Raw genomic sequence first — 57,671 nt, forward strand, 5'->3', positions numbered from 1 at the left:
CGTGTTCGCCGTGACGATTCCGGAAGAGCGCGGCAGCTTCAAACGATTCTGCGAACTGGTCGGCACACGCAGCGTCACGGAGTTCAATTACCGGATTGCACAGGCCGAATCCGCGCATATCTTTGTGGGCGTGCAGATCAGGAACCGCAGCGAATCGGCGCAGATCGCAAGCGCATTCGAGGCGCACAATTTCGCCACCGTCGATCTGACTTTCGACGAACTCTCGAAGCAGCATATCCGCTACATGGTCGGCGGACGCTCGCCGCTCGCACACGACGAACGTCTGTTCCGCTTCGAGTTTCCCGAACGGCCGGGCGCGCTGATGAAGTTTCTATCGTCGATGGCGCCGGACTGGAACATCAGCCTCTTTCACTACCGCAATCAGGGCGCGGACTACAGCTCGATTCTCGTCGGCATTCAGGTGCCGGAAACGGATAACGCCGAGTTCGACCGCTTCCTCGCGACGCTCGGCTATCCGTACTGGGAAGAGACGCAGAATCCGGTTTACCGGCTGTTCCTCGGCTGAACTACTGAAACGAAAACCTGAACCCGCAGATGGCTCTTTCGCTTGTCGACAAACTGGTGGTGGCGATCTCGTCGCGCGCGCTCTTCGACTTCGAGGAAGAGAACCGCGTGTACGAGGAAGGCGACCTTCGCGCCTATGAAGCGTTGCAGCGCGAGCGGCTCAATGTCCCCGCGAAACCCGGCGTCGCGTTCCCGCTGATCCGCAAGCTGCTGGCATTGAACACGAGCGGGCATCGCGTGGAAGTGGTGATCCTGTCGCGCAGCGATCCGATCAGCGGCCTGCGCGCGTTTCATTCCTGCCGCGAACATGGACTCGCGATCGAGCGCGGCGTGTTCACGCGCGGACGCGCGCCGTTCGCTTATCTGAAGCCATTGAACGCGTCGCTCTTTTTGTCCGCGAATCAGGACGACGTGCGCGACGCGCTCGCCGCCGGTTTCCCGGCCGCACGCGTGCTGCCGGAATCGGCGAAAATGGCGAGCAAGTATCCGGACGAAATCCGCATTGCTTTCGACGGCGACGCCGTGCTGTTTTCCGACGAAGCCGAGCGCGTGTTTCAGAAGGACGGTTTGCGCGCGTTCGTCGGCCACGAGACGCACAACAAGGATTTGCCGCTTGCCGACGGGCCGCTGAAGCCCTTGCTCGAAGCGCTTCATCGGCTGCAAAAACTCGCGGATCAAGCCGCGCCGATGCATATTCGTACGGCATTGGTGACGGCGCGTTCGGCGCCCGCGCACGAGCGCGCGATCCGAACCCTGATGGCCTGGAACATCGAAATCGACGAAGCGATGTTCCTCGGCGGCCTCGACAAGAGCGCATTTTTGCGCGAGTTCGAGCCGGACTTTTTCTTCGACGACCAAATTGGCCATTGCGAATCGGCCCGCGTCGTGACGGCGACCGGGCACGTGCTGAGTGGCATCGTGAATGCATCATGACACCCGAACAATCACCGCTGGGTAAGGCCTCCACTTACACCGAACAGTACGACGCCTCGCTGCTCTTTCCGATTGCGCGCAAGAACGCGCGCGAGGCGATCGGCATCCACGCGCAATTGCCGTTCTTCGGCACGGACATCTGGAATGCGTATGAGTTGTCGTGGCTGAATCAGCGCGGCAAACCGCAAATCGCAGTGGCCACGTTTTTCGTGCCGGCGGACTCGCCGAACATCGTCGAGTCGAAGTCGTTCAAGCTTTATCTCGGCTCGTTTGCGCAGACCGCGTTCGAGTCAATTGAAGCGGTGCGCGACACGATCAAACGCGACGTGTCCGCGTCGTGCGGCGCGACGGTCTCTGTCTATCTGACCGGGCCGCATGACTTCGGCAAACTGAAGATGGAAGAATTCGAAGGTACGTCGCTTGATCGCCTGGATCTCGACACGGACGTGTACACGCCGGACGCTTCCCTGCTGACGGCCGCGCTTCACGAAGCGCCCGTCGAGGAAACGGTGTTCTCGAATCTGCTGAAATCAAATTGCCCGGTGACGGGGCAACCGGATTGGGGCAGCGTGCAGATTCACTACGTCGGCCCGCAAATCGATCATGCAGGCTTACTGCGCTACATCATCTCGTATCGCAATCACACGGGTTTTCACGAGCAATGCGTCGAGAAGATTTTTATCGACGTGCTGAAGGCGTGCAAGCCGGTGAAGCTCGCGGTTTATGCGCGCTATACACGGCGCGGCGGGCTCGACATCAACCCGTTCCGCACCAACTACAACTTGCCGATGCCGGACAACCTGCGTTTGGCGCGGCAATAAAAAAGTACGTGCGCTTATCGCCGCGGACGTTCATTCGACGCTCCGCGGCGAAGCGCTAATAACGTAACGTTAAGCCGCCGGCTTCTTATAAGCGACGCAATCCACTTCGACCTTGCAGTCGATCACCATCGACGAAACGACACAGGCGCGCGCCGGCGGATTGTCGCCGAAGTATTCGCGGAACACCTTGTTGAACGACGCGAAGTCGCGCGGGTCGTCGAGCCACACGCCGCAGCGCACGACATGCTCCGCGCCGTAGCCGGCTTCCTTCAGAATCGCGAACACGTTTTGAATCGCCTTATGCGATTGCTCGACGATGCCGCCGTTGATCACCTCGCCGTTTTCCATCGGCGTCTGTCCCGACACGAACAGCCAACCGTCGGCTTCGACCGCACGCGAAAACGGCATGTGCTGACCGCCCGTTCCCTTACCGCCTTCAACACCATATCGCTTCATCTTTACGCTCCTTGAAAGTTCGGCGCGCGTGGCCGTAGTGCCGCGCGCCTTGATAGATCGTTCAACCCCTCAACCCATTACTCGATAACTCAGAATGCGCCTTCAGCGTCGCCCTTCGACGCCGCGCCGCGCGCAACGAAATGGCCGGCGCGTTCGCCCGTCACTTCGCCGTTCCGGTACGACAGCGCGCCGTTGACCCACACCGCGTCGATGCCGTCAGCCGCTTGCTGCGGCTTTTCAAAAGTAGCCGCGTCACGCACTTTCGCGGGATCGAATAGCACGAGATCGGCGTGATAGCCGATATGCACCTCGCCGCGTTGCGCAAGGCCAAAGCGTCGCGCGGAGAGGCTCGTCATCTTGCGCACCGCTTCCTCGAGCGGCAGCAAACCGGCGTCGCGCGCATAGTGGCCGAGCACGCGCGGAAACGCACCCCACAAACGCGGGTGCGGCAGCGGATCGTTCGGCAAGCCGTCGGAGCCGACCATCGTCGCGGGATGCGAGAGGATGCGCCGCACGTCGTCCTCGGACATGTTGTGATAGACCGCGCCCGCCGGTTGCAGGCGCTTGCCCGCTTCCTGCTGCGTGACGCCCCACTCGGCGGCAATCTCCTTCACGAGCTTGCCGGCCATCTCGGGATGCGGCTCCGACCACGTAATCGTAATGTCGATGTCGCCGGTGACCTGCTTCAGATCGAGCGTCGACGAACTGCGGTTGTACGGATAGCAATCGCAGCCGATCGGCTGCATGCGCCGCGCGCCTTCGAGCGAGTTCAGCACTTCGACGCTGCGTCCCCAGTTCGACGGCCCCGCGCATTTCAGATGCGAAATGATGACCGGCACGCGTGCATGACGGCCGACGCGATAGGCTTCGTCCATTGCGTCGAGAATCGCGTCGAACTCGGTGCGCATGTGCGTGGTGTAAAGCGCGCCCGCGGCGGCGAGCGGTTCGGCGAGCGCCATCACTTCTTCGGTCGGCGCGGCAAATGCGGAACCATAAGCGAGTCCCGAACTGAGGCCGAGCGCGCCGTTCGCGAGCGCCTCTTCGAGCTGCGCACGCATGCCTTCGATCTCCTGCGGCGTGGCCGCGCGATCCAGCCGGTCCATCTGATTGTTGCGCAGCGCCGTGTGCCCGATCAAAGCGCCGACATTCACCGCCGGACGCGCCGCGTTCACCGCCTTCACGTAGTCCGCGAACGTCGGGTACTGGAACGCGTCGCGCTCGCCGAGCAGATTCATCGGATCGGGCGGATCGCCCTTCAGCGCAACCGGCGACGCGCTAATGCCGCAATTGCCGACGATCACCGTCGTCACGCCTTGCGTGATCTTCGGCAGCATTTGCGGCGAGCGGATCACGTGCGTGTCGTCGTGCGTGTGAACGTCGATGAAGCCCGGCGCCAGCGCGCGGCCTTCGGCTTCGATCACGTCTTCGGCGAGCCAGTTCGACAGATTGCCGATCGCGACGATGCGCCCGTCGCGCACGGCCACGTCGCGCTCCACAGGCGGCGCGCCCGTGCCGTCATACAATTGCGCGCCGACAATCAGCGTATCGGCGGCTTCGGGATGCGAGTGCATGGATCAGTCTCCTAATGGTTGTCGATCGCCGCCGCCACGATGCGTGTCGAGCGCGTGCTTCATGCGACGCAGCAATTCGCGGCTCTCGTCGCCCTGACTGACGGCCAGTTCGGTGACGAGCACGTCGAGCGCCATCATCATCGCGTAACGCGACGAAGACGGCTTGTAAATGAAGTCGGTCTCGAACGCGACAATCGGGATCAGCCAGTCGGCGAGCTTCGCGAGCGGCGACGCCGGCGCGGTGAGCGCGATCACCGTCGCGCCGTAGCTGCGCGCGATCTTGCAGTTCTCCACCATCTCCGGCACGCGACCGGTCGTGGAGAGCGCGATCAGCACCGTGTCGTGCGAGACCGTGCTCGCGACCATGCGCTGCAACAGGCCGTCCTGATACGTGGCGACGGGCCGACCGAGGCGCACGAGCCGGAAACGCATTTCGTCGGCGAGCGCGGTCGAGCCGCCGCCCATGCCGAACACGTAAATCATGCGCGCGGCGCGCAGCGCGGCAGCCGCTTCGGCCAACGGCGCCTGCCGCAGCAATTGATGGTTGTGCGCAAGCGCCGTCTGCAATTCGTCGAACACGCGCGTCGCGATGTGCTCGGGCGCGCCAGCAGGCGTGCCCGCCTGCAAGAACCGCTGGCCGACCGCCGCAGCCTGCGCGAGCCTCAGCTTCAACTCGCGGACGTCGCGGCAGCCCACCGCTTTCGCAAACCGCGTGACCGTCGCGACGCTCACTTCTGCCTGCTCGGCAAGCGCGCCGATGCTGGCGCGCGAGGCGCCCGTCAGATCGTCGAGAATCAGCGCGGCCACCTTGCGCTCGGCCGAACGCAACTCGGGCGCGCATTCGGCAATGCGCGCGACGATGTCGAAGGTCAGCGGTTCGGCGGCGGAGTTCATCGCGGCTCGTGAAAGGGCGTGGTACTAAATAACATTTCTCCGTCCATCGTACTTTCGGTAACATGATAAAGTCAACTTGGATGCAATTTAACCGGACGATGGAGCAGGAGACATGAAAGTTACAAACTATCAGGGCGCAACGATTGATCCTTATAGCAAGGGCTTGGGCATGGTTCCGGGCGCGAGCATCCAGCTCACGGACACCGGGCGTCTCGAGTGGAATCTGCTGAACGAAGACGTGAGCCTGCCGGCCGCCGTGCTGTACGCGGACCGCGTCGAGCACAACCTGAAATGGATGCAGGCATTCGTCGCCGAATACGGCGTCAAGCTCGCGCCGCACGGCAAGACGACGATGGCGCCGCAACTGTTCCGCCGTCAATTGGAAACCGGCGCGTGGGGCATTACGCTCGCCACCGCGCATCAGGTGCGCGCGGCTTATCACGGCGGCGTGTCGCGCGTGTTGATGGCCAACCAGCTCGTCGGGCGCCGCAACATGATGATGGTCGCCGAGTTGCTGAGCGACCCGGACTTTGAGTTCTTTTGCCTCGTCGATTCAGTGGAAGGCGTCGAGCAATTGGGACGCTTTTTCACGTCGGTGAAGAAGCCGTTGCAAGTGCTGCTCGAACTTGGCGTGCCTGGCGGGCGCACCGGCGTGCGCGACGAAGCGCAGCGCAATGCGGTGCTCGAAGCGATCGGCCGCTATCCGGGCGTGCTGAAGCTCGCGGGCGTCGAGTTGTATGAAGGCGTGCTGAAGGAAGAACACGAGGTGCGCGAGTTTCTGCAAAGCGCCGTTGCGGTTACGCGCGCGCTCGTCGACGGCGGGCGTTTCGAGCGTACGCCGGCGATTCTGTCCGGCGCGGGCTCGGCATGGTACGACGTGGTCGCGGAGGAATTCTCGAAGGCGTCGCAGAGCGGCAAGGTCGAGGTCGTGCTGCGGCCCGGCTGTTATCTGACGCACGACGTCGGCATTTATCGCAAGGCGCAGACGGACATCTTCGCGCGCAATCCGGTCGCTAAAAAGATGGGCGAAGGCTTGCTGCCTGCGTTGCAATTGTGGGCTTACGTGCAGTCGATTCCCGAGCCCGACCGCGCGATCATCGGTCTTGGCAAGCGCGACTCGGCATTCGACGCAGGCTTGCCGGAGCCGGCGCGCCATTACAGGCCGGGCAGTGAGGCGCCGCGCGACATCGCCGCGAGCGAAGGCTGGGAGATTTTCGGCTTGATGGATCAGCACGCGTATATGCGGATTCCCGCAGGCGCCGATCTGAAGGTGGGCGACATGATCGCGTTCGACATCTCGCACCCGTGTCTGACGTTCGACAAATGGCGCCAGGTGCTGGTCGTCGATCCGGCTTATCGCGTGACGGAAGTGATCGAAACGTTCTTCTGATTTTTTGCGTTTGAGGGCGGGCGCGGCGTGGAGTGGATGCACTGAGGCGCCGCGGCGCTTCAGCGCTCCGCTCGTGAGGCTTCGGCGGCAAGCTCGACAGGCGTTTGTGCAACATTCGCCGCCGACACGACTTCTCCGATTCTCGCCTCGAGCATCTTCAACGCGCCGGACAACGCGCTCAGCGCGTCGTCCGGCAGCGCGGCCATCGTGTCGTGCAAAAACGCGTTGCGGCGCGGCAGGCTGGCTTCGGTTGCAGACAGGCCCGCTTCGGTCAGGCGCACATTGGTCACGCGGTTGTCGCGCGAGTCCATGCTGCGCGCGATCCAGCCCAATCCTTCGAGCGCTTTCAACTGGCGCGTCAATGCGCCGGGATCGACGCGCAATTGCTCGACAAGCCGCTTCTGCGACGATTCGCCCCCCTGCTGATGCAGCGCGAGCATGATGCGCCAGCGCGGCAACGGGTGGCCGACTTGCGCCTCGAACGCCGACATGAACGCCCGGTATGTGCGGCCGAACTGCTGCATGACGGCTACGCGGTCCTGTTCTTCCATGATGGTTCTATCAAGCTGCAATCGAAAAATCAGTCCGCGTGGACCACCGGCTCGAGCTTGCGCTGGAGCTTGATCGGCGGAACGCGGCGGCTTTGCCATACCGACACGACGGCGACGACAGCCGCCATCGCGAGACCAAAGTGAATCGCCGAGACGAGCGTTTCGCGCGCGGTCTCGAGAAGCATCGCGCCATTATGGCCGGCTTGCGCCAACTCGCCGAGGAGCGTTGTTTGCGCTTCGTGATTGATGAGGATCTGCGGATCGCCCAGGTCGCTGAACCATTGTGACGCGCGATCGCTTTCGAGCGTACTGCGCACGCCGCTCGCGTACATATGGCTGATGAGCGTTCCGGTCAGCGCGGTGCCGATCATGCCGCCGATCATCCGTAGCGATTGCAGCAGCGCGGTTGCAATGCCGAGATGCTCGCGGCCGGCCGTCTGCTGCGCGAAGATGGTGAGGTTCGGCATGACGAAGCCGAGGCCAAGGCCGCCGAGCACCATGAACGACATGAGGAGCCAATGCGGCATCGACCGCGTGGCGACCACCACGCCGAAGCACGCGAGCGCGATCAGCGCGAAGCCGACGTACAACATGAGATTCGGATTGCGCACGCGCGAAACCACGCGTCCGTTCGCGATGCTGCCGATCGTGATGAACACGACGAGCGGTGTGATGACGACGCCCGCTTCTTTCGGCGACATGCCGAAGCCGCCCTGGAACAACAGCGGCGCGTAGAAAAGCAGCGAGAACATCGTGAAGCCGCCGAGCACCGCGAGCGTGAACAGCGCGGCGAGACTCGGGTTGCGGAACATATCGACGGGAAGGATCGCCGTCGGGCAGCGCTTCTCCCATTGCCACAGCGCATACGCCGAAGCGGCGCTCAGCACGAGCAGCGCACACGCGCTGAGCGTGAGCCCATGCTTCGGCAGCAATTCGACGAACAACTGCAGCGAGCCGAGCGCCACCGCGATCAGCGCGGCGCCGGGCCAATCGAGCCGCATCTTGCCTTCATGTTCGACGTGCCGCAGATGCGGCAGAAAGCGCCAGACGAAAAAGAGCGATAGCAGGCCGACCGGCAGATTCACGTAGAAAACCGAGCGCCAGCCGTAGTACTGAGTGAGGAAGCCGCCCAGCGACGGCCCGACCGCATTGGCGATGCCGAACGCCGAACTCATCAGCACCTGCCAGCGCAGGCGCACGACCGAATCGGGAAACAGGTCGGGAATGCAGGCAAACGCGGTGCCGACCAGCATGCCGCCGCCGATGCCTTGCAGGCCGCGCGCGAGCACGAGAAACAGCATGTTGTTCGCCATGCCGCACAGCACCGACGCGGCCGTGAACACGACGATCGACGCGATCACGAACGGCTTGCGTCCGTAATAGTCGCCGAGGCGCCCGAAGATCGGCACGGTGATCACCGAGGTCAGCAGATACGACGTGGCCACCCACGCGTACAGCTCGAAGCCCTTGAGCTCGGCGACGATGGTGGGCAGCGCGGTGCCGACGACCGTCTGGTCCAGCGCGACCAGCATGGTGACGAAGGAAATGCCGAGCATCGCCAAAAGCGATTCCCGGAACGGCAAGACTTGCCCACTCGAATGGTGGGCGGCGGTGTGGACAGCCATTTTTGATAGAGCAACAGTTGACGCGTCAAACGATTAGGGAATCATACCACGCATGTTGGCTCTAAGCAGGACGTCGACGGCGGGCATGAGCCCGTTCGTCGACGGAAAAAAGCACATCACATCACGCCAGGGAGGCGCATGGAGCCGGGTTCGCTCGCAGGACAATCGTTGTCGGAAGAAGATCTGAGCGCGCTGCGACGCGCGAAACACGAACTGGAAAGCCCCGCGCTGGCGATGAAGCTGGCGAGCATCGTCGGCGCGCCGTTGGAGAAGCTGCTTTCGCGCATGCCCGCGTTCGCCAACGAGAAGGTCACGGACGCCACCGAACTGGCTTTGCGCAAGTGTCTGTCCATTGCGCTGCGCACGCTGGGCCGGCGCGACGGCGCGTCGTCGCTGCTCGCGCCCGAGAAGCCGAGCAATCTGCTGCACAAGTTCGCGGTGGCAACGACCGGCGCGGCCGGCGGCGCATTCGGCCTCTTTGCACTGCCCGTCGAATTGCCGGTCACGACCACGCTGATGTTCCGCTCGATTTGCGACATTGCGCGCAGCGAGGGCGAGGATCTGACGTCGATCGACACGCAGCTCCAATGTCTGACGGTGTTGGGCATGGGCGGCACGTCCACGGCTGACGACGACGCCGACTTCGGCTACTTCATCATGCGCGGCGCGCTGGCGCAGGCGGTGTCGAAGGCGTCGTCCGAAATCGCGACGAAGGGATTCACCACGCACGGCTCGGCCGCCTTGCTGCGCCTCGTCAATACGATCGCCGCGCGCTTCTCCGTGCAGGTGAGCGAACAGATCGCCGCGAAGTCCATTCCGGCGATCGGCGCGGTGCTCGGCGCAATGGTCAACACGGTTTTCATCGACCACTTCCAGCAGGTCGCGCACGGCCACTTCACGGTGCGTCGACTGGAACGGCAATACGGCGAGCCGACGGTGAAAGCCGCGTATCAGACTATCGACGTCACGCTCGGCGCCTGAGCGGCATCGGCGGCGTGGCGTGTCGCGCGCGTCACGAAGGCGGCTGCGCGATCGAGCGCGCGGTTCGCCTCGGGCACGAATGGCGCGAAGAGCGGCCACACGTGCGGCATCTTTTTCCACACCTCGAGTTCGCAATCGACACCCGCCGCGCGCGCGTTCGCGGCGACGCGCCGCGAGTCGTCGAGCAGCACTTCGGTGCTGCCCGCCATCATGAAAAGCGGCGGCAAGCCGCGCAGGTCCGCGTACAGCGGTGACGCATACGGATGCGTGGCGGGCATCTCGCCGAGATAGACCTTGGCCGCCCGCGAGATTGCCGGGCCGCTGAACATCGGGTCCGCGCCGTCGTTATCGACGATGCTCGCGCCGGTTGCCGCGAGATCCGTCCACGGCGAGAACAGCAGTGCGCCGGCGGGCAGCGGATCGCCCGCGTCGCGCAGCGCGACCAGCGCCGCGAGCGCGAGGCCGCCGCCGGCCGAATCGCCTGCAATCACGATCGACTCCGGCGCTGTGCCGTCAGCGATCAATTGACGGTAGGCGGCGGTCGCATCGTCGAGTGCGGCCGGGAAGCGGTGCTCCGGCGCGAGGCGGTAATCGAGCGAAAAGACCCGTGCATTCGCACGCGTGGCGAGACCGAACACGATCGAGCGATGTGTCCGCGGCGAGCAGAAGTAGTAGCCGCCGCCGTGGCAGTAGAGCACTGTGGGTTGCGCGCCGGCTGCGGGTTGGTCCGCTGCGGGCTCGATCCATTCGCCTCGCAGTGGGTTGCCGTCCGCGCCATCGAGTTCACGCAGACGCCAGCCGCGCGGCACGTCGGGCGACCACACGCGCTTCGCCGTCAACGCGCGCGCCTTGTGGACGTCGATATGCGGTTTCAGGGTTTGAGGGCGAAATTGCCTGCGCAAAAACCAGCACGCGAGTGCGCTTTGCCAGCTCATCGGGACACGCTCCTTCGGAAATGTCCCGTCATGGTACGTGCGTTGCCCGCTGCGTCGGTGGATGGCGGCTTCTAATCGTGAAGGCGCATCCGCCGATCCGACCGTGCTACGCAGTACCGCGCGCTAGTTGGCAGGCAGCACTTGCCCGCGAATTTCACCCATCGGGTTCTGCGCGGTGTGAATGTTGAAGTACCACTGCCCTGCCATCAGGTCGGTCACCTGCTGTTCGCTGAGGGCCGCCGAGCCTTTCATGGGACTCGCTACCGCGCTTTTGTCGATGGGAACCTGCACTTTCGCGTTCTGCCCAACCGGCGCCGGACCGTGGAAATGCGCGGCCGTGACGGGGCCGCTGAGCCCTTCATAGGTGACGGTCCATTGGAGAGATTTCGTCGACGTGTCGAAGGTTGCGTTCAGCGCGCCGTGACCGTGACTCACACGCGGTGGCACTTCGCTGGAAGGTTCGAGGTCTGCTTTCAGCGCAACGGTGTCCGCAAACGCGGCGCCCGCCATTGCCGCCCACAAAGCCATCGCGATATTGAGTTTTTTTAGCGTATTCATGGTCTTCTCCGACGAAATGCACCGCGCCGGCGCCACGGCCGCGCGAAGCCATCACATACTAGTGCAAATCGTCGGAGGGCGTCGATGGTGGGAGTGGACGCAGCAAATGCACCGCTCGACGCTTGTTGCGATTTTCCCGAACAGTTATTTGCAAATTATGGAATGAATCATCCGGGCGATCCCTGGTATGCTTTGACCTCGCGAGAAGTGACTCCTTCATCGAGGGATGTCTCCAAATCTTTAACGCGGCTTCGGCCGCGTTTTTTTTCGTCTAAGCGTTCAGGCGAGCAGCGCGGCTTGCTGCTCGATGCCGTCCAGCATTGCATTGCACTTGTCGATGAGCGCAAGTCCTTCGCGGCGCGCCCGCTTCGGCTCGCTGATGACGCTGTGGCGATATTCGTCGAGCGCGCTGATGAGCGGCGGGTATTGCAGCACGCTAGCCGCGCCCATCACCCGATGAAGCCACTCGCGCACGAGAACCATATCGACGTTCTCGAGCAACGGCGTGAGCGACCGAACGTCTTCGCGCACGGAAGAAACGAACGAATCGAGCAAAGCCTTGACCGTCGATTCGCTGCCCCACAATTGCGTCATGTGACCGAGATCGACCGGGACGAAGGGCTCGGCGGCCGTTGCTGACGCCCCGGCAAGCTCCGTGGTGTCGGCGGTTTCGACCGGAGCGGCCTGCCACGCGCTGTCAATGCCGAACCAGCGGCTCAGATATTCACGGAGCGTGGCGAGGCGTGTCGGCTTGATGAGGCTCTCGTCCATGCCCGCCTCGCGGCACAGGTTGAGGTCTTCGGGCGCCGTGTTCGCGGTGACGCCCAGAATCGGCAGACGATGCGAAACGCCATGCTCCTGCTCTCGTTCCCGAATGCGCTGCGTCAATTCATAACCGGACACGTTCGGCATATGACAGTCGGTGATCAGGCATCCGTAACTGGTGTGTTCGAGCGCGGTTAACGCTTCCGCGCCGTCGTTCGCGACGTCGCACGCAAAACCAAGCAGCGCCAGTTGATGGCGAATCAACTCCTGATTCACCGGATGATCTTCAGCGACGAGAATCAGGCGGCCGCTCGCCATAGCCCGCTCGCGGTCCGGCGGCGCGGTGATGCCTTCGCGCACAGCCGACGCACCAGCCGACGGCGTCGGCGCGGACTGAAGTCCCGTCATGACCGCCGCGCACGCCGCACCGAGCCCGCGCCATGATATGGGGTTGATGCTCAGGCGCACGTTGGCGTCTTCGAGAATGCGGTAGCCCGTGGGCTTGGCCTTCTCCGTCAGCGAGATCACGCGCAGCTTGTGCGTGACGTTGGCGGGCAGCGTCAGGTCCTCGCTCACGAACAATAAGTCGACGTCGCGTAGCGTCGCGCTGCAACGCAAATCCTCGGCGTCTGCCGGAATGTGGTACAGGTCGAGCCCCAGCGCTTGCCCGAAGTGGACGAGCGCCTGGCCGACTCGCGCGTCGTTCGTCGCGACGAGACAGCGCTTGCCGCGCAAGCCGCTCACCGAATAGCGCTGCGTCTCGACCGGCATGCTGAGCCGCACGGTCATGCGGGTGCCGCGGCCGGGTTCGCTGTCTAGCGCCAGCGAGCCGTCCATCAGTTGAATCAGCTTGCGGCAAATCGTCAAACCGAGGCCGGTTCCGCCGAAGCGGCGCGTAGTGGACGACTCGGCCTGTACAAACGGCTCGAACAGTTTCGCCTGCAACTCCGCCGGGATGCCGATACCGGTATCTTCGACGATGACTTCGATTGTCTGAAGCTCGCCAGTCTGCGCAACCGCCGCCACGCGCACGTCCACGTGACCTTCGGGCGTGAACTTGATTGCGTTGCCGAGCAGATTGAAAAGCACTTGGCGCAGTCTCACGCTGTCGCCTCGCAGCGTGGCCGCGACGTCAGATGCAATGTCCACCCGGACTTTCAGGCCCTTCTCGTGCGCGCGGCCGGCGAGCAGCCCCACGGCGTTGTCGACCATTTCACGCAGATCGATGGGCTCCGCTTCGATCGTCAGGCGGCCGGCCTCGATCTTCGAGTAATCGAGCAGATCGTCGAGGATTTGCAGCAGCGCGCCCGCCGACTCGTGAATCATGCCGAGCATTTCCCCCTGGTCGGAGTTGAGCGGCGTGCGTTCCAGCACCTCGACGAGCCCGAGCACGCCATTCATCGGCGTGCGGATTTCGTGGCTCATCATCGCGAAGAAGTCGTCTTTGGCGCGCGAAGCGGCCTCCGCCAGGTCGCGCGCCCGGGCGAGTTCCTCGGCACGCGCGTGCTCAATGCTCGCGTCCACCCAGTAGCCGCTCCATACGACGCCCCCGTCCGCTTCGCGGCGCGGCACCAGTTCCGCGCGAGTCCATTTGAACTCGTGTTCGCGGCCTAGACGAAACTCGACGAGCACCGGCGTTTCAAGGCGCGCCGAACGTTCGAGTTCCGCAAGCACCACTGGCCGGTCTTCGTCGCAAATGCGCGCGAAGTCGGCATGTTCGAGGCATGTCTGCCTTATTCCGCTTTCGCCAAGCAGAAGTTTTGGCGCACCGCCGATGTAGGGAAACGAATAGGCGCCGTCCGCCGCGCGGCGCAATTGGAACACCACCGCTGGCAACGAACGGGTGACATCGAATAGCCGCCGCTCGGTGTCGCGCGCGCGCATTTCGGCACGCCGGATGTCGGTGATGTCGACCATGGTGCCGAGCGAACAGACCGGCTGACCGTCATTGCCGCGGCAGATGCTGGTCCAGAACAGGCCGTGCCGCAAATCGCCGGGGCCGCGCTCGAACTGAAGCTCGACCTGGGCCATGTCGCCGCCTTGCAGCAGGTCGAGCCTCATTTTCTCCAGCACATCGCTGTTGGCTTCGCCCCACGTCTGAACGTCCATCGTGGTGCGTCCGAGAACTGCCTCGCGGCCTCGCCCGCATGCCGCTTCATACGCACCGTTGACGGCGATGTAGCGACCTTGCAAATCCTGCGCGACGAGCGGATAGGGAACCATCTTCATCATGGTTTCCTGGAAGTTCAGTTGCAACGCGAGCTCCTGCTCGGTTTGCTTGCGGCGCCTGACTTCGCGCTGAAGGAGCAGATAAGCGCGCAACGTGACCAGCAACGCGACACCGATGCCGATCAGCACAGGCAAGAGGCGCACGGCCGTCACGCTCCACGTACCCGTTGCCGGTGTGTTGCCGGTCACCCATTTCTGCCGGATGCGCTGCCTCTCGGCAGGCGGCATGGCCAGCAATGCACGGTCGATCAGCCCGGCGAGCGGACTCAGGTCCGGACGCACGGCGAAATCGAGGGCGTCCGACTCGCCGACCGTGCCCAGAATCTTTAGCACGCCCGAGTATTGCCGCTTGAGCACCGTGTCCACGGCAGCCACATTTTCCACGACGACGTCCGCTTCGCCAGAAGCAACCATGCGCAACGCTTCGTCGAGGCTTGGCGCGATGGCCAGGTGGTCCTTCGGGATGCGTTGGAACGCGAGCAGACCCGCCCCCGCGACATGCGACGACACCACGACGCGCCGCGCGGCAAAATCGCCGAGCGAACGTGCGGCGGGCTCGTCGTCGCGACCGACCATCACGAGCGGATAGCTTTCGTATGCACGGGTATGCCGCGCCTTCTGAAGGCGCGGATCGTTGCTCGATCCTGTGGTGAGAATGGCCAGTTCGCCGCGCTGGAATGCGTCGATCGTGCTCGGCCAGTCGGGCTGCCGCGCGCGGTTGAATACCACGCCGAGCGTGCGGCTCAGGTAGGCGAGATAGTCGGCGGTAATGCCGGCCGGATGCCCGGATGCGTCGATATAGCTGAACGGCGGCCAACTGCTGTCGAAGCCGACTTGCAACGGCGGCAGCGACCGCAGCCAGGCCTGCTCCTGCTGCGTCAGTTCCAGGCGAGACGTGGCGGATTCGGGTTTCGCGTCGAAATTGCCCGAGAGCCAGTGAACGCGAATCGCCGTATCGTCGGCCTGACTCATGGATGCCAACGCACGATTGAGCCGGTCGCGCAATGCAACCTGGTTGCGCGGCACACCGAACCGCAGTTCCGCGCTCCGGCTGGTTTCCCCGAACGCGACACGCAGATTGCGGAACTCGTCGGTGGCGAGTGCATATTGGATGGCCGGCGTGAAGCCCATGTAGACATCTGCATCGCCGCTAGCAACCGCGGCGAGCGCCGCGTGCGTCGACGTAAAAGCGCTGATCTGGGCGCGCGGAAAGCGTTCGCGCAAAGAGCGCTCGAGCGCAAAGCCTTTCTCGATCGCGATGGACGCTGCCGCGACGCGCGCGGGGCCTTCGTACAGTTCACCGTCCCTGCGGACCACCGCCGATGTCGACGCGCGAAAATACGGCGCCGTGAAACTGAGGCATCGCTCGCGCTCGGGAGTGCGGGCGACGCTAATCAATAGATCAACTTCCCCCGCGCAGGCTGCGGCGAGCAGTTGCGGCATGTCGGGAAACGCCTTGGCCTCGATCACGACGTTCGGCCCGACCAGCGCACGCAGATAGTCGACGCTCAATCCGGTCAGCCGGCCGTCCTGCAGCGCGTCGAACGGCAACCAGTTGTCCGCGAGCACGCCGACGGTAATTTTCTGCGGAAAAGCTTCAACCGTCCGCACCGCAGCGGAATCCCCAAACGACTCCGCGACCGCTGCCGATTGCGCAGCGGCAAACAGAGCCAGTCCTACGAGACATAGGCAGACGCGCCGGAATACGCGCGCTATCGCGGCCCTTTCGAAGCCCATCGCGGTGAATTTCAGAGACACGGCGCGACTCAAGCGGCTTCGCTCTGCCGATCGGCAAGCGCAGCGGCAGACTGCTCGGATCTGCCGGACAGGACCGAAAACACAAAGCCCGCCACGACCCCGCCCGACATGGGCGCCGCCCAGAAGAGCCACAACTGGTCGAGCGCCCAGTCGCCGACGAAAAGCGCCTGCGCCGTGGAGCGCGCCGGGTTCACCGAGCCGTTAGTAACCGGAATCGACACCAGATAGATGAGCGCCAGACATCCGCCGAGGACCACGGGCCCGGCCACCTCCGCCTTGTATCGCGTGGCCACGAAGAGGCTCACCATGACGAACGCGAACGACAGCACGAATTCGATCGCGAGCGCGGAGTGCAGTTTGTAGTCCGAAGGAGAATGGTCGCCAAAACCATTGGCCGCGAATTCGCTCGCGCCCATTTCAAAGCCGGGGCGGCCGTTCGCCACATAGACGAGGAGCGCAGCGGCCGCGACTGCGCCGAGAATCTGCGCGGCGATGTAGGGCAGCAAGTCTTTGACGGGGAACCGTTGCGCGGCCGTGAAACCGACCGTGACCGCGGGATTGAAATGCGCGCCCGACGTCCCGCCGAACCAGTAGTTGGCCGTGGCGAGCGCGAGGCCGAACGCGAGTGAGACCTCGAGTACGCCGTACCCCTGCTGAACGGCGCCGGTGTTCAACACAATACTGCCGCAGCCGACGAAAACAAGCCATGCAGTACCTACGCCCTCGACCAACAACCGCTTACCTAGCACGGCCATGCCGCCCTCCTGTCGCGATGCAAGGCGGAAGGCGCCGCGAAATTTCTGCAGCACACCCGCCTCAAGTTCCCGGCTTTGAGCGGTCTAGCCTCGAGAAATAACTGCTTCTATGAGGCTAACGTCAGCAAAGGCCGAAGCTAATTCGCAACTATGTAGCGGCGAGGCGCGTCTACCAATCAGAAGAGTCCTAATTTCAGGACCGCGAGATGTCGGTATAGGGGCGTGGCGCCAGCAGGTCGCCTAGACCAGTCCGATTTGCCGCGCGTACTCGATGAGGTCGGATTCAGTCTCGAGACCCAGCTTGCGCATGGCGGTGCGCTTCTGAGTGCTAATGGTTTTTCCGCTGCGCTCGAGACGCTTCGCGATTTCGTGCACAGCGAGACCTTGCGTATAGAGCTGAAATACTTCCCATTCGCGCGCGCTGAGAACGCTGGCACGTAGTTGCGGAGGCGTCTCGCTGATCTCCAATACATTGCGCACTCGATCCGACAGATAGACGCCGCCCGACATTGCTGCACGGATCGCGTCGATCAACGCTGCTGTCGTGTCGCGCTTGTCCACTATCGCGCTGACGCCGAGGTGTAACAGCCCTGACAGCATATGCGCGTGGCAAATCATGGTGAGGACGACGACAGGCGGATGCGCGCGCCCTCGCAACACGCGGCGCAGGAACGACACGGCGTTGCTCCCGCCGTCCAGTCCGGGCATGCCGATGTCGGATATGACGGCGTCGCACTCACAGATGTCGAGCAATTCGGCGAGCCCATGGGTGTCGGCCGCCTGCCCGACGATCTCGATTTTCGATGTGGCCTGCAGCAACCGCGTCACGCCGACGCGAACACAGTCGTGGTCGTCCGCCACGATAACGCGGATTTTGTCTGTCATTGTTTTCTTGACTTATCGACTGGCTGCCCAATACGAGATGTACTTCCCCAGGCAACGCCAATCCATTTTTTGTTCGCCGCGCCGGCCCGGCGCGACGTCCACTTGTAGCTATCGGTGCGCTAACGGCCTTCGGTGTGCGTCTCCGACACCACGCCATGCTCGACCGCAAACCGGAACAGTTCCGCGTCGCTATTTAACGAAAGCTTGCGCATGGCCGTACATTTCTGAGCGCTGATCGTCTTGACGCTGCGCCCGAGCCGGCCCGCAATTTCGGTGACGCCGAGCCCCGACGCGTACTGAGTGAATACTTCCAGCTCGCGCCGCGACAACACCGAGCGCACGAAGTCGAGCCGCTGCATCGCCGCTGCCTTGGTAATGAGCGTGCGCACCGCCGGTCCCAGATAGCATTCGCCCGCAAGCGCCGTGACGATTGCCACGTGGATCAGATCGATACGGTCGCGCTTGCTGATCAGCGCGTCCACGCCGAGCGAGATCACGCTTTGCAGCGCCGCGGCCTCGGTCTCCATGGTGAGCACGATGAGCGCGACGTCAGGATAGCGCCTCCTGAACTGCCGCACGGCCTCGACTCCGCTGCCGTCTGCGCCACCTGGCATGTACAGATCCATGAGCACGAGGTCACAGCCTGTGCGGTCGACCTCGGCAAAGAGCTCGGTCGCGGGGGGCGCGCGGCCGACGACCTCCATGCTCGGGTAGCCGCCTATCAGATTTTCGATCGCCAGCAGGACGAGCGGATGATCGTCCGCGATGATCGCCCGGACCGGTGTGCTTATTGCAGCGGTGTCGCCCATCGTCTACCTCTTCTCCATGTTCTGACTCCCGTCACCGTGTCCCGCGCAACCGGTCCCGCTTGATCATCAAGCATTACGATGGCCTTAAACATAAGATCGGTCCGAAACAACTTCAAAAACGGATCGATTAATTGCTTAGCTATGCGATCCAATCTTAAGAATTTCACTGGACCTGATGCACGAGAATAAACCAGGATCGTTAGTAACGCCAAGTTTTGTCATTGCTTCACGCTTTCGCCGAATAACAGTGCGGCGATGACATCCGAGAGCAGCGGCAATTTCCGCAATTGAGTGGCCTTCTACGAACATCCTGACGACCGTCGTCTGCATTCCCGACAGCGGAAGCGCCATCTTGCGATCGCAACCCGTCTCCGGTCTTGCGAGAAGTCTCGCAATCGAACTTCCGATATATCGCGCGCCGCTTGCAGGTTCGTCGATCGCGCGCCACAGTTCGCGTGTCGACTCGCTCTTGCTTAGCAAGCTCACAGCGCCGTCCGCTGCAAGCGCGTGGAGAAGCGCAGGGTTGGTTGTCGTCGACATGACGATGATGCGCAGGCCCGGCCACTCGGCCTGGATATGGCGGATGAGGTGCAATTCGTCTTCGATGAGGCCGGCGGGATCGGGCATCGACAGATCCGTAACCAGCACGTCGCACGGCGTGCGCCGCAGCAGTTCGATCAATGTCGTGGGACTACCAGCCTGCCCGACGATCGCGACGCCGGCACGCGTCTCAAGCATGCTTCTGACACCAAGCAGAACGAACGGATGATCGTCGGCAAGAACAATTCGAATGTTCACTAGGATTTTCTCGCGCTGAATGTAGGAATAGTTATCAGATACGCAGAACAGATTAAGACGCTCCACGCGTGTCCCGCCGCGGACACATTTGAATGTGAGCGCGCGGCACGACCATAAAATCACCACCCCGCGCAAAACTAAAATCGGAGCGCTCCTAATCCTGTAGTGAATCGAACCGCCAAAGGCTTAAATACCCAAAGTGAATAATTCGCGAAGGTCTACGCGGGGGAGATTGGCGCGCAAACCAGGCGCCATTAACACCGTCTTGCACACCGGCTTGTGCGGCGTCCAGATAAACGTCGCGCGAAATGGAAATACGCTGTGTGAAAATTCTTAACCCACGTCAACAGGTTTGCGTCACGCGCGCCGAATCCATGCGCGCAGCGCGCGGGAAAACCGGCAGCGCGAGCAACGCGCTCACACTCGCGACCGCCCACACCATCGGCCACGATCCGAGCGAGAGCAGCGGCGGAATCGCAAGCGGCGTCAGAAAAAGCGTGAGGAAAACGCAGGTATTGCCGATCGCGAGCGCAGTACCTGCGCGGTTCGTGCCGGCGAGCGTCGCGAGCTCGGTGAACGCGACGCCGTGCCATGCGGACGCGCTCACGCCGCCGAGCACGATCATTGACGCGAGGATCATCGTGACCGGCGTGAGCGCGACGTGCTGCATGCCGGCGACGCCGGTCGCGAGGGCAAGCGCGGCGAACAGTACGGCCGTGAGCAGACTGCAGCCGCGCGTGTAGGCGCGCCGATTGCCGTGCCGATCCGTCCACCTGCCGCTGCAGACGCGCGCGATCGCCGCGCCGGCCTGCACCGCCGCCATCGCCACGCTGATCGTCAGCACGTCGGCGTGACCGAAGTCATGCAGAAACACGGTTCCGAACGTGACGACGGCAAGCTGCGGCACGCAAAGCGCGCCCGCTCCGAGCGCGACGCGCCAGATGCCGATTTCGCGCAGCGGCGAGGGGGTTTTGGCTTGGCTGGTGTTGGCGACGTTGGCCTTGGCGAGGTTGACCTTGGCGCCGTTGGTGTTGGCATGCACGGCACGTCCGCCGCCCGCCGCATCGGCTGCTCGTACTGCACGTTCGCCACGCACCGCACGCGCACCTTGCGCGGCACCGTCAGCACGTACGATACCCACCGCGTCTACGGCACGCTGACCATCAGCAGCACCCGCAGCCTCCGCCGCATCGCCGGCCCGCCCATAACGCGCCGCGCCTCCATACGCCGCGCCCGCATCGCCGTCCACAACATGCGCCGGTTCATGCAGCCATCGCCATGCGAACCCCGCCGTTATCGCGCAACCCAGCGCCAGCACCGCATAAACGCTCACGAAGCCGAACCTCGACGCCAGCGCCGGCAACAGCAGCGCGCCAAGTCCACCGCCCGCCGGCACCGCCGTTTGACGAATGCTCATGGCCAGTCCGCGCTCGCCTTCACGAAACCACGCCATCACCGCGCGGCCGCTCGATCCGTTGACGCTGCCGCCGAGCAGGCCGACCAGCAGCAAGCCGACCGCCAGCGTCGTGACGTGAGGCACATGCGAGCCGAACGGCGCCGCGAAGAGCGCAAGGCCGGCGAGCGCCGCCGCGGTGGACAGCAGTCCCAGCAAGAGCACGCGACGGTCGCCCCAGCGGTCCGTCAAGAGTCCCCACGGCAGTTCACTGACCGCGATGCCCAAACCGAGCATGCCAAGCACGAGGCCGAGTCCCTCGTTGCCGAGGTGATAACCCGAGCGCAAATAAACAGCCGTCATAGGAATGCCCGAGAAAGCCGCCGAAAAGCTCGCGTTCGCCGCGAAACCGACGCCCAGCACCTTCCATTTGTGGCTCGCCGCGCGTCCGCCGATGACCAAGCCGCTTGCCGATAACCCGTTTGCCATGATTCCTCCGCGATGATTTCGGAGGTATCCTACGGCGACGGCTTCCATCGGAAAAGCCGGAAATACAGATGCCATCCATCGGAACAAACGAAACATGAGCCAGCGCGGATTCGACCTGACGCAACTCCGCACCTTCGTCGCCGTCGCGGAATCGGGCAGCGTGTCGGCAGGGGCGGAGCGCGTTTTCCTGTCGCAATCGTCGGTTAGCGAGCAACTGAAAAAACTCGAGGAACGCGTCGGCCAGCCGCTCTTCGTACGCAGCAAGCAAGGCGTGAGCGCGACGCCTGCGGGCAGCCGCCTGCTCGAACACGCGCGGCGCATCATCGCAATGAGCGAAGCGGCGTTCGAAGACCTGCAAGGCCGCTCGCTCGACGGCGAATTGCGCATCGCGATCACCGACTATTACCGCCCGCACGACATCGCCCGCATCCTCAAAACGTTTTCCGAGCAGCATCCGCGTCTGAAGCTGCATGTCACCGTCTTGCCGAGCGCCGTGATCGACAGCCACGCCGCCGACGACGCCTCGTTCGACATCGGCCTCTCGTTGCGGCTCGTCACCGGCAACTCGCGAGCGAACGGCCGGCGCGGCGCTGCACAAAGCACCGTGGTCAGGCGTGAGAAGCTGCTGTGGGTCAGCGCCGCCGATGCGAGTCCGCGCCCCGCCTCGCCGTATCAACTGGTGCTGCTGCCGTCGAGTTGCCAGTTGCAGCGCTTCGTCGTCAAACTGCTCGACGAAAACAAGGTGCCCTATGTGGTGTCCCACTCGGCTTCGGGCGTGGCCGGATTGCAGCTCGCGTTAAAGGCGGGGCTCGGCATCTCGTGCCTGAATGAATCGTCGATTGGCGCGGGCGTGATCGCGTGCCCGCCCGGCATCGGCTTGCCCGCATTGCCTGCCGTCGAATTCCATCTATTGCCAGGCCGAATTGGCGAAAGCGAACGCGTGAGCAATGCGCGCCTAGCGTTGATGCGGCTCTTCAGTTAAGCACATCGGACTGTCACATTCGCCCGCCGTGGAATTTGCGTGCAGTGCAAATTGAAGCATTGAAAGCGCTTTGAAGCGCATCTATGATGGTCAGAGACGAATCAACGAGCCGCCGTCTTCGGCACATACACGCGCTTGCTTGATTTGAATCAAGCAATTGCATCGCAATGGCGAATCAACTTTATTCTCCAGAATAAGCTTCCCTTCGCAGTCTGTGCTGTCGTAAGAGAGAAAGTGATAGACCCGCTGTGCGTGGTGACTGGAAAGCAGCCCAGTCGCGAATGCGGGCGAAGCAAGCCGACAAAAAAACGTTTCCCAGCGAGGCCCGACGTGCATCGTAGAGCTTGGGGATTTGCCATTGTGTTTATGCTCCATCTCTTATGGAGCGGCGCCGCGCTAGCGGCCGGCAATGCAGCCGGCGCAATGCCTTCGGCCATGGACGAGCGCGTGCGCGCCTGCACTTCGTGTCATGGCGTGCAAGGTCAGGGCCTCAATAACGATTACTTCCCGCGCATCGCCGGCAAGCCCGCCGACTATTTGTTCAATCAACTCATCGCATTCCGCGACGGCGGCCGTACCTATCCGCCGATGGGTTACCTGGTCGCATTTCTGCCCGACGAGTATTTGCACAAGATCAGCGAGTACTTCGCCGATCTTCAGCCGCCCTATCCGAATGCCGATCACTCCGACGTCTCGCCCGCGGTGCTCGCCGCCGGTCAGCGGCTCGTGATGCAAGGCGATCCTGCGCGCAAGATTCCCGCGTGCATCGCGTGTCATGGCGCGCGCATGACCGGCCAGCAGCCGGGCGTTCCCGGCCTGCTCGGTTTGCACGCGAGCTATATCGCGGGGCAGATGGGCACCTGGCGTTCGGGCACACGCCACGCGCTCGCGCCGGATTGCATGCATTCGATCGCCGTGAAGCTGACCGACAAGGACATCACCGCAGTATCCACGTGGCTCGCGCGCCAACCGCGTCCTGCCGATCCGCGGCCCGCGCCGGCATCGGCGGAGCGCTTGCCTCTCGCATGCGGGAGCCAACCGCAATGAAACCGACACTTCGTCCGCCTCGCACGCCGATGCGCCGCCGCTTCGCGCTGCTCGCCGCCGCGGCGCTCGTATGCGGCAGCGCGATGCTTGCGCGCATGGCCGTGCCGTTGCCGCTCGTCGTCGCCGAAGCTCGCGCCGCGGAAAGCGCAGCAGTTCAACCCGGCGCAGCCGCCGACACGCGTCCCGACATCGTCAAGCGCGGCGAATACCTGGCGCGCGCGGGCGACTGCGTGGCCTGCCACACCGCGCCGCGCGGCAGACTGTTTGCGGGCGGCCTCGCGATGGAAACGCCGTTCGGCACGCTCTATTCGCCGAACATCACGCCGGACGCGCAATACGGCATCGGCACATGGAGCGAGGACGCGTTCTTCCGGATGATGCGCACCGGCATCACGCCCGAAGGCAAGCTGCTTTATCCGGCGATGCCGATTGCGCAGTACACCAAAGTCACGCGCGAGGACTCGGACGCGATCTTCGCTTATCTGAAGTCCGTCGAACCGGTGCGCGAGGCGAACCACAAGCACACGCTGCGCTTCCCGTTCAATCAGCGCAAATTGCTATACGGCTGGCGCACGCTCTATTTCCGCGAAGGCGAGTTCAAGCCCGATCCGACTCGTTCGGTCGAATGGAATCGCGGCGCGTATCTGGTCGAAGGACTCGGGCACTGCACGATGTGCCACACCAAGATCAACATGCTCGGCGGCTCGTCGCAGAGCGAGCAGTTTGCCGGCGGGCTGATTCCGGTGCAGAACTGGTATGCGCCCTCGCTCACTTCCGACAAGGACGGCGGCCTCGGTGACTGGAGCATCAAGGACATCGTCGATCTGCTGCAAGCGGGTATCTCGGACCGCGGCGCGGTGTATGGCCCGATGGCCGAGGTCACCTACCACAGCCTGCAATACATGACCGACGAAGACGCCAAGGCGATGGCCGCGTATCTGAAGACGCTGCCGGACAATCGCGGCCGCAAGGCCGGGCCGTCGGCGGCGACCAACACCAACGTATTCGCGCTCGGCGAAAAGATCTACGCCGACAAGTGCGCGCTGTGCCACGGCGCAAAAGGCGAAGGCAAGCTGCAGCACTATCCGCCGCTCGCTGCGAACCAGTCGATCGAAATGGACTCCGCGGTCAACCCGATCCGCATCGTGCTGAACGGCGGCTTCCCGCCTGGCACGCGACGCAACCCGGAGCCCTACGGCATGCCGCCTTTCGCGCAGGAGTTGAACGACACCGAAGCCGCCGCCGTCGTGACGTATATCCGCACCGCGTGGGGCAACCACGGCAAGCCCGTGACCGCACGCGAAGTCAACGAACTGCGCAAGGCGCCGCTGCATTAGCGCGGCATGTCCCGTAGCGGCAGCAGCCGCGATTGAACCGCCGCATCGGAAACTGGAGAAGCCCTTGATGGAAGCGAACGATACCCGCACCGCGGGCCCATCCACGGATGAAGACGTCGAACGCGTGGTGGCCGCCGGTCCGCACGGCGCCGTTGCGGTGGCGGGCGTGGCTACGCTGATCGTGATGGCGATCTGGTTCGGCTTCTACTTCCTCGTGTTTCTGCCGCGCGGCGTCGTGCACTGATCATGTCCACCGAACCGCAACCTCAACATCCACCAGGCAGCGGCCACGCGGTCGCGCTGCGCGCCGAACGCCGCTGGGCGATCTTCGTCAGCGCGCTGATCGTACTCATGCTCGCCGTGATCGTGTACTCCGGACTGCATTGGGCGATGATGCCGCCGTCGCGCGTGGAAACCATCGACCCGTCGCGCCTGCAACTCTCGGGCGAATTCGTCGAAAACAATCTCGGCAGCGCGGTCGAGCCGGACGGCTCCGTGATCGTGCGTTTCATCGCGCAGCAGTATTCGTTCACGCCGCAGTGCCTGCTTGTGCCCGCAGATACGCCGATCACGATCCGCACGACGAGCGCCGACGTCGTGCACGGCCTGCTCGTCACCGACACCAACATCAACACGATGGTCGTACCCGGCTACGTCGCGACGCTGAACACGCGCTTCGACGCGCCCGCCGATCACACCATGCCCTGTCACGAGTTCTGCGGCTTCGGTCATCAGGCGATGTGGGCGCATGTGAAGGTGATCGACAAAGCGGCCTTCTTCGAGCAGGCCCGACAAACACGGAGGCTGAGCTGTGTTTCACGCTAAGCGACTCGTTCTCGCGCATTTCTGGCTCGCCTTTATCGCGTTCATCATTGCGCTCTTTCTCGGCGCCTGGCAGATGCTGGTGCGCAGCCCGCTCGCGCCTTGGATCGGCGACCCGGAACTCTACTACCGCTCGGTGACCGCGCACGGCTCGGTGATGGCCTACGTGCTGCCGACGCTGGTGTCGATGGGCTTCGGTTATGCCATCGTCGAGCTTGCGCTCGCGCAGCGCCTCGCCGGCCTCAAGTGGGCATGGGCCGCGTTCATCATGCTGGCGGTCGGCGCGGTGATGGCGATGGTGCCCGTGGCACTCGGCAAAGCCTCGGTGCTCTACACCTTCTATCCGCCGATGATCGGCAGCCCTTTCTATTACCTCGGCGTGGTGCTGGTGGTGGTCGGCTCATGGATCTGGGTCGCGCTGATGCACGTGAATCTGCGCATCTGGAGGCGCGCGAACCCCGGCAAACCGGTGCCGCTTGCGATGTTCGCCAACGTTGCGGGCGCGTACCTGTGGGCGTGGACCGCGGTCGGCGCGGCGCTCGAAATCCTCTTTCAGATTCTGCCGGTCGCGCTCGGCCTCACCAATACGATCGACGCCGGCCTTTCGCGCATCCTGTTCTCGTGGACGCTGCACGCGATCGTCTACTTCTGGCTGATTCCCGCATACATCGCGTACTACACGCTGGTGCCGCGAGCCATCGGCGGGCGGCTTTATAGCGATTCGATGGCGCGCGTGTCGTTCATTCTGTTTCTCGTCTTCGCGATGCCGATCGGCATTCACCATCTGTTTGTCGATCCGCAGGTCGGCTCGGGCTTCAAGTTTCTGCACGCGGTCTTCACCGGAATGGTGTCGGTGCCCACGCTGCTGACGGTGTTCACGATTTGCGCGTCGGTGGAAATTGCCGGCAGGCTGCGCGGCGGCAAAGGTGCGTTCGGCTGGCTCACGGCATTGCCCTGGCAGAATCCGATGATGCTCGTCATCGCGTTCTCGTTCGTGATGCTCGGGCTCGGCGGCGCGGGCGGCCTCATCAACATGAGCTATCAGTTGAACTCGACGGTGCACAACACGCAGTGGGTCACCGGCCACTTCCATCTGATTTTCGGCGGCGCGATCGTCATCATGTACTTCGCGATCGCTTATGAATTGTGGCCGCAACTGACGAGCCGCGCGATCGTGTCGGTGAAGCTCGTGCGCACGCAGTTGTGGCTATGGTTCATCGGGATGCTGGTGGTCACGCTGCCGTGGCATTACGTCGGCCTGCTCGGCGCGCCGCGCCGCATGGCTTACTACGACTACAAGATGCCGGGTCTCGAATCGCAGGCGTTCTGGGTCGGCGTGTCGGCAGTGGGCGGCCTGATTCTCGCGGTATCGGGCGCGCTCTTCATCTACATTCTCGCGAAGTCGCAGTTCGGGCCCGCGGTTGAGCAGCAACGCTTCCGCTTCGCGAGCGCGGTTCATCCGGTCGAACGCGTGCCGGCCGCGTTGAATACCTTCGGCTTGTGGGTCGCATTGATGATCGGCCTGACCGTCGTCAATTACAGCGTGCCCATCGTTCAATTGCTCAAACTGCCGCAGACTTCGGTGCCCGCGGTCGTCGTCGGAGCCCAGCGATGAATCAGGAACGCGTCTTCAGCTTGCGCAACCCGTGGTTCACGGTGAGCGTCGGCGGCACGCTCGCGATTGCCGTCATCGCGATACTGATCGGCTTTGTCTGGCTGCCTTCGGCGAATAGCGCGTTCGCGGGCCGCGGCTTGTGGGCAACCATCTGCGGCGCGGCGGGCGCGCCGTCGAGCTGGTATGGCGGCGCGAACGTGGCGGGCCCGGCGCCGAGCGACGTTGTCGTGCTGCCGCCGTTGCGGCGCGTGCGGGCCGACGCGGATTCGATCGGGCGCGGCGCGACGATCGCGACGCAGAACTGCTCGATGTGCCACGGCGTGCTCGGCACCGTGCAGGTCACGGCGCCCGCATTGGCGGGTCAATATGCTGATGTGGTCTACAAGGAGTTGCGCGATTATCAGCAGGGTGTGCGGCAAAACTCGATCATGCAGCCGATCGTCGCGGCCCGCAGCGATCAGGATCTGCACGATCTCGCCGCTTACTATGCGTCGCTGCCGCGAGGTCCGGCGGCGGAAGTGTCGCCCACCGGCAGCACGCCCGATGCGAACGCGGTGCGGCTCGCGATGCAGGGCGATCCGCAGCGCAATATCGCGCCGTGCGCGGCGTGCCACGGACAGCTCGACCGCAAAGGGTCGGCGCCGTGGCTCGGCGGGCAGTCGTCGATTTATCTGGCCGCGCAAATGCGGGCGTTTGCTTCAGGCGTGCGTCGCAACGACATCAATGAGCAGATGCGCAATGTGACGCGGCAGATGACGTCGGCGGAGATAGATAGTCTTGCGAAGTATTATGCGGCTATGCAGTAAGGCGGGCTTCAGAGGACGTGCGTTGTTCGCGGTGCGTTGTTCGCGGTGCGTTGTTCGCGGTGCGTTGTTCGCGGTGCGTTGCTGGCGGTGCGTTGTTCGCGGTTCGTTCGCCGTGCGGTGCGGCACAGCGCGCCGCCACCTGACGCACCCTACCTCGCCTCACCCGCCAAACCGCTCACAAACGCATCAAGCCGTGGCGAACTCATCCGCCTCGCTTGCGGCAAACTGAGCCGCAACGCCGTTACCGTTACCGCGCCCCAACGCCGCCGTGACCCGCGACGACGAACCACCCTCCGTCTGAAACACAGCCACCGCCGACGTCAGCCTTCTCGCCTGCTCCTCCAGCGAACTCGCGGCCGCCGCGGCTTGCTCGACGAGCGCGGCATTCTGCTGCGTGACTTCATCCATTTGCGCGACGGCGAGATTCACCTGGTCGATACCCGCGCTCTGCTCGGTTGCCGCTGCCGCGATCTCGCCCATGATCGAGCTCACACGCGAGATCGCCTGCACGATTTCGCTCATCGTCGAGCCCGAGCGCTCGACCAGTTGCGAGCCGTTTTCGACGCGCGCCGTCGACGCGTCGATCAGCGCCTTGATCTCCTTCGCAGCGGCGGCGCTTCGCTGTGCCAACGAACGCACCTCGCTCGCGACGACCGCAAAACCGCGGCCCTGCTCACCGGCACGCGCCGCCTCGACGGCCGCGTTCAGCGCGAGAATGTTGGTCTGGAAAGCGATCCCTTCGATCACGCCGACAATGTCGGCAATGCGCCGCGAGTCGTCGACGATCTCGTGCATCGTGCCGACCACCTTGTCCGCCAGTTCGCCGCCCTGAGCAGCGAGCGTCGATGCGCCCTGCGCGAGCGAACTCGCCTGCTTCGCGTTGTCCGCCGTTTGCTTGACCGTCGAAGTAAGCTCTTCGATGCTCGCCGCCGTTTCCTCGAGCGACGCAGCCTGTTCTTCCGTGCGTTGCGACAAATCCGTATTGCCGGCGGCGATTTCGCTCACGCCGCTGTCGATGGATTCCGTGCCTTGCCGCACTGACGTCACCGTCGCGATCAGCGATTCCTGCATCTTGCGCAGCGCCGCGGCGAGGCGCCCCATTTCGTTGTTGCTCGTCACGACGATGCGGCCCGTCAGGTCGCCATTCGCGATCCGCTGGAACTGCGCGATGGTCGCATCGACCGGAGTCACGATTGCGCGCACCAGCACCGCGCGGCCGATCAGCGAACCGAGCAGCGACACGACGATGCCGACCGCCACCGTCACGCAGATCGCGTAAAACAGGTCTTGTGCGCTCTGATAGCGCTGCGCGCCGTGATCGAGTTGCAACTGTTCGAGCGCGAGCATCGCTTTTTCATAGGCGCTGTACAGCGACGGCAGCTTGCGCGCCTGCAATTGCTGGAACGTGGGATGGTCGCCCGCCTTCAACGCGGCGAACGCCGGTTCCACGCCTTCGTGCAGGAACGTGTCGCGCTTCGTCTGCATGTCCTTGATCAGCCGCTGCTCGGTTTCGTCGGCGCTGGCGCGGCTCAAATAGTGGGCGAGGCGTTCGTCGGACGCTTTCTGATACTGATCGAAGCGCTTGAGTACGGCGTTCGCGCCGTCCTGGTCGTTCAGATCCACCAGCGACGAATAAGTGGCCAGCGCGAGACGCAGCCGCAGCAACTGGCCGGCACTGCCTTCAAGATCGGCGACGGCGGGCGTATCCACGGTGTACATCTGCTGCAGCGACGCGTTGCTTGAGCGCAGCGACAGAAGCCCGGCCGCGGCGCCCAGCAGCAGCGCGGCGGCAAAGAACGCGATCATCAAGGTAAGGCAACTGCGAATCGACAGGTTTTTCAGCATCGGGCTAGTCTCCATTTGGGCTGCCTGACCGAATACTCAGTGAAAATGTGCCCGGCCACGCGTGCTGCGCCCAAGCCCGTTCGGCATGGTCCGCAACTTTTGTCAGAATTTAAGCGAATGCCACAGATAGGGACTACGGCGAAATAACTGGAAACTTTATGGTGATGACGCAAGCGTTTGCGTCGCATCAACATTCCGACGACGGCAACCGGCCTCGAAGCGCCGCATGGCGGGCCCGCCGGGTTCGTGGCACGCTAGCCGGATGCCGCCTGTCGACGCGAGCGCCACTGGGAGCACTTTTATGTCGGAAATGGGCTCGGCTCTGCTGGTTTTCGTTCTGCTGCTCGTGGCGACGGGTTTTGGCGTATGGCTGCGGCCGCTGCTGCCCGAGGAGCACAAGGCGCACGAAACGGTGCAACTCGTGCAACTAGTGATCGGCATGCTGGTGACGTTCGCCGCGCTGGTGCTGGGTCTGATGACGGCGTCGGCGAAATCGAGCTTCGACACGGCCGCGAACGATTTGCGCACCTACGCCGCCGACATCATCGAACTGGACACGACGCTCAGGGAGTACGGCAGCGACACGGACGCGGCGCGCAAGCTGTTGCGCGTCTACACGGCGGCGGCCGTTGCATCGACATGGCCGCGCGAGCCGGCGCCGGCCGGCGATTACCCGAAAAACCTCGGCTCGCCCGACAACTCGCAGAAACTGGAAAACGTGCGGCTCGGAGATTTGCTGACGTCGGTGGGCCGCCAATTGCGGCAACTGCGCGCGCATGACCCGCTGCAACAACACGCACTCGACGACAGCCTCACGCAGTTTCGCCGCGTCGTGGACGCGCGCTGGAAAATTATCGAGGAAGCGCATAGCTCGATTTCGCAGCCGTTCTTCAAGACGCTGACGTTCTGGCTTTGCGTGATCTTCCTGAGCTTTGGGCTGATCGCGCCGCGCAACGCGCTGGCGCTAGTGACGATTACGCTCGGGGCTGTGTCGATTGCGTCGGCTATTTATGTGATCGTGGATCTCGATACGCCGCTGACCGGGCCGATCATGATTTCGAGTGCGCCGATGCGGGATGCGTTGGCGCATTTGGGGCGGTGACGACGGCTGAAGCGAAAAAACCCCGCGAGGAAGCGGGGTTTTGCTGGCTTTGCGCTACGGGCCGATCAGAACGGAATATCGTCATCCATCTCATCGAACCCACCGCCGGCCGGCGCGCTCGGACGGCTGGAACCACCACCACCGCCGCCAGCACCAGCGCCACCGCCGCTGCCGCCACGGGAACCGCCGCCCGACATCGCACGGCCGCCGCCACCGCCACCACCGCTGCGCTCCGACGGCTCGCCGCGGCTATAGCCGCCTTCATCGCCGCCGCCCATCGAGCCGCCGCGGCCGCCCAGCATTTGCATCTGCTCGGCGACGATTTCCGTCGAGTAACGGTCGGTGCCGTCCTGCGCCTGCCACTTGCGGGTGCGAATACGTCCTTCCAGATAGACCGACGATCCTTTCTTCAAATATTCGGACACGATCTCCGCGAGGCGGCCGAAGAACGACACGCGATGCCATTCGGTGGCTTCCTTCATCTCGCCGGATGCCTTGTCCTTGTACCGATCCGTCGTGGCAAGGCGGATATTCGCCACTGCGTCGCCGCTCGGAAGATAACGGACTTCCGGATCGGCTCCGAGATTGCCGACGAGAATGACCTTGTTCACGGATGCCATGAGTTTCTCCTGTTGATTCCATGTCGGGCGGCGCGGCAATTCGCGGTTCGCGTCTCATGGCCTGCGGGCCGTGGATCGGAATGCGCCTCTGCCCGCCGCCGGGTGAGTTCTGGGTGATGCCGGGATAGGCCCCGAATATGCTGCGTGCGCCGCGAAATTCTTCAGGCCTTGCGCGGCGGCTGTTTCATCTTTGCGGCGATTATAAGCCAGCATAAGACGAGCCCCGAGCACGCAAAAAACACCGTGCTGGGGCCATCCACTTTCAACAGCCAGCCGCCGATCATGCCGCCCAACGCGAGACCGATGGACTGCGTCGTGTTGTACACGCCGGCAGCCGCGCCCTTGCGGTTGCCCGGCGCCAGTTTCGACACGAGCGAAGGCTGCGACGCCTCGAGAATATTGAAGCCGAGAAAGTACACAAAGAGGATGGCCGCCACACTCAGAATCGTATGCGGAGCGACGCCCAATAACAACTGTCCGAACAGGATAAGAGCAATCGCGGAGAGCAGCACGGTTTTCATCTGTCCGCGCTTTTCCGCGGCGATGATCGCCGGCACCATCATCACGAACGACAGTCCCATGACCGGCAAATACACCTTCCAGTGCGACGCGACCGGCAGGCCGCCGGCTTCCAGAATGCGCGGCACGACGAGGAACAATGCCGTTTGAGTGGCGTGCAAAACGAGCACGCCGAAATTCAGGCGCAGCAGTTCGACGTTGTGCAGCACTTCGGCGAACGGCGCGCGCACATGCACGGGCTTCGGCGCATCGGGCACGACCCACAGCACGACGCCCACGGCCAGGATCGAAAACACGCCGACCAGCGTGAACAGCCCGCTCATGCCGACCCAATGAAAGACGATCGGCGCGCCGACAATCGCGACCGCGAACGACATGCCGATGCTGCCGCCGACCATCGCCATCGCCTTCGTGCGGTGCTCTTCGGCGGTGAGGTCGGCGATAAAAGCAATCACCGCCGACGACACCGCGCCCATGCCCTGAATCACCCGGCCGACGATGATCCACGTCATGTCGTGCGCGCCCGCCGCGACGAAGCTGCCAAGCGCGAAGATCAGGAGCCCCGTCGCGATGACCGGCTTGCGGCCCACCTTGTCGGAAACCCAGCCGTAGAAGATATAGAGCATCGACTGCGTGACGCCGTACGCGCCGAGCGCGATGCCGACGAGCAGCACGTTGTCACCGCCGGGAATCGTCTTCGCGTAGATGGAGAACACCGGCATGATCATGAAGAGACCGAGCATGCGCAGCGCGAAGATGGCGGCAAGCGACACGGTCGCGCGCAGTTCAGGCGCGCTCATGCGTGAAGATGTGGCGGACGGATTGGACATCGGAAGCGTTCTTTGAATGAGCTGGTCGCGGACCGGGCAGCACGGCCGGACGGCTTTCCCGGGAGACGCCTTGCACTGACGGAAAACGGCCCCAGTTAGATTTTTGCCGCAGCGCCTGGCCGCAGTCTTACAGCACGCCTAAGGCCTTGTTGAGGCCGTCAGGAAGCCGTAACGGCGGCCTTGAAAAGTCGTTATAGTAGCAGGTTTAGCCTCTTCCTCTTTCCGCAGTTCATGGAATAAATCCGTGGAACAAATCCGTATTCGTGGGGCTCGCACCCACAACCTGAAGAACGTCAATCTCGACCTACCACGTCACAAGCTCGTCGTTATTACCGGTCTTTCCGGCTCGGGGAAATCGTCGCTCGCGTTCGACACGCTCTACGCGGAAGGACAGCGGCGCTACGTCGAAAGCCTGTCGGCCTACGCGCGTCAATTCCTGCAATTGATGGAAAAGCCCGATGTCGATCTGATCGAGGGCCTGTCGCCGGCCATCTCGATCGAGCAGAAGGCCACCTCGCATAATCCGCGTTCGACGGTCGGCACCGTCACCGAGATTCACGACTACCTGCGGCTATTGTTCGCACGCGTCGGCACGCCCTATTGCCCGGACCACGAAATCCCGCTCGAGGCGCAAAGCGTGTCGCAAATGGTCGACGCGGCGCTCGCGTTGCCGGACGAAACGAAGCTGATGATCCTCGCGCCGGTCGTGGCCGACCGCAAGGGCGAGCACGTCGAACTGTTCGAGGAAATGCAGGCGCAGGGCTTCATCCGTTTCCGTGTGCGCTCGGGCGGCGGCACGGCCAACGAAGGCGCCGCGAAGATCTACGACGTCGACTCGCTGCCGAAGCTGAAGAAGAACGACAAGCACACCATCGACGTGGTCGTGGACCGCCTGAAGGTGCGTCCCGACATGAAGCAGCGTCTCGCGGAATCGTTCGAAACCGCGCTGCGTCTCGCCGACGGCCGCGCGATCGCGCTCGAAATGGACACGGACAAGCAGCATCTGTTCAGCTCCAAGTTCGCGTGCCCGATCTGCTCGTATTCGCTTCAGGAACTGGAGCCGCGGCTCTTCTCGTTCAACAATCCGATGGGCGCGTGCCCCGAATGCGACGGCCTCGGCCAGATTACTTTCTTCGATCCGAAGCGGGTGGTCGCGCATCCGTCGCTGTCGCTCGCGGCGGGCGCGGTGAAGGGCTGGGACCGGCGCAACCAGTTCTACTTCCAGATGCTGCAAAGCCTCGCGGCGTTCTACGATTTCGACATCGACACCGCCGTCGAAGACCTGCCGGAAAAGGTCCGCAAGATCCTGCTGTTCGGCTCGGGCAAGCAGGAAATTCCGTTCTCGTACATCAACGAGCGCGGGCGCGCATCGGTCCGCGAGCATGTGTTCGAAGGCATCATTCCGAATCTCGAACGGCGTTACCGCGAAACCGATTCGGCCGCGGTGCGCGAGGAACTCGCCAAGTACCAGAACAATCAGCCGTGCCCCGCGTGCGCGGGCACGCGGCTGCGCCGCGAAGCGCGCTTCGTGCGGATCGGCGCGGACGGCGACGCGCGCGGCATCTACGAAATCAGCGGCTGGCCGTTGCGCGATGCGCTCGGCTACTTCCAGACGCTGCGCCTCGAAGGCTCGAAGCGCGAGATCGCCGACAAGGTCATCAAGGAAATCGTCGCGCGGCTCATGTTCCTGAACAACGTCGGGCTCGATTATCTGTCGCTCGAACGCAGCGCCGAAACGCTGTCGGGCGGCGAGGCGCAGCGCATTCGCCTCGCGTCGCAGATCGGCTCCGGCCTCACCGGCGTGATGTACGTGCTCGACGAGCCGTCCATCGGACTGCATCAGCGCGACAACGACCGGCTGATCTCCACGCTCAAGCATCTGCGCGATCTGGGCAACTCGGTGATCGTGGTCGAGCACGACGAAGACATGATCCGCATGGCCGACTACGTGGTCGACATGGGTCCGGGCGCGGGCGAGCATGGCGGCATGGTGATCGCCGAGGGCACGCCGAAGCAGGTGCAGGCCAATGCGGCCTCCATGACGGGGCAGTACATGTCCGGCGCGCGCACCATCGAGTATCCGGACGAACGCAAGGACCCGGACGAGCGGCATCTGCGCATCGTCGAGGCGCACGGCAACAATCTGCGGCACGTCACGCTCGATCTGCCGGTCGGGCTGCTGACGTGCGTGACCGGCGTATCCGGCTCGGGCAAATCCACGCTCATCAACGACACGCTGTATCAGGCGGTCGCGCATCACCTTTACGGGTCGTCCACGGAGCCCGCGCCGTACGAGTCGATCGAGGGACTGGAGCATTTCGACAAGGTGATCAACGTCGACCAGTCGCCGATCGGCCGCACGCCGCGCTCCAATCCGGCCACTTACACGGGCCTCTTCACGCCGATCCGCGAACTGTTCGCGGGCGTCCCCGCCGCCAAGGAGCGCGGCTACGACCCGGGGCGTTTCTCGTTCAACGTGAAGGGCGGCCGCTGCGAGTCCTGTCAGGGCGACGGCGTGCTGAAGGTCGAAATGCACTTTCTGCCGGACGTGTACGTGCCTTGCGACGTCTGCCACGGCAAGCGCTACAACCGCGAAACGCTCGACGTGCAGTACAAAGGCAAGAACATCAGCGAAGTGCTCGACATGACCGTCGAGCATGCGTACGAGTTCTTCAGGCCGGTGCCGGTCGTCGCGCGCAAGCTGAAAACCTTGCTCGACGTGGGCCTCGGCTATATCCGGCTGGGGCAGTCGGCGACCACGCTGTCGGGCGGCGAGGCGCAGCGCGTCAAACTATCTCTGGAACTGAGCAAGCGTGATACCGGTCGCACGCTATACATTCTCGACGAACCCACGACCGGGTTGCACTTTCATGACATTGCGCTGCTGCTGGAAGTTATTCATCGGTTACGCGACCAGGGTAATACCGTCGTGATCATCGAGCATAATCTCGATGTAATCAAAACTGCCGACTGGGTCATCGACATGGGTCCGGAAGGCGGCGCGGGCGGCGGCCAGATCATCGCGCAAGGCACGCCCGAGCAGATCGCGAAGTCCAAAGCAAGTTTTACCGGTAGATACCTGGCGCCTTTGCTGAAACGCGCGGCCAGTAAAAAGTAACGCTGCACAACACGGGTTGGAGACGGATAAGCCATGGCCAAGCGGAATCAGGCGAGCGAAGAAGGGCAAGTGCAGGACCTGCGCCCACGCCCGGTCAGGCTGACCAGCAATATGAGCCTGCCGAAACTCTCGGCGGTCGAGATCGGCAGCTATGTGCTGATGCTGTTCGGCATGTGGGCGGTGATCCAGCTCCGGCTGCTCGGCGCGCTGCTCGCCGGGCTGCTGGTGTTCCAGCTCGTGCATACCATCGCGCCGCGCATCGAGCGGCACATGTCGAGCGGGCGGGCGCGCTGGCTGGCGGTCGTGATTCTCTCGACGGTGATCGTGGGCGCGCTCACGGGCCTCACGCTCGGCGTCATCGAGCACTTCGAGAACGACGTGCCGAGCGTGCAGAAGCTGCTCGACCAGGCGATGCAACTGATCGATCAGGCGCGCGGCCGGATTCCGCAATTCATCGCGAGCTCTCTGCCGGTCGACACCGAGCAGATGAAAGCCAAGGCCGGCGAGTTGATGCAGACGCACGCGAACATGCTCCAGCAAAGCGGCAAGACGGCGGCGCGCGCGTTCACGCACATTCTGATCGGCATGATCATCGGCGCGATTATCGCGGTCAGCGCGCAGAAGCATATGCAGCGGCTGCCGCTGTCCACCGCGTTCGTCACGCGCGTGACGCGTTTCGCCGACGCGTTTCGCCGCATTGTGTTCGCGCAAGTGAAAATCTCCGCGATCAACGCGGTATTCACCGGCATCTTCCTGCTGGTCGTGCTGCCCATGTTTCACGACCAGTTGCCGCTGTCGAAAACGCTGGTGCTGATCACGTTCATCGTCGGCTTGCTGCCGGTCATCGGCAATCTGATTTCGAACACGATTATCGTGGCGGTCGCGCTGTCGGTCAGCTTTCCTGCCGCGGTCATGTCGCTCGCGTTTCTGATCCTGATCCACAAGCTCGAGTACTTCCTGAACGCGCGGATCGTCGGCGGACAGATCGAGGCGCGCGCGTGGGAACTGCTCGTGGCGATGCTCGTCATGGAAGCCGCGTTCGGTCTGCCGGGCGTGGTCGCCGCGCCGATCTTTTATGCGTATATCAAGCGTGAGCTGATTTATCTGAGGCTGGTTTAGGTTCGTTGCGCGCCGCTCGGCTCGCAGGCAAAGAAAACGGCACCGCGGTGCCGTTTTTTTTCATCGTCAGAAGTCGATGCGCGCGTTCAGTGACAGCGTGCGCGGATCGCCCGGCGTCACGTAATCCGCGTACTGGTATTCCCAGTAACGGCGGTTGAGCAGGTTGTCGATGGCCGCGCGGAACGTCACGTCGTAGCCGCCTATTCGCGTCGCGTAGCTCGCGCCGAGGTTCACGAGCATATAGCCCGGCGCGTTCAGATTCGACGACGGCCGCACGTTCGTATTGCCCGTGAACTTGGCGTCCGCGCCGATGCGCAGACCCGGCACGTACGGCACCGAGTAAGTCGCATGACCGGCGACGACGAACTGCGGTGCACCCGCCACGCGATTGCCGTTGTTGGCCGCGCCGCGCTCGTACTTCGCATTGATCCACATGAGATCGCCGCCGACATTCCAGTGGCTGCCGAGACGCACGTCGCCGCCCATCTCGATGCCCTGGAAGATCGACTCGCCGTCCTGCGTGTAGACGTTCGCGCTGTTTGCGTAAGCCGCGCCGCGTTCGATGCGGAACAGCGCGGCCGTCGCGCTCCAGCGTCCCTGCTCCGTCTTGATGCCGACTTCGTACTGCTTGCTGCGCAACGGCTTGAGCAGTTCGCCGCGGTTCGCATACGTGTCGCCGACCACTGTGCCCGCCTCGAGCGACTCGACGTAGCTCGTGTAAAGCGTCGTGGTCGGCGCGAGCTTGAACATGACCGCGACGGTCGGCGTGACCACGCCGTTCTGGCTGTACGTCGACGTTGTAGCGCCGCTTGTCGAGTAGCCGTGCTGCTCGTAGTTCGTGTACCGCACGCCGCCAAGCACCGACCAACGCTGCGTCAACTGGATCGTGTCGCTAGCGAACAATGCCTTCTGCGTGATGTCGCTGTCGCGATACGTGTAGTAGTTCGACGCGCCGCCGAACGTGTTCGTATTCGGCTGATAGATGTTGCCCGTGCCGATCTGCCCGAAGAAGCTGTTCGCGCCGTAGTCGTTCGTCTGCCGCTGATACGCGGCGCCGAATACGAGTTGATGCTGCAGCGGTCCGGTCTTCACCTGGCCTTCCGCGGACACCTGCCACAAGCTCAGCTGATGCCCTTCCTTGCCGGCGAAACGGCTGTCGGTGTAATCGCCCGCGCCGTTCAGCAGGTAGTACGTGCTTTCGTTGCGATCGCGCGAGCTCTTGCTGTAGCTGTAGCTCGCATTGAGCGTCCAGTTCTCGCCGAGGTTGTACTGAAGCCCCGCCGTGTACAGCTGCAGGTTCGTATTCAGATGCTGGTCGGGACCGGACAGGTCGCCGGTGCCGCCGCTGATCGTATGCGGGAGCGACGTGCCGGTGTATTGCGCCGTCGAAATCGAACCGGTGATGCCGGTGGAATGGCGCTCCTGATACAGCGCGCCGAAGGTGGCCTTGAGGTCGCGCGTGATGCGGGCGTCGAGCGCGACCGACACCGAATCGCGCCGCACGTTGCCGTCGTTATAGGTTTTGCCTTCCTCGTGCGTCGCGTTCAGGCGATAGCCGAACATGCCGTTGGGGCCGACGCGGCCGCCGAGGTCCGCGTGCTCGGTCCAGACGCCGTCCGTGTAATAGCCGACGTCGACGCTGCGCACGGGCGTCGTCGAGACCGGCGGCTTCTTCGTCACGTAGTTGACGACGCCGCCCGGCGCGCCGAAGCCGTACATGAAGCCTGTTAGACCTTTCAGCAACTCGACTTTTTCGAGCTGCTCGTACGGCATCGTGATGCCGTAGCTGTTGAACGGCATGCCGTCGATTTTGAAACCCGACTGCCAGTCGAGCTGCATGCCGCGCACCGTCAGATACGTGGCCCACGCGTTGTACGCGTTGCCGTTGTCGGACACGGAGGCGTCGGTGGCGAACACGTCGCCGAGTTTCGACGGCTGGCGATCCTGCAACTCCTCGCTCGTCACGACGGTCGTCGAAAACGGCGTATCGAGTTGCGAACGCGTGCCGAGCGCTCCGCTGCCGACGTCCTCTTTCAGATGCTGCGTGGTGTCCTGCGCCGCAGTGACTTTGACCGTCGGCAGCGCCTTGTCTTCGCTGTCCGCCGATGCGGACGGCGATGGCGACGCTGGTGTCGACGCCGGCGGCACTGACTGTGCGAGCGCTGCCTGAGTGGCCGTCAGCGCCAGGCACGCGGCCCAGTGCAATCGACGCTTCGCGCGCGTTTTCTGTGGACGCGCTTCCCCGTTATGTTTGTTCATTCCCTTTTCCCGTCGTCGGTGAGTCACTTAACGAATGAGAATCATTCCCATTACACGGGACGGGATGATGCCGAAAAACTATGCGGATTGTAAGCCCCTGCATGCGACATTTTGCCGCACTTCGCGCGCGCGGACGGTGACCCAAGCCTTACGCCACGGGACTTGGACGGGCTTTGACGCGTCGCAGCAACTATCGCCTTAGCAAACCTTTCAGAGAACTTGCCGCCGACAACGTGCGTCGCTTAAGATGCGAACAATTCCCATTTACGCACCGACTCTCGCAGTGACACGTCACCCGGATTTTTTCTTGCTTTCGTTGGCCCGCTCATGAGGCGCCAGTTCGTTCGCCTGCATCGCTGGTTCGGCGTGGCCACGGCGCTGTTTCTGTTCGTCGCGGGCCTGACCGGCGCGGTGATCGCGTGGGATCACGAACTCGACGCCGCGCTCAACCCGTCCTTCTTCGAGGCGCGCACGCCAGGGCCGGCGTTGTCGGGGCTGGAACTGGCGCGGCGCGTCGAGGCCGCCGATCCGCGCGTGCAGGTGACGTATCTGCCGCTCGCGGCCGAGCCCGGCCATACGTTGCAGATGATGGTGCTTCCGCGCATCGCCCCGGCCACGCGAGCGCCGTACAAGCTGGACTTCAACCAGATCGCCGTCGATCCGGCCACCGGCGACGTGCAGGGGCGCCGCGAATGGGGCGCCTTTTCCCTGTCGCGCATCAACCTGATTCCGTTCATCTACAAGCTGCACTACACGCTGCATTTGCCGTTTACCGGCGGCGTCGATGCCGGCGTCTGGCTGATGGGCGTGGTCGGCATCGTCTGGCTGTTCGACAGCGTCATTGCGCTCGGCCTGTCGTTTCCGAGTCTCAAGGCGTGGCGCAAGTCGCTCGCGTTCCGCTTCGGGCGCGGCGGCTATGCGCTCACCTTCGACTTGCATCGCTCGGGCGGCGTGTGGATCTGGGGCCTGCTCATGATCGTCGCGCTGACGTCGGTGTCGATGAACCTCGCCGCACCCGTTGTGCGCCCCATCGTGTCGATGTTTTCGACGCTCACGCCGGACCCGATCAACAACCCGGAGATCGTCCGCGCGCCCAGGCCCGGCGACGGCGTGCTGAGTCGCGAGCGCATCGTGCAACTCGCCGAAGAAGCCGGCAAGGCGCAGCACATCGCCGTGCCGCCGGGCGGCATCTACTACGCGGAGTTCCTGCACACCTACGGCGTCGGCTTCTACGAGACGGGCAACGATCACGGCGACATGGGCCTCGGCAACCCGTGGATGTACTGGGACGCGGCCACCGGCAAACTGCTCGGCAAGCAGATTCCCGGCAAGGGCACGGCCGGCGACATCTTCATGCAGGTTCAATTTCCGCTGCACTCGGGTCGTATTCTCGGTGTCGGCGGGCGGATATTGATTAGCGCGGTCGGGGTCGCAGTGGCCATGCTGAGCGCGACTGGATTGCTGATCTGGCTAAGGAAGTTGAATGCGCGCCGAGGGGCGGCGGTGAAGGCGAGGAAGGCTCCGGGCGTGGAGGAAGCTCAGAGAGCGCCAGTGACGCGCGACGCCGACCGGATGCCGGAGCGGTCACGAGAAGAAGTGGCGTCGGAATAAGGCGGCGGGAGGAGAGCAATTCATCGCGGCGGCATCTTCAAGCGCCACGCCTTGGCAGTGCGCATCGTTAACACGTTCGTACGCATTGTGCGAAACGCACCGGCTTCACATCAACTACAACGAAGGTGCGCCGCCGCGACGCTCAACATCACGCCGAGCCGCGGCCGCGGCCCCAACCTCCTACCGAAACACCACCGTCTTACTCCCGTTCAACACCACCCGATGCTCGACGTGCCACTTCACCGCGCGCGCGAGCGTCACGCATTCGACGTCGCGGCCAATCGCCGTCAACTGCTCCGGCGTCATGCTGTGGTCCACGCGCTCCACTTCCTGCTCGATGATCGGACCTTCGTCCAGATCGGTCGTCACGTAGTGCGCGGTTGCGCCGATCAGCTTCACGCCGCGGTCGAACGCCTGGTAATACGGCTTCGCGCCCTTGAAGCTCGGCAGGAACGAGTGATGAATATTGATCGCGCGTCCGGCGAGCGCTTCGCACAGCTTCGGCGACAAAATCTGCATGTAGCGCGCGAGCACGACGAGATCCGCCTGATGCTCGTCGATCACTTCGAGCACGCGCGCTTCCTGCGCCGCCTTGGCCTCGGGCGTGCCGCCCAGCAGCGGAAAATGATGGAACGGAATGTCGTAGCTCGCGGCGAGCTGATAGAACTCCTTGTGATTCGAAATGATCGCCGGAATCTCGATGTTCAACTGACCGGTGCGGTAGCGGAACAGCAAATCGTTCAGGCAATGGCCGATCTTCGACACCATGATCACGACGCGCGGCTTGACCGATGCATCGTGCAATTCCCAGTTCATGCCGAATTGCTCCGCGAGCGCCGCGAATGACACGCGCAGCGCGTCGAGCCCCGGATCGCCGCCCACCTGCTGGAAATGCACGCGCATGAAGAACTCGCCGGTGCGGCTGTCGCCGAACTGCGCGGAGTCGAGAATATTGCTGCCGCGCTCGAACAGAAAGCCCGACACGGCGTGGACGATGCCGGGCCGATCGGCGCACGACAGTTTGAGGATAAAGCTGTGATCGGTCGACATGACCTGGGTGACTCCCTTCTTCAATGCGTGGTTTGTTCGGTGTAGCTGGTTTCAACGTTAGGCATCTCGCGCCGCGCTGCTATCACCCGCCGCTGTCAACCAGTTACGGGCGGCGTAAACAGCGCCTCTATTCCCTGGCACGCCTCTTCGTCGATCCAGCGGCGACGCAGCAGGCAATCGAGCGTGGCGAGACTCGCGTCGACGGTCATTGCACCTTCCTCGATCCAGCGCGCCACTTCGTCGATGCGGGCAAAGCGATGCTCACCGACTTCGCCGTCCTGATTACGCGGCGCAAAATCGGCCGGCAGCGCGAGGTCGTAGATGAAAATCTGCTCGGCCTGTGTGCCTTCCGGCAACGATTGCAGCACATAAGCGGTGCGCCCCGCCACGGCGCGCACGGCGATTTCCTCGGGAATGCCGGCTTCTTCCCAGCATTCCTTGACGATCGTCGTCTCGACGCTGAAACCCCAGCCGATTCCGCCCGCCACGACATTGTCGAGCATGCCCGGATCGGTCGCCTTGGTGTCGCTGCGGCGCGCGATCCACAACCCCGGCGCGCCGCCGTCCGCATATTCTACGACGCCGTTCAGATGCACCGCGTACGTCATCGTGCCGAAGAAGCGCGACGCCGCGCGCTCGATGTACGCGAGCGGCCGCGCGTCGAACGCGTTGCGGATCGCGTAGGTCTCGTTGCGCCAGCCTGGAATGCGTCCGTCGGCGGCAAGCGCGCCGATCACCGAACCGAGCGCCGCGCTGCGCAGATCGACTGTGTTGAAGGCCGGCGCGAGCTTCACGCGCGCATCGTCGATCTCGAACACGTCGGGCCAGCGCGCGAGCAAACGTACGTTGTCCGAACGAATCCAGCCGACCTGCTCGGCGTCGATCCAGAACGGCAGATGCGCGTGAGCATCGAAGCGGCGCGCGGCAACGAGGCAAGGCAAACTCATTCGACACTCCACATTTTTCCAGCGAGGCTGGACGACAAGTGCGGCACGTCGTCAGCCGCGTAGCTGATTAGTCGCGCAACGCGACGCGAATGCCGAGCGCGATAAAGGTCGCGCCCGCAAGACGGTCGAGCCACACACCCACGCGCGGCCGCCGCCTCAGCCATCCGCCGATCATTCCCGCGCACACGCCGAACAGCGAAAACACCACGAGCGTCTCCAACATGAAAAGCGCGCCGAGTTCCAGCATCTGCACCGTGACGCTTTGTGCACCGTTTTGTGCACCGCCGGTCTGCACGAATTGCGGCAGGAACACGACAAAGAACAGCGTCACTTTCGGATTGAGCAGATTGCCGAGCACGCTTTGACGGAACACGGTCATCAACGGTTGCGGCGCGCGTTCGTGAGCGGTCGCGAGGCCCTGGCTGCGCAGCGCCTTGATGCCGATCCACACGAGATACGCGGCGCCGGCCAGTTTGATGGCCTCAAACGCGAGCGGCGACGAGCGCAGCAACGCAGCCACGCCGAGCGCGGCCAGTGTCGTGTGAAACGTGATGCCGGCCGCAAAGCCGAGGGCCGCGACGAGACCCGCGGCGCGGCCCTGCGAGATGCCGCGCGCGAGCACTTGCAGATTGTCGGGACCGGGCGCCATCGTGATCGCAATCGACGTGGCGAGGAACAAGGCGAAGTTGGGCATCGTTCTTACCTACCTTTCTTTATGCGGACAGCAAGGCGCACACAGCGGCGTGGCGCCGCGCTCAATGACCTTCGAAACTCGTCACGGTATAAAGCGGCAGACCGCCGCCCGCGAGCAGCTTCGAGCCGCCAAGCTCGGGCAAGTCGATAATCGCCGCGCCTTCAACGACCACTGCGCCGAGCCGCTCGAGCAGAATCTTGCCGGCCATCATCGTGCCGCCGGTCGCAATCAGATCGTCGACGATCAACACGCGGTCGCCCGGCTTGCACGCGTCCTCGTGAATTTCCACGGTGGCCGTGCCGTATTCGAGCTCGTACGATTGCGACGCGCGCTTATAGGGCAGTTTGCCCTCCTTACGGATCGGAATGAAGCCGAGGTTCAGCTCATACGCGAGAATCGGCCCGATGATGAAACCGCGCGCGTCGAGCCCGGCGATGTAGTCGAGCTTGGCGTCGATATAACGCTGCACGAAGAGGTCGATCAGCACCCGCAGCGACCTCGGCTCACGCAACAGCGGCGTGATGTCGCGAAACTGCACGCCGGCCTGCGGCCAGTCCTGAACCGTGCGAATGTGGCTCTTGATGTAGTCGGCCGCGTCGAGCGGCGCGCTCGCAAGCGCGTTTGACATGATGTCTCCGGATGGACCGCGTAAGGCCCAATGAAAAGCTGAATCGATGCTGAACGCGCGGACCGTGCCGCGCATTCGCTATGCCGCGGCGGCGCCCGCGCGGCGGTGTTTCGAGAGCCGCTCCTCGGCCTGCGCCAGTTGCTCCGGCAAGCCGCGCAACACGACGATGTCGCTCGCGCGCAGCTTGGTCGACGGATCGGGCTCCACACCGCGAATGCCGTGCCGGCGAATCGCCGTGACTTCGACACCGAGTTCGTACAGGCCCAGTTCCGCCAGCGTGCGGCCGACCGCGTCGGCATTCGCATCGACCGGCACCGATTGTAGCCGCACCTGTTCGTGACCGTCGTCGTCGTCCATGTCGTCGGCGCCGTGGAAATAGCCGCGCAGCAGCGCATAGCGCTCGTCGCGCATTTCCTCGACGCGGCGCACCACGCGGCGCATCGGCACGCCCATCACCACCAGCGTGTGCGATGCGAGCATCAGACTGCCTTCGACAATCTCCGGAATCACCTCGGTTGCGCCTGCGGCCAGCAGCTTTTCCAGATCGGCGTCGTCGACGGTACGAACGATGACCGGCAAGGTCGGCTCGAGTTCATGAATGTTGTGCAGCACGCGCAATGCCGACGGCGTGTTCGCATACGTGATCGCGATCGCCGCGGCGCGGTGAATGCCGGCCGCAAGCAGCGACTCGCGCCGCCCGGCATCGCCGAACACGACCGATTCGCCCGCCGTCGCCGCCGCTTGCACGCGATCCGGGTCGAGGTCCAGCGCGACGTACGAAAGACCTTCATGTTCGAGCATGCGCGCAAGGTTCTGCCCCGCGCGGCCGTAGCCGCAAATGATCACGTGGCCGCTTTGCTTCAGGCTCTGCGTGGCGATGCGCGTCATCTGCAGCGACTGCATCATCCATTCGGTCGAAGACAGGCGCAGCACGATACGGTCCGCGTTCTGGATCAGGAACGGCGCGGCGAGCATGGAGAGCAGCATCGCGGCGAGAATGGCCTGCAACAGCGTGGCGTCGACGAGATGTTTGTCGAGGATCAGATTCAGCAGCACGAAGCCGAATTCGCCGGCTTGCGCGAGGCCGAGGCCCGTGCGCATGGCGACGCCCGGCGATGCGCCGAACAGACGCGAAAGCCCGGTGATCATCACCGCCTTCAGCAAGGTCGGCCCAATCAGGAAGCCGAGCACGATCAGCGGATGCTCCCAGATCACGCGCGGATTCAGCAGCATGCCGGTCGTGACGAAGAAGAGCCCGAGCAGCACGTCGCGAAACGGCTTGATGTCTTCTTCCACCTGATGACGATACGGCGTCTCCGCGATCAGCATGCCGGCGATAAACGCGCCGAGCGCGAGCGAAAGACCGAACTTGTCCGTGATGAACGCCGAGCCGAGCGTGACGAGCAGCAGATTGAGAATGAACAGTTCCTGCGAGCGCCGCCGCGCGACCACGTTGAACCAGCGCGTCATGAACTTCTGACCGACGATCAACAGCAGCGACAACGCGACGACGATCTTGATCGCCGCGATGCCGAGCGCGTTCATCAGGTCTTTCGAATCGCCGCCCAGCGCCGAAATGATGATGAGGAGCGGCACCACCGCGAGATCCTGAAACAGCAGCACGCCGAAGATATTGCGGCCGTGCTCGGTCTCGATCTCGAGGCGCTCCGCGAGCATCTTGCTGACAATTGCCGTCGACGACATCGCGAGCGCGCCGCCGAGTGCAATGCTCGCCTGCCACTTGATATGCACCCAGCGCTCGAACGCGAAACCGAGCGACACGGCGACCACGATCGTGCCGAGCACCTGCAACAGGCCGAGGCCGAAGACGAGGCGGCGCATCGAGCGCAGCTTCGCAAGCGAGAACTCGAGGCCGATGGAAAACATCAGGAACACGACGCCGAATTCGGCGAGATTCTGCGCGCCGACCGAATCGGGAACGAGACCGAGCGCATTCGGCCCGACGAGGATGCCGACGGTCAGATAGCCGAGCATCGGCGGAAGATTCAGAAAGCGAAAAACCACCACGCCCGCTACTGATGCCAGCAGCAGGAAGAGCGTCATCTCCAGCGGGGAAATCATCGGCAAAAACGCATGGGTAAAGCGTCCTCGTTCGTCAGCGGAACCGCGCACGGAACACGCCGTGCGACAAGGTTGAGGGGCCGTTATACAGGGCGATAAAGCGGGCAATGGAGGCAGCGGCTTTGCACAGCAGGCCCGGCGCGGCGAACAGGCGCCTTTGCTATACTTCGCGAATGATAGCGAAAATCAATGGCGACCGGGCACTCGCGCTCGCTCGCGACGTGCTCGACATCGAAGCGGACGCCGTGCGCGCGCTTCGCGATCAGCTCGACGACGCGTTCGTCGGCGCGGTCGACTTCATCCTGAGTTGCCGTGGGCGCGTGGTGGTCTCGGGCATCGGCAAGTCGGGACATGTGGCGCGCAAGCTCGCGGCCACGCTCGCGAGCACGGGTACGCCGGCTTTCTTCGTGCATCCGGCAGAAGCAAGTCACGGCGATCTCGGCATGGTCACCGCCGACGACGTCTTCCTCGCGCTGTCCAATTCCGGTGAAACCGAAGAACTCGTGGCGATTCTGCCGCTCATCAAACGGATCGGCGCGAAGCTGATCGCGATGACCGGCCGGCCGTCGTCGAGTCTGGCGAAACTGGCCGACGTGCATCTGAATTCCGGCGTCGCGAAAGAAGCGTGTCCGATGAATCTTGCGCCCACCGCTAGCACCACCGCAGCGCTTGCGCTCGGCGACGCGCTCGCCGTCGCGGTGCTCGACGCGCGCGGTTTCGGCCGCGACGATTTCGCGCGCTCGCATCCGGGCGGCGCGCTCGGCCGCCGCCTGCTCACGTATGTCAGCGACGTCATGCGCACCGGCGACCAGGTGCCGAAGGTCACGCCTGAAGCCACCGTGCGCGACGCGCTGTTCCAGTTGACCGCGAAGCGCATGGGCATGACCGCGATTGTCGATCACGAAGACCGCGTAAAAGGCATTTTCACCGACGGCGATTTGCGCCGCGTGCTGGAGCGCGACGGCGATTTCCGCGCGCTGTCCATCGCCGCCGTCATGACCGCCGACCCGCGCACCATCGGTCCAGATCATCTCGCGGTCGAAGCCGTGGAACTGATGGAGCGCCATCGCATCAATCAGATGCTGGTCGTCGACGAAGCGGGCAAGCTGATCGGCGCGCTCAACATGCACGACCTGTTCTCGAAGAAGGTGATCTGATGGCCGTCGCGCCCCCTACCGCTACCGAACGCGCGAGCCGCGTGAAGCTGATGATTTTCGACGTCGACGGCGTGCTGACCGACGGCGGCCTGCTCTTCACGGCGGAAGGCGACACGATGAAAGCCTTCAATTCCATGGACGGCCACGGCATGAAGCTGCTGCGCCAGGCCGGCATTGAAACCGCGATCATCACCGGCCGCAAGTCGGGCATCGTCGCGGCACGCGCGAAGGAAATGCACATCACGCATGTGTATCAGGGCATCGACAACAAGCCGCAGGCATTCGCCGATCTGCTCGAAGCAACCGGCATGAGCGCCGACGAATGCGGCTACATGGGCGACGACTGGGTCGATCTCGGCGTGATGCTGAAGGTCGGCTTCGCGGCGGCGCCCGCCAATTCGCATCCTGAAGTGATCGCGCGGGCGCATTGGGTCAGCGAGGCGCGCGGCGGTCACGGCGCGGCACGCGAAGTCTGCGACACGCTACTGCGCGCCCAGCACAAGTACGAGGCGCTGCTCGCGGCCGCCTGTAGCGGCGAAACGCGAGGCCTCGTGGGATGAACAACCAGTTTCGCCTGACTTCGCTGATTCCGCTCGTCGCGATGGCCGCGCTCGCGGGCATCACGTGGTGGCTTTTGCAGGCCACGTTGCCGCGGCAAAACGAAGGCGTGGTGCGTCCCAAGGAACACACTCCGGACTACTTCGCCGACAACTTCTCGGTGTCCGAACTCGACCAGTCGGGCTCGACGCAATATCGCCTGACCGCGCAGTCGCTGATTCATTACGAAGACGACGAACTGAGCGATCTCGTGAAGCCCGCGATGCGCGCGTTCCAGCCCGGCAAGCCGGTTGTGACCGCGACCGGCGACACGGGCAAGGTGAACGGCGACGCGTCCATCGTCGATCTGTACGGCAACGCCCGCATTCTGCGCTCCGCGGGCTACGGCGATCCGCAGATGCAGGCCGATTCCGAGCATTTCCGCGTGCTCGTCAACGACGATGTGATCGAGACAGAAAAGCCGGTTAAACTTCAGCGCGGCGTGTCCGTGATGACTGCCAGCGGCATGAACTACAACAACGTCACCCGGGTGATGAAGCTCTTCGGCAACGTAAAAGGCGCGATCGCCGCGTCCGACGCCGGCGGCAGCTCGCCCAAGCAACCCGGGTAAATCCATTCCAGGCGTGACTGCATGAACGAATCGTTCCCCCGTTTTGATACCGGCCGCTCGCGCGCCGTGTCGGCGTGCCGCGCCGGACTCGCTGCGCTCCTCGTCGCCTTGCCGCTCGTCGGCTTCGCGCCGCTCGCGCACGCGGACCGCGCCGACAAGGACAAGCCGCTCAACATCGAAGCGGACAACATGACTTACGACGACCTGAAGCAGGTCAACATCTTCACCGGCCATGTGGTCGCCACCAAGGGCACGATCGTGATCAAGGCCGATCGCGTCGAAGTGACGCAAGACCCGCAGGGCTATCAGTACGCGACCGGCACGTCGAGCGGCGGCAATCTGTCGTATTTCCGCCAGAAGCGCGAAGGTCTCGACGAATACATCGAAGGCACGGCTATTCGTATCGACTACGACGGCAAGCAGGATCTGACCACGCTCACCACCAATGCGACCGTCAAGCGCCTGCAGGGTCTGTCCACCGTGATCGATCAGGTGCACGGCAGCGTCATCACGTATGACGGCCAGAAAGACTTCTATACCGCGAAGGCGGGCAAGGACGTCGCCGGCCCGGGCAATCCGAGCGGCCGCGTGCGCGCGATGCTGTCGCCGCGCAACGGCGGCGCCGCGCCGCTGAACGGCGCATCGGCCACGCTCGCGCCGTCCACCACGATTCAGGGAGCGCCGAATCAGTGAGCACCTCCGCGTCCCTACCCAATCGCAAGCCCGCAGGTACGAGTAGTTCGCTGGTCGTACGGAATCTGAAAAAGCGCTACGGTTCGCGCACGGTCGTCAAAGACGTTTCGCTCGATGTGAAAAGCGGCGAAGTGGTCGGCCTGCTCGGTCCGAACGGCGCGGGCAAGACGACGTCGTTCTATATGATCGTCGGCCTCGTGCCGCTCGATGCCGGCGAAATCGACCTGGACGGCAAATCGATCAGCCTCTTGCCGATTCACAAGCGCGCTTCGCTGGGGCTGTCGTATCTGCCGCAGGAAGCCTCGGTGTTCCGCAAGCTTTCCGTCGAGGAAAACATTCGCGCGGTGCTCGAACTGCAGCACGAGGACAACGGCAAGCGCCTGTCCAAAGACGCCATCACGAACCGCACCGAAGCGCTGCTAGACGAACTGCAAATCGCGCATTTGCGTGAAAATCCGGCGCTTTCGCTGTCGGGCGGCGAGCGCCGCCGCGTGGAAATCGCGCGGGCGCTCGCCACGAATCCGAGCTTTATTCTGCTCGACGAACCGTTCGCGGGCGTCGACCCGATCGCGGTGCTGGAAATCCAGAAGATCGTTAAATTTCTGAAGCAGCGCAATATTGGCGTGCTAATCACCGATCACAACGTGCGTGAAACGCTCGGCATCTGCGACCACGCTTACATCATCAGCGACGGCAGCGTGCTCGCCGCCGGCGCGCCAAGCGAAATCATCGAAAACGAAAGCGTGCGGCGCGTCTATCTGGGCGAGCATTTCCGCATGTAAAGGCGCAGGGAACCGGCGGCGCCGCGCGCGTTGTCGGCCCCTTGCGTTGTTTCCGGCTCGTTTTCGAGCTGGGCGGCTCGCGTCGGGCGCCGTCGAAAGCGGACGCATTGGTAATTGCGAATTCGCAAGGTATCGCGGTCGTGGCAAACTCTCTACAATGAATCTGAACTTGCCATGAAAGCCAGCCTCCAACTCCGCCTATCGCAGCATCTTGCGTTGACCCCGCAACTGCAGCAGTCCATCCGGCTGCTTCAGCTGTCCACGCTCGAACTGCAGCAGGAAGTGGCAACGGCGATCTCGCAGAATCCGCTCCTCGAGAACGAGGACGACTGGATCGCGAGCCCGCTGCGCGTGGCGTCCGACGGCTCTCTGATCACGCAGGCGCCCAGTTCGTCCGCGCCGCCCGAGCAGATGGGCGGCAATGGCTCGTCGTCCAGCAGCAGTGAGCGCTCGGAGAACGGCGAGCCGCAAGGCGTGGACGAATACAACGGCCTCTCGGGCGACGGCAACGGCGACGCGTCGCAATGGAATCTCGACGACTACGGCCGCTCCGGCAACGCCTCCGACGACGACGATTTGCCGCCGCTGCAAATTCACGAATCGAGTACTTCGCTGCGCGATCACCTGATGGCGCAACTGCGCGTCACGCAGGCCGGTCAGCGCGACCGCGCGCTCGTCACCTTCCTGATCGAGTCGCTCGACGACGACGGCTATCTTGCCGCCACGCTTGAAGAAGTGCTCGCCGACTTGCCCGAAGAACTCGAAGTCGACCTGGACGAAATGAATGCGGCGCTCGCGCTGCTGCACAGTTTCGACCCCGCGGGCGTCGGCGCGCGTTCCGCGTCCGAATGCCTGAAGCTGCAATTGTTGCGGCTCGAACCCTCGCCTACGCGGGCGCTTGCGCTCGACATCGTCAGCCATTATCTGGAACTGCTTGCAGCGCGCGATTTCACGCGTCTGCGCAAGCATCTGAAGGCAAACGACGACGATCTGCGCGACGCGCACATGCTGATCCGCTCTCTCGAACCGTTTCCCGGCGCAGCGTATGGCAAGGCCGAAGCGGACTACGTGGTGCCGGACATCATGGTGCGCAAAACCGCCCAGGGCTGGCAGGCCGAGCTCAATCCCGAAGTCGTGCCGAAGCTGCGCATCAACCACCTGTACGCCAACATTTTGCGCAATAACCGGGGCGATCCGGGCAGCGGTTCGTTGCGCCAGCAACTGCAGGAAGCGCGCTGGCTGATCAAGAATATCCAGCAGCGTTTCGAGACGATCCTGCGGGTCGCGCAAGCCATTGTCGAGCGTCAAAAGAGCTTTTTTGTGCACGGCGAAATTGCCATGCGCCCCTTGGTTTTGCGGGAAATTGCTGATACGCTGGGCCTACACGAGTCGACTGTCTCGCGTGTGACAACCGGTAAGTACATGCTCACCCCGTTCGGGACGCTCGAGTTCAAATACTTCTTCGGTTCGCATGTTTCGACAGATACGGGCGGCGCGGCGTCTTCAACCGCCATTCGCGCGCTCATCAAGCAACTGATAGGAGCGGAAAACGCAAAAACGCCTCTCTCAGACAGCCGCATAGCCGAACTGCTGGCGGAACAGGGCTTCGTGGTCGCACGGCGCACCGTGGCGAAATATCGCGAAGCGCTCAGAATCCCGGCAGTCAACCTGCGCAAGTCTCTGTAGCCCGTCGCCTTCCGTGGCGGGCATTTACCGGCCGCTCCGCAAGTTGGCGGACAGGCCGGCCGATGCGACCTGCCAGAAGTCAGTCACCGGGGGGCGACTCAGGCAAGCCGACAGATCGACCGGACCTACGTCATCGTGTGGACCAAGCGGCCACTAGCTTGGAGAAGCACTATGAATCTGCAGATCAGTGGACACCACCTCGAAGTTACGCCTGCGTTGCGCGAATACGTGATCTCCAAATTGGATAGGGTGCTAAGACATTTCGATCAGGTCATCGACGGCAGTGTGGTCCTCTCGGTCGACAACCACAAGGAAAAGGAAAAGCGGCAAAAGGTTGAAATCAACCTGCATCTGAAGGGCAAGGACATTTTTGTCGAGAGCTGTGACAGCGACCTTTACGCTGCGATCGATCTGATGATCGACAAGCTCGACCGGCAAGTGATACGCCACAAGGATCGCCTGCAAGGCCATCAGCACGAAGCGATCAAGTATCAACCGGCACCGCAACTGGACGTGCCGCCGCAGTAAGCGAATCCGCAAGCACTGCTTCAGTTCGCTCACCGAAACCGCCCGCAATCGGGCGGTTTTTTGTTGGGGCTTTGGTTGCGTTGTTCGTTGGGTTTTTCATTGCGTTTTTCGTTTGCACCCACGCCGACCAATCCGAAGAAAGAACCTATTGCGCATTGATGGCGCGCCGCACCATACGCTGCTACCCTGTTCTATAATGTTCCGGTTACCATCGGGGTCTAGCTCGCATGCAGGCGGTGTGCCGGAGTCCTGTGCTTTCGGACTCCAACGTACGTCGCCGTGAGCATCAAACGAATGGAACACCAATCAATCGCCCCAGCGAGGAGAACCCAGGCCACGTTTTCGCCTGTCAACATGAATCGTTTAGCCAAATTTCTTCCCCTCGAGAACGTCGTCGTCGGACTATCGGTCACCAGCAAAAAGCGCGTGTTCGAGCAAGCGGGCCTCATCTTCGAGAACCAGAACGGCATCGCCCGCAGCACGGTCACAGACAATCTGTTTGCGCGCGAGCGCCTCGGATCGACGGGGCTCGGCGAAGGCGTCGCGATTCCGCACGGCCGGATCAAAGGACTCAAGCAGCCGCTCGCCGCGTTTGTCCGCCTGGCCGAGGCCATTCCTTTCGAGTCGCCCGACGGTCAGCCGGTCTCTCTGCTCATCTTCCTGCTCGTGCCCGAACAGGCCACGCAGCAGCACCTCGAAATTCTTTCGGAAATCGCGCAACTGCTGTCCGACCGCGAGGCCCGCGAGCGCCTGCACACGGAAGAAGACCGCGAATCATTGCATCGTCTGCTCACTCAGTGGCAACCTTGATGCAGCGGCGGTCATCCGCACGCCGCCTATCCGCACGCCCAACCGCCCGCGTGCGGATATCGCCAGGCCCGGCTCACGGCGCGCGTTAGCGCGGCCCGCGCTGTGCCCGGCAAGCGGCCAACACTGGAGTCACTGACTCATGGATACGTCCAGCATCAACGCCCAGAGCATTTTCGACGATAACGCCGCCACGCTGAAACTGAGCTGGCTGACAGGGCATGAAGGCTGGGAACGCGGCTTTTCTTCGGAATCGGTCGCGAATGCCACGTCGAGCGCCGACCTCGTCGGTCACTTGAACCTGATCCATCCGAACCGGATTCAGGTGCTCGGCGACGCCGAAATCGACTATTACAAACGCCAGACCGACGAAGACCGCTCGCGCCACATGGCCGAGCTGATCGCGCTGGAACCGCCGTTCCTCGTGGTGGCAGGCGGCGTTGCCGCGCCGCCGGAACTGGTGCTGCGCTGCACGCGCTCGTCCACGCCGCTTTTCACCACGCCGATGTCGGCGGCCGCGGTAATCGACAGCCTGCGCCTTTACATGTCGCGCATTCTTGCGCCGCGCGCCACGTTGCACGGCGTGTTCATGGACATCCTCGGCATGGGCGTGCTGCTCACCGGCGATTCGGGCCTCGGCAAGAGCGAGCTTGGCCTCGAACTGATCAGCCGCGGCCACGGCCTCGTCGCTGACGACGCAGTGGATTTCGTGCGCCTCGGCCCGGACTTCGTCGAAGGGCGCTGCCCGCCGCTTTTGCAGAATCTGCTGGAAGTGCGCGGCCTGGGCCTGCTCGACATCAAGACGATTTTCGGCGAAACCGCCGTGCGCCGCAAAATGAAGCTGAAGCTCATCGTGCAACTGGTACGCCGTCCTGACGGCGAGTTCCAGCGGCTGCCGCTGGAAAGCCAAACCGTCGACGTGCTCGGCCTGCCAATCAGCAAGGTGACGATCCAGGTGGCGGCCGGCCGCAACCTCGCGGTGCTGGTCGAAGCGGCCGTGCGCAATACGATCCTGCAACTGCGCGGCATCGACACATTGCGCGATTTCATGGACCGCCAGCGTCTCGCCATGCAGGACCCGGATAGCCAGTTTCCCGGCAAACTGATTTAAGTCGGCGGGCATGTCGACCCGGTTGACGCCGCAGCCCGCGGCTGTCCGCGGGTACGCGCGAAAGGGCTCAGATGCTATGATGAAACGGACCGATTTCACGACTCCATGCGCATAATCCTCATCACCGGCATATCCGGCTCAGGCAAATCCGTCGCGCTAAACGCGCTCGAAGACGCAGGTTATTACTGCGTCGATAATCTGCCGCCGCGCTTTCTGCCCGAGCTCGCCTCTTACCTTGCCGAAGACGGACACGACCGCCTCGCGGTCGCGATCGACGCGCGTTCGAGCGCATCGCTCGACGACATGCCCGCCATGATCCGCGATCTGTCGCGCGCTCACGACGTGCGCGTGCTGTTCCTCAACGCGAGCACGCAGTCGCTGATTCAGCGCTTTTCCGAAACGCGCCGCCGCCATCCGCTGTCGGGCTCCACCGCGCATGATGCCGACGTCGGTTTGCTGACGTCGCTCGCCGAAGCGATCGAGCGCGAGCGTGAACTCGTCGCGGGCCTCGCCGAGTTCGGCCATCAGATCGACACGAGCAATCTGCGCGCGAACGTGCTGCGCCAATGGGTCAAGCGCTTTATCGAGCAGGAGCATGCGGGACTCGTGCTGATGTTCGAGTCGTTCGGCTTCAAACGCGGCGTGCCGCTCGACGCCGATCTGGTGTTCGACGTCCGCACGCTGCCGAACCCGTACTACGATCATGAATTGCGCCCGCTCACGGGCCTCGACAAACCGGTGATCGATTTTCTGGACGCGCTGCCGGTCGTGCATGAAATGATCGACGACATTGAGAAGTTTCTCGCTAAATGGCTCCCGCATTTCCGCGACGACAACCGTAGTTATCTGACAGTCGCGATTGGTTGCACGGGTGGCCAGCACCGCTCGGTGTTCATTGCCGAGACGCTCGCCGCGCGTCTCGCCAATGCAGCGAATGTAATCGTGCGGCACCGCGACGCACCGGTCGACGCCGGCGCGTCTTCGAAGTTAGTGGCTTAACCGGCCGCATCGCGCGGCCTCAACTCGAAGCGTTGCGCCATGTCCTCTACTTCCACTGTGCTCGCCGATGTGCCGCTGTTCCCGTTGCACACGGTTCTGTTTCCCGGCGGAATTCTGCCGCTGAAAATTTTCGAAGCGCGCTACCTCGACATGGCGCGCGACTGTCTGCGCGAAAAGACGCCGTTCGGCGTGTGTCTGCTGAAAAGCGGCGCCGAAGTCGCGCGGGAAAATGAGCCTTCGGTACCCGAATCAATTGGCTGTCTCGCCGAAATCGACGAATGCGACGTCGAAGCGTTCGGCATGCTGCTGATCCGCGCACGCGGCACGCGGCGCTTCCGGCTGCTGTCGCATCGCGTGGAAAGCAGCGGTTTGCTGGTCGGCATGGCCGAGCCGCTCGGGGAAGACGAGCCGCTCGAAGGCAATCAGCAGTTGGCAAAATTCGGCGCGTGCGCGGAGGTGCTCGAACGGATCATCGCGACAATCCGCGAGCGCGATCCGGAAAGCTTGCCGTTTGCCGAGCCGTTCCGACTCGAGGACCCGTCGTGGGTATCGAACCGTCTCGCCGAAGTACTGCCGATCGCGCTGCGCGCGCGCCAAAAACTGATGGAGATGCAGGACGCCGGCGCGCGCATCGAAGTGGTTCATCGCTATATGCAGCAGCATCAACTGCTCTAGCTATTACTGAAGACACGCCGACGCGATTCGTCAGATCAGCGAACCTTGCAGACCATCCAGCAGTTTCCGCACGGGCGCGGGCACGCCGAACGAATCGAGATCGCTTAATGCGACCCAGGCGGTGTCCGCATCGCCCAACGCGGCGAGCGCGCCGACGCCTCGCTCCAGTTCCGCGAGCCGCGGCTCAATGTCCAGCTTGAAGTGTGTGAAAACGTGCGTGAGCGGTGCAAGCGGCGCAAGCGATGAAACACCGGCGCCGCCGCCGAACTCGCGCGCACGAGTCGCGAGCGCGGCTTCGTCAGCCGCTTCCGGCAAGCTCCACAAACCGCCCCAGATACCCGAGGGCGGACGCTTTTCGAGCATCACCGCATTGCCGTCGCGCAGCACGAGCATCCACGTGCGGCGGGTCGGCACGGCTTTCTTCGGACGCGCCGTCGGCAGTTCACGCTGACGCCCCGTTACGTTAGCGACGCAATCGGCGGCGAACGGACAGCGCAAGCAGTCGGGCTTGCCGCGCACGCACAATGTGGCGCCGAGGTCCATCAACCCTTGCGTGTACGCGCTGACTTCGTCGTCCGATGCATTCGACGGCAATAGCGATTCCGCCAGCGTCCACATCGCATTCTCGACCTTCTTCTCGCCGGGAAAACCTTCGACGCCGAACACGCGCGCGAGCACGCGCTTCACGTTGCCGTCGAGAATCGTCGCGCGCGCGCCGAATGCAAACGACGCAATCGCCGCCGCCGTCGAGCGGCCGATGCCCGGCAATTCCGCGAGTTCGTCGACGGAAGCCGGAAACGCGCCGCCGTGCTGCTCGACCACCACCTGCGCGCAGCGGTGCAAATTGCGCGCGCGCGTGTAGTAGCCGAGGCCGGCCCACAAGGCCATCACGTCATCGACGGGCGCGGCGGCCAGTGCGGCGACATCCGGAAAACGCGCGAGAAATTTCGCGTAGTACGGAATCACCGTCGACACCTGCGTCTGCTGCAACATGATTTCCGACAGCCAGATCCGATACGCATCGCGCGTGTTCTGCCACGGCAGGTCATGGCGGCCATGCTTGCGCTGCCACGCGACCAGCCGCGAGGAAAAATCGGACGTGAGCGAAGAAGCGGATGCCGCGGGCGCGGCCGACGTGGGTGAACGCTCGGCGGAGCGCGGAGTTAAGCGGGAGGGCATTGAAATTTAGCGCTGGCAGGTGGGACAAAAGTAAGTGGAGCGCTGACCTTGCACGATCTGTCTGATCGGCGTGCCGCATACGCGGCATGGCTGCCCCGCGCGATCATAGACGAAGTAATCGAGCTGAAAATAGCCGCTTTCGCCGTTGCTGCCGACAAAATCGCGCAGCGTGCTGCCGCCTTTTTCGATCGCCGCGGCAAGCGTGACGCGCACGGCGTCGGCCAGCAGTCCATAGCGCACGAGCGAAACGCGGCCCGCTGCGGTCGTCGGCCGAATGCCCGCGCGAAAAAGGCTCTCCGATGCATAGATGTTTCCCACGCCGACCACGATTTCGCCCGCGAGCAGCGCCTGCTTCACCGAGACCTTGCGCCCGCGCGTGAGCCGGTGCATCAGCGCGCCGGAGAAGGCCGGCGAGAACGGCTCGACGCCGAGGCTCGCGAGCAGCGGATGCCCGAGCACGTCACCGGCTTCACGCGGATGCCATAGCACCGCGCCGAAGCGCCGCGGATCGCGAAAGCGCAAAATGAACTCGTCGAAGATCCAGTCGACGTGGTCGTGCTTCGCCGCGGCCGGCGGATGCGGCACGTGACGCAGCACGCGCAGCGTGCCGGTCATGCCAAGATGAACGATGAACCAACCTGCGTCGGTTTCGAACAGCAGATACTTGCCGCGCCGCTCGACGTTGCGCACCACGTGGCCGCGCAAAGTCTTCGCGAGATCCGCCGGAATCGG

General features: G+C 63.4%; 50 protein-coding genes and 1 pseudogene (1 of these 51 running past the window's edge). 27 read left to right on the forward strand and 24 right to left on the reverse strand.

Annotated features, from left to right (window positions below):
- The 3 genes and pseudogenes from P0D87_RS28920 to queF all read left to right on the forward strand — a co-directional run.
- A pseudogene (locus P0D87_RS28920) lies at nt 1-526 on the forward strand (threonine ammonia-lyase, biosynthetic); the annotation flags it as partial.
- A gap of 29 nt (nt 527-555) precedes the next feature.
- Entirely contained in the window at nt 556-1,458 is a 903-nt protein-coding gene (locus P0D87_RS28925) for a 5'-nucleotidase (protein ID WP_006047983.1), read from the forward strand.
- A complete protein-coding gene (gene queF / locus P0D87_RS28930; protein WP_053857500.1) occupies nt 1,455-2,279 on the forward strand; it encodes an NADPH-dependent 7-cyano-7-deazaguanine reductase QueF in 825 nt (274 codons plus the stop codon). The genes P0D87_RS28925 and queF overlap by 4 nt, the downstream gene beginning before the upstream one ends.
- 69 nt (nt 2,280-2,348) lie before the next feature.
- On the opposite strand, the gene P0D87_RS28935 is transcribed toward queF, so the two are convergent.
- The 3 genes from P0D87_RS28935 to P0D87_RS28945 form a co-directional block, all read right to left on the reverse strand.
- The gene (locus P0D87_RS28935; RefSeq protein ID WP_006047985.1) at nt 2,349-2,735 is read right to left on the reverse strand and encodes a RidA family protein; all 387 of its coding nucleotides are present in this window, start codon (nt 2,733-2,735) and stop codon (nt 2,349-2,351) included.
- Nucleotides 2,736-2,824: 89 nt separating this feature from the next.
- Nucleotides 2,825-4,306 carry an N-acyl-D-amino-acid deacylase family protein gene (locus P0D87_RS28940; protein ID WP_053857499.1) on the reverse strand — a complete coding sequence of 494 codons (1,482 nt, stop codon included), beginning with the start codon at nt 4,304-4,306 and terminating at the stop codon, nt 2,825-2,827.
- A 3-nt stretch (nt 4,307-4,309) separates the two neighbouring features.
- A complete protein-coding gene (locus P0D87_RS28945; RefSeq protein ID WP_053857498.1) occupies nt 4,310-5,200 on the reverse strand; it encodes a MurR/RpiR family transcriptional regulator in 891 nt (296 codons plus the stop codon).
- 112 nt (nt 5,201-5,312) lie between these two features.
- On the opposite strand from P0D87_RS28945, the gene P0D87_RS28950 reads away from it, so the two are divergent.
- A complete protein-coding gene (locus P0D87_RS28950) occupies nt 5,313-6,590 on the forward strand; it encodes an amino acid deaminase (protein ID WP_053857497.1) in 1,278 nt (425 codons plus the stop codon).
- Nucleotides 6,591-6,649: 59 nt separating this feature from the next.
- Here the strand turns inward: P0D87_RS28950 and P0D87_RS28955 are convergent, their stop codons facing one another.
- Nucleotides 6,650-7,141, reverse strand: coding sequence for a MarR family winged helix-turn-helix transcriptional regulator (locus P0D87_RS28955; RefSeq protein ID WP_006047989.1), 492 nt, complete (start codon nt 7,139-7,141; stop codon nt 6,650-6,652).
- 29 nt (nt 7,142-7,170) lie between these two features.
- Entirely contained in the window at nt 7,171-8,766 is a 1,596-nt protein-coding gene (locus tag P0D87_RS28960) for an MDR family MFS transporter (protein ID WP_006047990.1), read from the reverse strand.
- A 138-nt stretch (nt 8,767-8,904) separates the two neighbouring features.
- On the opposite strand from P0D87_RS28960, the gene P0D87_RS28965 reads away from it, so the two are divergent.
- On the forward strand, nt 8,905-9,747 hold the full coding sequence (locus P0D87_RS28965) for an EcsC family protein (RefSeq protein WP_006047991.1): 843 nt from the start codon (nt 8,905-8,907) through the stop codon (nt 9,745-9,747).
- Here the strand turns inward: P0D87_RS28965 and P0D87_RS28970 are convergent.
- The 8 genes from P0D87_RS28970 to P0D87_RS29005 form a co-directional block, all read right to left on the reverse strand.
- A complete protein-coding gene (locus tag P0D87_RS28970) occupies nt 9,717-10,682 on the reverse strand; it encodes an alpha/beta hydrolase (RefSeq protein ID WP_053857496.1) in 966 nt (321 codons plus the stop codon). The two genes, P0D87_RS28965 and P0D87_RS28970, sit on opposite strands and share 31 nt — an antisense overlap.
- A gap of 123 nt (nt 10,683-10,805) precedes the next feature.
- Entirely contained in the window at nt 10,806-11,240 is a 435-nt protein-coding gene (locus P0D87_RS28975; RefSeq protein ID WP_006047993.1) for a CHRD domain-containing protein, read from the reverse strand.
- 279 nt (nt 11,241-11,519) lie between these two features.
- Nucleotides 11,520-15,971 (reverse strand): ATP-binding protein, encoded by a 4,452-nt coding sequence (locus P0D87_RS28980; protein ID WP_408637098.1) that lies wholly within the window; start codon nt 15,969-15,971, stop codon nt 11,520-11,522.
- 29 nt (nt 15,972-16,000) lie between these two features.
- A complete protein-coding gene (aqpZ, locus tag P0D87_RS28985) occupies nt 16,001-16,747 on the reverse strand; it encodes an aquaporin Z (RefSeq protein ID WP_053858949.1) in 747 nt (248 codons plus the stop codon).
- Between the two features lie 240 nt (nt 16,748-16,987).
- Nucleotides 16,988-17,632: a response regulator gene (locus P0D87_RS28990; RefSeq protein ID WP_408637093.1), complete on the reverse strand. Its 645-nt coding sequence runs from the start codon at nt 17,630-17,632 to the stop codon at nt 16,988-16,990.
- A 119-nt stretch (nt 17,633-17,751) separates the two neighbouring features.
- Nucleotides 17,752-18,441 (reverse strand): response regulator, encoded by a 690-nt coding sequence (locus P0D87_RS28995; RefSeq protein WP_408637094.1) that lies wholly within the window; start codon nt 18,439-18,441, stop codon nt 17,752-17,754.
- Nucleotides 18,442-18,576: 135 nt separating this feature from the next.
- The gene (locus P0D87_RS29000; protein ID WP_082366934.1) at nt 18,577-19,305 is read right to left on the reverse strand and encodes a response regulator; all 729 of its coding nucleotides are present in this window, start codon (nt 19,303-19,305) and stop codon (nt 18,577-18,579) included.
- 277 nt (nt 19,306-19,582) lie between these two features.
- On the reverse strand, nt 19,583-21,121 hold the full coding sequence (locus P0D87_RS29005) for an MFS transporter (RefSeq protein WP_053857493.1): 1,539 nt from the start codon (nt 21,119-21,121) through the stop codon (nt 19,583-19,585).
- 94 nt (nt 21,122-21,215) lie between these two features.
- Here P0D87_RS29005 and P0D87_RS29010 point away from each other — a divergent pair, with 94 nt between their 5' ends.
- The 7 genes from P0D87_RS29010 to P0D87_RS29040 all read left to right on the forward strand — a co-directional run bounded on the left by P0D87_RS29010 (nt 21,216) and on the right by P0D87_RS29040 (nt 27,730).
- Entirely contained in the window at nt 21,216-22,103 is an 888-nt protein-coding gene (locus tag P0D87_RS29010; protein WP_006048000.1) for a LysR family transcriptional regulator, read from the forward strand.
- Between the two features lie 366 nt (nt 22,104-22,469).
- On the forward strand, nt 22,470-23,150 hold the full coding sequence (locus P0D87_RS29015) for a c-type cytochrome (RefSeq protein WP_408637095.1): 681 nt from the start codon (nt 22,470-22,472) through the stop codon (nt 23,148-23,150).
- Nucleotides 23,147-24,487: a c-type cytochrome gene (locus P0D87_RS29020; RefSeq protein WP_053857491.1), complete on the forward strand. Its 1,341-nt coding sequence runs from the start codon at nt 23,147-23,149 to the stop codon at nt 24,485-24,487. Before P0D87_RS29015 ends, P0D87_RS29020 begins: the two co-directional genes overlap by 4 nt.
- A 67-nt stretch (nt 24,488-24,554) precedes the next feature.
- Complete coding sequence (locus P0D87_RS29025) at nt 24,555-24,731, forward strand: hypothetical protein (protein ID WP_165919865.1); 177 nt, start codon at nt 24,555-24,557, stop codon at nt 24,729-24,731.
- Nucleotides 24,732-24,733: 2 nt separating this feature from the next.
- Nucleotides 24,734-25,312, forward strand: coding sequence for a cupredoxin domain-containing protein (locus tag P0D87_RS29030; RefSeq protein ID WP_006048004.1), 579 nt, complete (start codon nt 24,734-24,736; stop codon nt 25,310-25,312).
- Nucleotides 25,299-26,924: a b(o/a)3-type cytochrome-c oxidase subunit 1 gene (locus P0D87_RS29035; RefSeq protein ID WP_006048005.1), complete on the forward strand. Its 1,626-nt coding sequence runs from the start codon at nt 25,299-25,301 to the stop codon at nt 26,922-26,924. Before P0D87_RS29030 ends, P0D87_RS29035 begins: the two co-directional genes overlap by 14 nt.
- The gene (locus tag P0D87_RS29040; protein WP_053857490.1) at nt 26,921-27,730 is read left to right on the forward strand and encodes a c-type cytochrome; all 810 of its coding nucleotides are present in this window, start codon (nt 26,921-26,923) and stop codon (nt 27,728-27,730) included. Before P0D87_RS29035 ends, P0D87_RS29040 begins: the two co-directional genes overlap by 4 nt.
- A gap of 186 nt (nt 27,731-27,916) precedes the next feature.
- Here the strand turns inward: P0D87_RS29040 and P0D87_RS29045 are convergent, their stop codons facing one another.
- The gene (locus tag P0D87_RS29045) at nt 27,917-29,575 is read right to left on the reverse strand and encodes a methyl-accepting chemotaxis protein (protein WP_053857489.1); all 1,659 of its coding nucleotides are present in this window, start codon (nt 29,573-29,575) and stop codon (nt 27,917-27,919) included.
- Between the two features lie 301 nt (nt 29,576-29,876).
- On the opposite strand from P0D87_RS29045, the gene P0D87_RS29050 reads away from it, so the two are divergent.
- Nucleotides 29,877-30,677 (forward strand): bestrophin-like domain, encoded by an 801-nt coding sequence (locus P0D87_RS29050; protein ID WP_053857488.1) that lies wholly within the window; start codon nt 29,877-29,879, stop codon nt 30,675-30,677.
- Between the two features lie 65 nt (nt 30,678-30,742).
- Here P0D87_RS29050 and P0D87_RS29055 read toward each other — a convergent pair whose 3' ends face one another.
- Together P0D87_RS29055 and P0D87_RS29060 are read right to left on the reverse strand one after the other, a co-directional pair.
- A complete protein-coding gene (locus P0D87_RS29055) occupies nt 30,743-31,297 on the reverse strand; it encodes a single-stranded DNA-binding protein (protein ID WP_006048009.1) in 555 nt (184 codons plus the stop codon).
- Nucleotides 31,298-31,458: 161 nt separating this feature from the next.
- Nucleotides 31,459-32,646, reverse strand: coding sequence for an MFS transporter (locus P0D87_RS29060; protein WP_029969720.1), 1,188 nt, complete (start codon nt 32,644-32,646; stop codon nt 31,459-31,461).
- A 244-nt stretch (nt 32,647-32,890) separates the two neighbouring features.
- Between P0D87_RS29060 and uvrA the strand changes: the two genes are divergently transcribed.
- Together uvrA and P0D87_RS29070 are read left to right on the forward strand one after the other, a co-directional pair.
- Entirely contained in the window at nt 32,891-35,764 is a 2,874-nt protein-coding gene (gene uvrA, locus P0D87_RS29065) for an excinuclease ABC subunit UvrA (RefSeq protein ID WP_006048011.1), read from the forward strand.
- Nucleotides 35,765-35,797: 33 nt separating this feature from the next.
- Nucleotides 35,798-36,883, forward strand: a complete 1,086-nt coding sequence (locus tag P0D87_RS29070; RefSeq protein ID WP_006048012.1) for an AI-2E family transporter — start codon at nt 35,798-35,800, stop codon at nt 36,881-36,883.
- A 66-nt stretch (nt 36,884-36,949) separates the two neighbouring features.
- Here the strand turns inward: P0D87_RS29070 and P0D87_RS29075 are convergent, their stop codons facing one another.
- A complete protein-coding gene (locus tag P0D87_RS29075) occupies nt 36,950-39,142 on the reverse strand; it encodes a TonB-dependent siderophore receptor (protein ID WP_053857487.1) in 2,193 nt (730 codons plus the stop codon).
- Nucleotides 39,143-39,469: 327 nt separating this feature from the next.
- On the opposite strand from P0D87_RS29075, the gene P0D87_RS29080 reads away from it, so the two are divergent.
- Nucleotides 39,470-40,753 (forward strand): PepSY-associated TM helix domain-containing protein, encoded by a 1,284-nt coding sequence (locus tag P0D87_RS29080; protein ID WP_053857486.1) that lies wholly within the window; start codon nt 39,470-39,472, stop codon nt 40,751-40,753.
- 180 nt (nt 40,754-40,933) lie between these two features.
- Here P0D87_RS29080 and purU read toward each other — a convergent pair whose 3' ends face one another.
- From purU to P0D87_RS29105, 5 genes are all read right to left on the reverse strand, one after another.
- Nucleotides 40,934-41,803: a formyltetrahydrofolate deformylase gene (gene purU, locus P0D87_RS29085; protein WP_053857485.1), complete on the reverse strand. Its 870-nt coding sequence runs from the start codon at nt 41,801-41,803 to the stop codon at nt 40,934-40,936.
- A gap of 95 nt (nt 41,804-41,898) precedes the next feature.
- Nucleotides 41,899-42,750: an NUDIX hydrolase gene (locus P0D87_RS29090; protein WP_053857484.1), complete on the reverse strand. Its 852-nt coding sequence runs from the start codon at nt 42,748-42,750 to the stop codon at nt 41,899-41,901.
- Between the two features lie 67 nt (nt 42,751-42,817).
- Complete coding sequence (locus tag P0D87_RS29095; protein ID WP_053857483.1) at nt 42,818-43,444, reverse strand: LysE family translocator; 627 nt, start codon at nt 43,442-43,444, stop codon at nt 42,818-42,820.
- A 61-nt stretch (nt 43,445-43,505) separates the two neighbouring features.
- Nucleotides 43,506-44,072, reverse strand: a complete 567-nt coding sequence (locus tag P0D87_RS29100) for an adenine phosphoribosyltransferase (RefSeq protein WP_053858948.1) — start codon at nt 44,070-44,072, stop codon at nt 43,506-43,508.
- 78 nt (nt 44,073-44,150) lie between these two features.
- The gene (locus tag P0D87_RS29105) at nt 44,151-46,154 is read right to left on the reverse strand and encodes a monovalent cation:proton antiporter family protein (protein WP_053857482.1); all 2,004 of its coding nucleotides are present in this window, start codon (nt 46,152-46,154) and stop codon (nt 44,151-44,153) included.
- Between the two features lie 173 nt (nt 46,155-46,327).
- Between P0D87_RS29105 and kdsD the strand changes: the two genes are divergently transcribed.
- From kdsD to P0D87_RS29160, 11 genes are all read left to right on the forward strand, one after another.
- On the forward strand, nt 46,328-47,311 hold the full coding sequence (gene kdsD / locus P0D87_RS29110) for an arabinose 5-phosphate isomerase KdsD (RefSeq protein WP_053857481.1): 984 nt from the start codon (nt 46,328-46,330) through the stop codon (nt 47,309-47,311).
- Nucleotides 47,311-47,871, forward strand: coding sequence for a KdsC family phosphatase (locus P0D87_RS29115; protein ID WP_006048022.1), 561 nt, complete (start codon nt 47,311-47,313; stop codon nt 47,869-47,871). Before kdsD ends, P0D87_RS29115 begins: the two co-directional genes overlap by 1 nt.
- Entirely contained in the window at nt 47,868-48,479 is a 612-nt protein-coding gene (lptC, locus tag P0D87_RS29120) for an LPS export ABC transporter periplasmic protein LptC (protein WP_006048023.1), read from the forward strand. Before P0D87_RS29115 ends, lptC begins: the two co-directional genes overlap by 4 nt.
- Nucleotides 48,480-48,500: 21 nt before the next feature.
- Nucleotides 48,501-49,172 carry a lipopolysaccharide transport periplasmic protein LptA gene (gene lptA, locus P0D87_RS29125; RefSeq protein WP_053857480.1) on the forward strand — a complete coding sequence of 224 codons (672 nt, stop codon included), beginning with the start codon at nt 48,501-48,503 and terminating at the stop codon, nt 49,170-49,172.
- Nucleotides 49,169-49,954 carry an LPS export ABC transporter ATP-binding protein gene (lptB, locus tag P0D87_RS29130; protein WP_029969704.1) on the forward strand — a complete coding sequence of 262 codons (786 nt, stop codon included), beginning with the start codon at nt 49,169-49,171 and terminating at the stop codon, nt 49,952-49,954. The genes lptA and lptB overlap by 4 nt, the downstream gene beginning before the upstream one ends.
- 174 nt (nt 49,955-50,128) lie before the next feature.
- Nucleotides 50,129-51,640, forward strand: a complete 1,512-nt coding sequence (locus tag P0D87_RS29135) for an RNA polymerase factor sigma-54 (RefSeq protein ID WP_006048026.1) — start codon at nt 50,129-50,131, stop codon at nt 51,638-51,640.
- Between the two features lie 171 nt (nt 51,641-51,811).
- A complete protein-coding gene (gene hpf / locus P0D87_RS29140; RefSeq protein WP_006048027.1) occupies nt 51,812-52,168 on the forward strand; it encodes a ribosome hibernation-promoting factor, HPF/YfiA family in 357 nt (118 codons plus the stop codon).
- A gap of 294 nt (nt 52,169-52,462) precedes the next feature.
- The gene (locus tag P0D87_RS29145; protein WP_006048028.1) at nt 52,463-52,978 is read left to right on the forward strand and encodes a PTS sugar transporter subunit IIA; all 516 of its coding nucleotides are present in this window, start codon (nt 52,463-52,465) and stop codon (nt 52,976-52,978) included.
- A gap of 139 nt (nt 52,979-53,117) precedes the next feature.
- Nucleotides 53,118-54,086 carry an HPr(Ser) kinase/phosphatase gene (gene hprK, locus P0D87_RS29150; protein ID WP_006048029.1) on the forward strand — a complete coding sequence of 323 codons (969 nt, stop codon included), beginning with the start codon at nt 53,118-53,120 and terminating at the stop codon, nt 54,084-54,086.
- 105 nt (nt 54,087-54,191) lie between these two features.
- Nucleotides 54,192-55,085, forward strand: a complete 894-nt coding sequence (gene rapZ, locus P0D87_RS29155) for an RNase adapter RapZ (protein WP_006048030.1) — start codon at nt 54,192-54,194, stop codon at nt 55,083-55,085.
- 39 nt (nt 55,086-55,124) lie between these two features.
- Nucleotides 55,125-55,760 carry an LON peptidase substrate-binding domain-containing protein gene (locus tag P0D87_RS29160; RefSeq protein ID WP_006048031.1) on the forward strand — a complete coding sequence of 212 codons (636 nt, stop codon included), beginning with the start codon at nt 55,125-55,127 and terminating at the stop codon, nt 55,758-55,760.
- 30 nt (nt 55,761-55,790) lie between these two features.
- Here the strand turns inward: P0D87_RS29160 and mutY are convergent, their stop codons facing one another.
- Both mutY and mutM read right to left on the reverse strand, forming a co-directional pair.
- Entirely contained in the window at nt 55,791-56,939 is a 1,149-nt protein-coding gene (gene mutY, locus P0D87_RS29165) for an A/G-specific adenine glycosylase (protein WP_082366933.1), read from the reverse strand.
- Between the two features lie 6 nt (nt 56,940-56,945).
- Nucleotides 56,946-57,671: the 3' portion of a bifunctional DNA-formamidopyrimidine glycosylase/DNA-(apurinic or apyrimidinic site) lyase gene (gene mutM, locus P0D87_RS29170; RefSeq protein WP_006048033.1), read on the reverse strand. It continues 105 nt past the right edge of the window; the window shows 726 of its 831 coding nt (coding positions 106-831); its start codon lies off the right edge, out of view; its stop codon occupies nt 56,946-56,948.

Origin of the sequence: Paraburkholderia sp. RL17-368-BIF-A (assembly GCF_046054045.1) — a bacterium.
Classification (GTDB): Bacteria; Pseudomonadota; Gammaproteobacteria; order Burkholderiales; family Burkholderiaceae; genus Paraburkholderia; species Paraburkholderia graminis.

Excerpts from the sequence above, each read along its gene's own strand:
- P0D87_RS28955 (WP_006047989.1), bottom strand. The coding sequence starts at position 7,141 with ATGGAAGAACAGGACCGCGTAGCCGTCATGCAGCAGTTCGGCCGCACA.
- P0D87_RS29135 (WP_006048026.1), top strand. The coding sequence starts at position 50,129 with ATGAAAGCCAGCCTCCAACTCCGCCTATCGCAGCATCTTGCGTTGACC.
- P0D87_RS29115 (WP_006048022.1), top strand. The coding sequence starts at position 47,311 with ATGGCCGTCGCGCCCCCTACCGCTACCGAACGCGCGAGCCGCGTGAAG.
- aqpZ (WP_053858949.1), bottom strand. The coding sequence starts at position 16,747 with ATGGCCGTGCTAGGTAAGCGGTTGTTGGTCGAGGGCGTAGGTACTGCA.
- P0D87_RS29045 (WP_053857489.1), bottom strand. The coding sequence starts at position 29,575 with ATGCTGAAAAACCTGTCGATTCGCAGTTGCCTTACCTTGATGATCGCG.
- purU (WP_053857485.1), bottom strand. The coding sequence starts at position 41,803 with ATGTCGACCGATCACAGCTTTATCCTCAAACTGTCGTGCGCCGATCGG.
- P0D87_RS28990 (WP_408637093.1), bottom strand. The coding sequence starts at position 17,632 with ATGACAGACAAAATCCGCGTTATCGTGGCGGACGACCACGACTGTGTT.
- queF (WP_053857500.1), top strand. The coding sequence starts at position 1,455 with ATGACACCCGAACAATCACCGCTGGGTAAGGCCTCCACTTACACCGAA.
- P0D87_RS28965 (WP_006047991.1), top strand. The coding sequence starts at position 8,905 with ATGGAGCCGGGTTCGCTCGCAGGACAATCGTTGTCGGAAGAAGATCTG.
- hprK (WP_006048029.1), top strand. The coding sequence starts at position 53,118 with ATGGATACGTCCAGCATCAACGCCCAGAGCATTTTCGACGATAACGCC.
- lptC (WP_006048023.1), top strand. The coding sequence starts at position 47,868 with ATGAACAACCAGTTTCGCCTGACTTCGCTGATTCCGCTCGTCGCGATG.
- P0D87_RS28975 (WP_006047993.1), bottom strand. The coding sequence starts at position 11,240 with ATGAATACGCTAAAAAAACTCAATATCGCGATGGCTTTGTGGGCGGCA.
- P0D87_RS29145 (WP_006048028.1), top strand. The coding sequence starts at position 52,463 with ATGGAACACCAATCAATCGCCCCAGCGAGGAGAACCCAGGCCACGTTT.
- lptA (WP_053857480.1), top strand. The coding sequence starts at position 48,501 with ATGAACGAATCGTTCCCCCGTTTTGATACCGGCCGCTCGCGCGCCGTG.
- P0D87_RS29055 (WP_006048009.1), bottom strand. The coding sequence starts at position 31,297 with ATGGCATCCGTGAACAAGGTCATTCTCGTCGGCAATCTCGGAGCCGAT.
- P0D87_RS28950 (WP_053857497.1), top strand. The coding sequence starts at position 5,313 with ATGAAAGTTACAAACTATCAGGGCGCAACGATTGATCCTTATAGCAAG.
- P0D87_RS29075 (WP_053857487.1), bottom strand. The coding sequence starts at position 39,142 with ATGAACAAACATAACGGGGAAGCGCGTCCACAGAAAACGCGCGCGAAG.
- P0D87_RS29010 (WP_006048000.1), top strand. The coding sequence starts at position 21,216 with ATGAGCCAGCGCGGATTCGACCTGACGCAACTCCGCACCTTCGTCGCC.
- kdsD (WP_053857481.1), top strand. The coding sequence starts at position 46,328 with ATGATAGCGAAAATCAATGGCGACCGGGCACTCGCGCTCGCTCGCGAC.
- P0D87_RS29070 (WP_006048012.1), top strand. The coding sequence starts at position 35,798 with ATGGCCAAGCGGAATCAGGCGAGCGAAGAAGGGCAAGTGCAGGACCTG.
- P0D87_RS29090 (WP_053857484.1), bottom strand. The coding sequence starts at position 42,750 with ATGAGTTTGCCTTGCCTCGTTGCCGCGCGCCGCTTCGATGCTCACGCG.
- P0D87_RS28940 (WP_053857499.1), bottom strand. The coding sequence starts at position 4,306 with ATGCACTCGCATCCCGAAGCCGCCGATACGCTGATTGTCGGCGCGCAA.
- P0D87_RS29015 (WP_408637095.1), top strand. The coding sequence starts at position 22,470 with ATGCTCCATCTCTTATGGAGCGGCGCCGCGCTAGCGGCCGGCAATGCA.
- rapZ (WP_006048030.1), top strand. The coding sequence starts at position 54,192 with ATGCGCATAATCCTCATCACCGGCATATCCGGCTCAGGCAAATCCGTC.
- P0D87_RS28970 (WP_053857496.1), bottom strand. The coding sequence starts at position 10,682 with ATGAGCTGGCAAAGCGCACTCGCGTGCTGGTTTTTGCGCAGGCAATTT.
- P0D87_RS29080 (WP_053857486.1), top strand. The coding sequence starts at position 39,470 with ATGAGGCGCCAGTTCGTTCGCCTGCATCGCTGGTTCGGCGTGGCCACG.
- P0D87_RS29060 (WP_029969720.1), bottom strand. The coding sequence starts at position 32,646 with ATGTCCAATCCGTCCGCCACATCTTCACGCATGAGCGCGCCTGAACTG.
- mutY (WP_082366933.1), bottom strand. The coding sequence starts at position 56,939 with ATGCCCTCCCGCTTAACTCCGCGCTCCGCCGAGCGTTCACCCACGTCG.
- P0D87_RS28925 (WP_006047983.1), top strand. The coding sequence starts at position 556 with ATGGCTCTTTCGCTTGTCGACAAACTGGTGGTGGCGATCTCGTCGCGC.
- P0D87_RS29105 (WP_053857482.1), bottom strand. The coding sequence starts at position 46,154 with ATGATTTCCCCGCTGGAGATGACGCTCTTCCTGCTGCTGGCATCAGTA.
- P0D87_RS29005 (WP_053857493.1), bottom strand. The coding sequence starts at position 21,121 with ATGGCAAACGGGTTATCGGCAAGCGGCTTGGTCATCGGCGGACGCGCG.
- P0D87_RS28995 (WP_408637094.1), bottom strand. The coding sequence starts at position 18,441 with ATGGGCGACACCGCTGCAATAAGCACACCGGTCCGGGCGATCATCGCG.
- P0D87_RS28945 (WP_053857498.1), bottom strand. The coding sequence starts at position 5,200 with ATGAACTCCGCCGCCGAACCGCTGACCTTCGACATCGTCGCGCGCATT.
- P0D87_RS29025 (WP_165919865.1), top strand. The coding sequence starts at position 24,555 with ATGGAAGCGAACGATACCCGCACCGCGGGCCCATCCACGGATGAAGAC.
- P0D87_RS29020 (WP_053857491.1), top strand. The coding sequence starts at position 23,147 with ATGAAACCGACACTTCGTCCGCCTCGCACGCCGATGCGCCGCCGCTTC.
- P0D87_RS29040 (WP_053857490.1), top strand. The coding sequence starts at position 26,921 with ATGAATCAGGAACGCGTCTTCAGCTTGCGCAACCCGTGGTTCACGGTG.
- hpf (WP_006048027.1), top strand. The coding sequence starts at position 51,812 with ATGAATCTGCAGATCAGTGGACACCACCTCGAAGTTACGCCTGCGTTG.
- P0D87_RS29100 (WP_053858948.1), bottom strand. The coding sequence starts at position 44,072 with ATGTCAAACGCGCTTGCGAGCGCGCCGCTCGACGCGGCCGACTACATC.
- P0D87_RS28980 (WP_408637098.1), bottom strand. The coding sequence starts at position 15,971 with ATGGGCTTCGAAAGGGCCGCGATAGCGCGCGTATTCCGGCGCGTCTGC.
- P0D87_RS28935 (WP_006047985.1), bottom strand. The coding sequence starts at position 2,735 with ATGAAGCGATATGGTGTTGAAGGCGGTAAGGGAACGGGCGGTCAGCAC.
- P0D87_RS29095 (WP_053857483.1), bottom strand. The coding sequence starts at position 43,444 with ATGCCCAACTTCGCCTTGTTCCTCGCCACGTCGATTGCGATCACGATG.
- P0D87_RS29050 (WP_053857488.1), top strand. The coding sequence starts at position 29,877 with ATGTCGGAAATGGGCTCGGCTCTGCTGGTTTTCGTTCTGCTGCTCGTG.
- P0D87_RS29160 (WP_006048031.1), top strand. The coding sequence starts at position 55,125 with ATGTCCTCTACTTCCACTGTGCTCGCCGATGTGCCGCTGTTCCCGTTG.
- P0D87_RS28960 (WP_006047990.1), bottom strand. The coding sequence starts at position 8,766 with ATGGCTGTCCACACCGCCGCCCACCATTCGAGTGGGCAAGTCTTGCCG.
- P0D87_RS29030 (WP_006048004.1), top strand. The coding sequence starts at position 24,734 with ATGTCCACCGAACCGCAACCTCAACATCCACCAGGCAGCGGCCACGCG.